Below are 57671 nucleotides of genomic sequence, written 5' to 3'. Positions count from 1 at the left end.
CACGTCCATCAGCACCACGTCGGGCCGCTGCTCGGCGACCAGCTCGATCGCGGCGGCGCCGTCCGACGCCTCGCCGACCGCGGTCAGGCCGGGTTCGGCGTCGATCAGCATCCGGAAGCTGCCGCGCAGCAGCGCCTGGTCGTCCACCACCAGGACACGGACGGGCTCGGTCACACGGTCCTCCACACGATCGTCGTTCCACCCCGGCCGCGGGGCGATGGGCAGGGCGGCCGGCCGGGCTCACCCCGGACCCGGGCGGTTCGTCGCGCCGGTCCTGATCAGGGCTCCTGACCCACCGGCACCAGGGCCCGGTAGGGCAGGTCGGCCCGAACGGCGAAGCCGCCGCCGGTCAGCGGGCCGGCCTCGAAGCGTCCGCCGAACAGCTCCACCCGCTCCCGCATGCCGATCAGACCGTGGCCGTGGCCACCGCGGTGCCCGGCCGCCTCCTCGGTCCCGTACCGGGTCGGGTGCCCGCCGCCGCGGCCGGAGCGCCGGGCACCGCGGACCGCGGCGGCGCCCTCGTCGGTCACCTCGATCCGCAGCTCCCGTCCGTCGGCGACCAGCTCGACCCGGCAGCGGGTCGGGCCGGCGTGCTTGAGCACGTTGGTCAGCGCTTCCTGCACCACCCGGTACGCCGAACTCTGCACACCCTCCGGCAGGTCGGCGGTTCCCTCGGTGCGCAGTTCGGCGGTGAGCCCGGCCGCGGTGGCACCGGCCACCAGCTCGGGAAGCGCGGCGAGCCCGGGCGCCGGCCGCAGTCCGTCCAGGCCGTCGGCCTCCGGTCCGGACTCGCCGGCCCGCAGGACGCTGAGCATCTGCCGCATCTCGCTCAGCGCCGAGCGGCTGGAGGTCTCGATCACCCGCAGCGCGTCGCCGGCCCCCTCCGGGTGGGTGGCCAGGAGGTGATTGGCCACCCCGGCCTTCACCGCGATCACCCCCACGTGGTGCGCCACGATGTCGTGCAGCTCCCGGGCGATCCGCAGCCGTTCCTCCGCCACCGCCTCCGCGGCGACCCGCCGGGCCGACCGGGCGGCGTGCGCGCGCCGTTCGCGGACCGCACGGCCCAGCACCCAGGCCATCCCGGCCACGGCCAGGCCCGCCAGGTGGAGCACGACGTCCTGCCCACCACCGCTCGGGACGCCCGAGACCAGGAGCAGCACCAGCACACCGCCGCTCACCGCGCCGATCGCGGGGGTGGGCACCCGCCGGGCCGGACTGGTGACGGCCACCTGGTAGAGCGCGAAGGCCACCCCGAGGAACGGCTCCCGGACGGTACCGGCCGCCGAGGCCACCACCGAGGCCGCCGTGACCACGGCGCAGACCGCCGCCGGGCGGGCCCGGCGCAGGACCAGCGGCAGTCCCATCGCGGCCGCGAGGGCGAGCCGGACCGACCATCCGCCGTGGGAACTCCACGCCGGACCCGGCAGGGCCAGGAAGAGCGCCGTCAGCGCCACCGCCACCAGGCCGTCGGCGGCCGCCAACTCGCCTCGGCTCAGCGGGCGGACAGCACCGTCGCGGTACGGTGTCCGCCAGGTCGGGGGGAGTCGGGCCATGCGCCCACCGTATCCGCCCGGGCGGGCCTGCGCCTCGGCCCCGGGAATGACCGACCGTGGTAGGAGACGGCACCGGTGGAGCCCGCCGTCTCCGCCTCCGGGTGGAGGCCGCGACTCGGAGCGCCGGCCGATGTGCCGCGGCACCGCCGCACGGCAGCCTGCTGTCGTGATCGAACTACGGCAACTGACCAAGCGCTATCGCGACACCGTCGCGATCGACGGGCTCACCTTCACGGTCCGGCCCGGCCGCGTGACGGGCTTCCTGGGCCCGAACGGGGCCGGCAAGTCCACCACCATGCGGATGATGCTCGGTCTGGAGCGCCCCGACGAGGGCGACGTCCGCTACCACGGGAAGGCCTACCACGAGCTGTACGAGCCGCTGCGGCACATCGGCGCGCTGCTGGAGGCCAAGGCGGTGCAGAGCAGCCGCACCGCGTACCACCACCTGTTGTGGCTCGCCCAGACCAACCGGATCGGCCGCGCCCGGGTCCGCGAGGTGCTCGCCATGGTGGGCCTGGAGTCCGTCTCCTCCCGGCGGACCGGCGGCTTCTCGCTCGGCATGGGCCAGCGGCTGGGCATCGCCGCGGCCCTGCTCGGCGACCCGGAGGTGCTGCTGCTGGACGAACCGGTCAACGGCCTGGACCCGGAGGGCGTGCGCTGGATCCGCACGCTCCTGCGGCGGCTGGCCGCCGAGGGCCGCACGGTCCTGGTGTCCAGCCACCTGATGAGCGAGATGGCGATCACCGCCGAGCACCTGGTGGTGATCGGGCGCGGCAGGCTGCTCGCCGACACCAGCACGGACGACTTCATCGCCGACAACTGCCGGCCGCGGGTCCTGGTCCGCACCTCGGAACCGGAGCGGCTGCTGGGCGTCCTGGACCGTGCCGGGCTGACGTTCCGCCAGGAGGAGCCCGACACCGTGGTCGTCGACGGCGCCGGAACGGAGGAGGTGGGCCGGATCGCGGCCGCGGCCGGGCTGGTCCTGGGGGAGCTGGCCACCCGGACGGCCTCGCTGGAGGAGGCCTTCCTCCGGCTCACCGGCAACGCCGCGGAGTACCGCACCGAGGCCTTCACGGGAGGGAACCGTCATGTCCTCTAACGCGGCGGCGGCCGTGGTCCAGGCCGAACTCACCAAGATCAGGACGGTCCGGTCGACGGTCGTCCCCCTGCTCGTCACCCCGGTCGTCAGCATCGGGATCGGTGTCCTGAACGGCGCCTCGGCCCGCTCGGCGATCGACAGCGGCAGCGACCCGCTCCTCGCCGACTTCGATCCCGTGGAGGCCGGATTCGTCGGTGTCGAGATGGGCCAGCTGGCCATGATCTCCTTCGCGGTCCTGCTGGTCTGCACCGAGTACGGCAGCGGCATGATCCGCACCTCGCTGGCCGCGGTGCCCCGGCGCGGCCTCTTCTACCTCTCCAAGATCGTCGCCGCCGCCGCGGTGGCCCTCCTGGTGGCCGTGCCGACCGCGTTCCTCGCCTTCTTCGCCGCCCAGGCGGCGCTGGGCCCGCACGGCATCGGGCTGAGCCACCCAGGAGCGCTGCGCGCCGTGTTCGGGGCCTGCCTCTACCTGACCCTGATGTGCCTGTTCGCGCTGGGCATCGCGACGATGTTGCGCAGTACGGCGCTGGCGCTCTCGCTGTCGTTCGCGTTCGTCTTCGTGCTCTCCCCGGTGGCCAGTGTCATCCCGGCACTGCGCACGGTGGCCCGCTATCTGCCCGAACACGCCGGCGCCCAGGCCATGAAGGGCGATCCGGCCCTCGCCCCCGCGACGGCTCTGCTGGTCGTCGCCGCCTGGGCGGCGGCGGCCCTGCTGGCCGGCCACCTCACGCTGCGCGGCCGCGACACCTGACCGCCGCCGACGCCGCAGGCCGCTCCCACCCTTCGGTGGAAGCGGCCTGCGGCCGTGTGCGGGCCCGACCGGGCGGAGGTGAACCCGCCCCCGACCGCGGACGGGTCAGCCGCGCTCGACGTCGACCTCGGTGAGGCGGGCGAAGCGTTCGGGGTCGGTGCGGCGGATGCGGCGGGCCACCAGGAAGCCGGCCAGCGCGACGAGCGGCAGCGGGAGCAGCAGGAGCGCGTTCACCAGGCCCGAAGCGCCGGTCAGCAGGCTGAAGTTGAAGACGGCGAGCACCGTCAGCAGGGCCAGTCCGGCGGCGGCCAGCAGGGGCGCCCAGACCACCCGGAAGGCCGACATGCCGCGCCGGTCGCGGCGGAAGAACGCCCAGACCGCCACCGCCGCGAGCGCCTGCATCGCCATGATGCCCAGCACGCCCACGCTGTTGGACCAGAGCAGCACCACCAGGTAGGGGTCGGCGGCGAGCACCGCGCCCAGCAGGATCACCAGCGCGTTGAAGCCGCTCTGCACCAGCACGGCCGGGCCCGGGGAGCCGGAGCGCCGCGAGATCCGGCCGAGCCGGCGGGGCAGCAGGCCCTCGCGGCCGAGGGCGTAGAGGTAGCGGGCGGCCGCGTTGTGGAAGGCCAGGGTCGAGGCGAAGGCGCTGACCACGATCAGGACGTGCATCGAGTCGGACAGCCAGAGGCCGACGAAGCGTTCGGCGGCGGTGAAGGTGAGGTCCGGGCCGTCGGCGGCACGGGCGGCCGCGACGGCGGCGTCGGTGCCGTAGGCGCCCATCACGATCCAGGTGCCGAGGGCGTAGAAGACGGCCAGGAAGCCGATCGCGATGAAGGTGGCCCGGGGCACCGTGCGGCGCGGGTCGCGGGCCTCCTCGGCGTAGATCGCCGTCGCCTCGAAGCCGGTGAAGGCGCCGATGACCAGCACGAACATTCCGGCCACGCCCCCCTGGGTGAGCAGCGAGGGGTCGAAGGAGACCGGGTCCAGGGCGGCCGTGCCGCGCTCGGAGAGCACCCCGCCCTCCATCACCAGCAGGGACAGCACCTCCAGGACCAGCGCCACGCCGAGCACCTTGGCGCTGAGCGTCACCTTCAGCCAGCCCAGGACGCCGACCACCACCACGCAGACGCCCGACAGCAGCCACCACGGCACGTGCGCGCCGGTGCGCTGTTCGATGTGTTCGGCGGCGAAGTAGCCGAAGGCGGCGGCCACGCCGGGGGTGATGAGGTTGTAGCAGACCACCGCGACGTAGGCGGTGATCACGCCCATGGTCCGGCCGAGACCGCGCGCGACGTAGGCGTAGAAGGCGCCCGCGTTGCGCACGTAGAGGCTCATCGCGGTGAAGCCTGCGGCGAACAGGACGAGCAGCGCGCCGGAGATCAGGTACGCGGCGGGGGCGGAGGCGCCGCCGACGCCGATGGCGAACGGCGCGATGCCCGCGAGGACGGTGAGCGGCGCGGCGGCGGCGACCACGAAGAAGACCAGGTCGGTGGTGCCGATCTGGCCGCCCGCGAGGCGGCCCGGCGCGGCCGGCGACGCGGCGGGGGCGGGAGCGGCCGAGGGGGCGGCAGCCGGGGCGGGCCGGGTTCCTTGCGCGGAGGGGTTCACGGTGGGGGGCGTCCTTCCAACAGGGGTGGAGCAGGGGCCGGACGGGCCGAGGGTGGGGCCTCGGCCGGCCGCCGGGGAGGGGGTGTCAGCGGGTGCGGTCGAGGACGACCCGGCCGCCGTGCAGGACGAGCAGCCGCTCGGGGTGGGCGGCGACCGCCTCGGCGACGGAGCCGGCGGCGACCGCCACCAGGTCGGCCGGGGCGCCGGGGGTGGGCCCGTAGTCGGCGAGGCCGAGGGCGGCGGCGGCGTGGGTGGTCACCAGGTCGGCGGCGAGCCGCAGTTCGCCGTCCGTCATCAGCTCGCCCTGGAGGCCGATGATGGTGGCGCGTTCGAGCATGTCGCCGGTGCCGTACGGCCACCAGGCGTCGCGGATGTTGTCGGAGCCGGCGAACACCCGCACGCCGAGCTCGTGCAGCAGCTTGACCGGCGGCATGGAGCGGCTCGGCCCGTTGGTCATGATCGCCACTTCGGCGTCCGCCAGCCTCCGCGCGGTGTCGAGGAGTTCACCGAGTCCGAGCTCCCCCAGCGCGTACGCGTGGCTGACCGCGACGCGGCCGCCGAGGCCGAGGGCCGCCGTGCGGTCGGCGATGTCGCGCAGCTGGGAGGCGCCGACCGGCCCGCCGTCGTGGAGGTGGATGTCCACCCCGGCGCCGTGGCGCTCGGCGAGGCCGAAGACGACGTCGAGCTGACCGTCCACGTCGCCGTCGAAGCCGGCCGGGTCCAGGCCGCCGATCAGCTCGGCGCCCTCGCGCAGGGCCGCGTCCAGCAGGTCCGCGACGCCGGGGGTGGCGACCACGCCGCTCTGCGGGAAGGCGACCAGCTGGACGTCGATGACGTCGCGCACGCGCTCGCGCACCTCCAGCAGGGCGTGCAGGTGGTCCAGGCCGGTGTCCGGGTCGACGTCGACGTGCGAGCGGACGTGGCCCGTCCCGAGGGCCGCCATCCGGCGGGCCAGCGCCTCGGCCCGCTCGGCGACGGGCGTACGCTCGGCGACCTCGCGGCGCTGGGCGCGCTCGGAGGCGATCTGGGCGCGCAGGTCCGCGGTGGGGCGGTGCGGCTGCCAGGGCGCGCCGAGGAAGGTCTTGTCCAGGTGGGCGTGGCCGTCGACCAGGGCGGGCAGCAGCAGTGCGCCCCGCAGGTGGACGGCGCCGGGGCGGACCGTGCCGGGGCGGTCGCCGTCGCCACCGTCGGACGGCCGCGCGTCCACCGGGGTGAGGGCGGCGATCCGGCCGTCGGCGAGGTGGACGTCGACCGTGCTGCCGTCGGGCAGCGTGGCGTCGAGCAGGAGGTCGGGGGTGATCACATGAACGTCCAGGTTTCGGGGGTCGCGAGCCCGCCCGGTCCTGCCGTGGCTATCGGGGGACGGCGGCTCGGCCCGGGCGGGGGCCTCAAGCTATCTGGTATACCGAATACCAGACAAGGGGTATCGGCCACCGATCTGAAATGATCTGTGCGGCCCCGCGACCAGGCGCCGCCCCCACCCGACTGGAGCACCCGATGACCGATACGCCCGGCGACGTCCACCAGTCGCTCCGGGACCTCGTCTACGTCCAGCTGCGCGAGCGGATCATCGAGGGCGAGTACCCCGCCGGCCGCCGCCTGGTCGAACGCGAGCTGGCCGAGACGATGGGTGTCTCCCGCGTCCCCGTGCGCGAGGCCATGCAGCGCCTGGAGGCGGAGGGCTTCCTCACCGTCCAGGCCCGCCGGGGCGCGGTGGTCGCGGAGTTCGGCCCCGCCGACGCCGAGCACTTCTTCGCCGTCCGGGAGTCCCTGGAGGCGCTCGCCGCCAGCCTCGCCGCGGTGCACGCCACCCCCGCCGGGCTGAAGAACCTCGAACGCATCCTCGCCCGCACCCGCCGGGCCGCCGAGAACGGGCGGCTGCGCGAGACCGTCGGCCTCAACGCCGACTTCCACCGGGCGATCGTCGAACTCTCCGGCAACCCGCTGCTCCAGGACATGATGGCCCCGCTCGACGGCCGGCTGCGCCGGCTGTTCCGGCTCACCTCCGGCCCCGAGAGCAGCACCCCGATGTGCACCGAGCACGAGCAGCTGCTCGCCGCCATCCGCGCCCGCGACCCCGAGGCCGCCGCCGACCTCGCCCGCCGCCACGTCGGCGGCACCCGCGCCTTCGCGCTCACCGCCCTGGCGAACGACTGAGGGTGCGGCGCGGGACGCGACCGGAGACGCCGGCCGGGAGCGCGGCCGCCCCCCAGGGTTCTGGGATGGGCAGCGGCACGGCCCGGCGAGCAGAATTGGCGTAGACCACTGGACCCCCCACCGCCGGGCTCCTCCACCGCGTCCGGCCGACCGGAGGCACGCATGCTGCGAAGACTCACCTGGCTCCTCGCCCTGCCGACCCTCGCGCTGGGCCTGCTGGCCGGCCCGGCCGTCGTCCCCGCCAACGCCGTCACCGAGCACGAGTTCATCACCGACTACGGGCAGGTGGGACCGCTGCCCGCACCGGTGACCCCGCCCCAGCAGTGCACCTACCGGCGGCTGCACCTGGACGCCGGAACGTACTCCTGGACCCTCAACAGCCCGGGCGGCAGCGCGCCCGGCGAGGACATCCGGGTGAACGGCGGCGACTACGACTGGTCGCTCTGCGTCTACCCGCTCTCGCTGGTCTACCAGATCGACACCAAGCTCCAGCCCGTCGGGCAGAGCGGCTACTACCTCAAGACGAACACCTTCTCGACGTCGTTCGTGCACACCGCCACCTGGGGCTCCACCCTCTACCGCTGGGGTCCGCTCTGACCCGCCGCGGGGGGGGGGCCCCCCCCCCCCCCGGGGGGGGGGGGGGGCCCCCCCCCCCCCCCCCCCCCCCGGGGGCGGGGGGGGGGGAGGGTCGGGCGCCGGGCCCGGGGTCGCGCCCCCCCCCCCCGCCGGGGGCCGGCCCCCCCCCCCCCGGCCCCCCCCGCCCCCCCCCCCGCGGGGGGGGGGGCGCCCCCCCCCCCGCCGCGGCCGACCGGCCGTCAGTCCTGGTCGGTCGACGGTTCGCCGGCCGGCGCGGTGGACCTGCCGCCCGACGGCGCCTTGGACCTGCCGCCGTTCGGCGTCGCGGCCCGGCCGCCGGACGGGGCGCCGGAGGGCGCACCGGAGGCGGTACCGGACGGCGAGCCCGTGGCACCCGGGGTGGCGCCCGGGTCCGGCCTGGGCGCCGGGTCGGGGATGTCCGCCATCGGCATCGACTGCTTGGGCGCGCCCCGCAGCGCCTGGTTCATGGCGTCCCGCCAGATCGGGCCGGGCCCGTCCGCGCCGAACACCTCGGTGCGGTACTTGCCGTTGATGGTGATGTTGCGCATCTCCACACCCCCGGCGGGGCCGCCGAGCCAGACCGAGGTGGCGAGCTGCGGGGTGTAGCCGCTGAACCAGGCGGCCTTCTTGTGGTCCGAGGTGCCGGTCTTGCCGGCGATCTGCCGGTCGCCCTCCAGGCTGAGCGCCGAGCCGGTGCCGCCGCTCTCGGTCACCCCGTTCAGGATGGTGTTCAGCACCTGGGCGGTGCTCTCCGAGAAGGCCCGGTCGCAGCGCGCGGGCGGGACGTTGACGTCCGTGCCGTCGACGGTGGTGATCTTGTTGATGGCGACCGGGGCGCAGTACTTGCCACCGGCGGCGAAGGTCGCGTAGACGTTCGCCATGGTCAGCGGGCTCACCTCCTCGACGCCCAGGGCCATCGCGGGGACCTCGTCCAGCGCCTTTCCGCTGGCCCGGGAGGTGATGCCGAGCTTGTTGGCCATCTGCTTGACCGCGCAGAGGCCGATCTCCTCCTCCATCTGCACGAAGTAGGTGTTGACCGACAGGGCCATCGCCTGCTTCAGCTGGTACGGCCCCTTCTCGCTCGCGGACTCGTTGGGCACCGTCACCTTGGGCTTGCCGGTGTTCTTCCAGGTGCCGTCACAGGTCTTCATCGTCGGGTAGTCCATCTTGTTCGGCGAGGAGTACTCCTGGGTCGGTGACAGCCCCGCCTCCATGGCCGCGGCCGCGACCACCGGTTTGAAGGTGGAGCCGGGCTGGAATCCGTTGCCACCGCCCATCGCCGCGTCCGCGTTGAGGTTGACGACGGTCTGGTTCTTGGCCGGCTCCAGGCCGTACGGGCGGGTCTGGGCCATCGCCAGGATCTTGCCGGTGCCCGGTTCGACCATGGTGGCGGCGGCCGAGACGCTGTCGGTGACCCGGACGTTGGAGCTCACCGCGTTCTGGGCGGCGGCCTGCTTCTCCGGATCGAGCGTGGTGTGGATGTTCAGACCGCCCTGGTCCCAGAACTTCTTGCGCTCGGCCGCGGTTGCGCCGAACACCGGGTCCTGCTTGACCACGTGCCGGACGTAGTCGCAGAAGAAGCCCATGCCCGCCTGGGCGGTGATGCAGCCCCGCTGCGGATCCCTGTACTTCAGGCCCAGCGGGGCGGCCTTGGCCTCCTTGGCCTGCTCCTCCGTGATGTGCTTGTTCTCCAGCAGCTTGTCGATCACGGTGTTGCGGCGGTTCAGCGCCGCCTGCGGGTGCGCCTTCGGGTCGTACTGCGAGGGGTTCTGCACCAGGCCGGCCAGGGTGGCGGCCTCGGCGACGGTGAGGTCCTTGTTGGACTTGCTGAAGTAGCGCTGGGAGGCGGCCTCCACGCCGTAGGCGCCGTTCCCGTAGTAGGTGATGTTGAGGTAGTTGGTGAGGATCTGCTCCTTGCTCAGGTCCTCCTCCAGCTTGATCGAGACCTTCAGCTCCTGGATCTTGCGGCCCAGGGTCTTGCGCATCGCCTCCCGGACGGCGTCCTGGTCGTCGCCCGCCTTCTCGATGTTGACGTTCTTCACGTACTGCTGGGTCAGCGTCGAGGCGCCCTCGGAGGCGGTGCCGCTCTCCGCGTTCTTGCTGATCGCGCGCAGCACGCCCTTGAGGTCGACGGCGCCGTGCTCGTAGAAGCGGGCGTCCTCGATGTCGACCTGCGCCTGCCGCATGTACGGCGACATCTGCTCGGCGGCGATGACGGTGCGGTCGCGCTCGTAGACCTTGGCGATCAGCCCGCCCTTGGCATCGAAGACCTGGGTCGCCTGGGTGAGCGGCGGGGTCTTGAAGTCGTCCGGAATGTCGTCGAACCCCTCCGCCGTGCTCTTGGCGGTCAGCCCGAGCGCGCCGGCGGCGGGCAGGGCCATGCCCGCGAGCAGCACACCGGACACCACGCTGACGCCCAGGAACGTCGCGCTGTGGCGGACGTACCGGAGCGGCGACTTCCGGGCGGGCCCGGCCGCTTCGCCGTCGGCCCGGTCCTCGGTCGGGAGAAGATTCGATTCCATACTTCCTGGATGTCGTGGAGGCTGCGAATCGTTGCGCGCCTGCGCGAATTTCCGCTCCGGTTCGGGCAGGAACAGCCCAAAAGGGCACATCCGGGCCGCTCCGGCCGCCGCGCTCCCCGGGGCGGGCCGACGGGCCGGCGGACCCCGCGCCGCGCTCCGCCGGTCCGATCCTGTTGGCTGTCCCCGTCCGGCCCGCTCGCCCGCACCTTCACCCTCGCCCGGAGCCACCCGCCATGACCGCACCCTCGCCCACCGCCGCCGGCCCGCTGTTCGCTGCCGTCGACATCGGCGGCACCAAGATCGCCGGGGCGCTCGTCGACTCCGCCGGGACGCTCACCGACCGCGTCCAACTGACCACCCCGGCACAGGAGTCGGGCAGTGCGGTGCTGGCCGTGGTGCACCGGGTGCTGGACCGTCTGGCGGCCGCACCGCGCTGGGCCGAGGTCACCGCCGTCGGCATCGGCAGCGCCGGACCGGTGGACCTCGCCCGCGGCACGGTCAGCCCGGTCAACATCCCCGGCTGGCGGGAGTTCCCGCTCACCGCCGAGATCGCCGGGCATCCCGCCGTCGGCGCCCGCCCGGTGGCACTGGCCGGCGACGGGGTGGCGATGGCACCTGATCCACGTCCGAACTCCCCGCCACTGCCGCCGGGTTCAGCCTCCGACGGCTCCGCCCCCACTGCGCCCCCAGGTCCGCCCCACTTCCGTCCCCGCCCCGCCCCCGCGCTCGCCCCGTTCGCTCCCGTCCGCCGCCCGCACAACCAAGCAGGATCCTGCCCCAGCAGGATCCTGCCGCTCATCGATCGGGGTCGCGGCGGAGGTCAGCGGACGCGACGCCCGTCCGGGATCACCGGAACGCCCCTGGTGAGGGCAGCGGGGTTCGACAGGCGCCGACGGGCCGGGTGGTGCCCGGAGGACGCCGCGGACAACGACCCGCGGGGCGCGGCGAACGTCACCCGCGGCGGTACCACCGGAGCCGCGTCGTCGGCGAGGAACCCGGAGAGGAACCGTCGCTCCGACGGGCTGAGCGCGCGGGAACGGCCGGAGACCGCGTCCCTGGCGACCACGACCGTCCGTGCCCGCATGAACGTGTTCGCGTCACGACACACCTTGACCACCACATGCGCGGAACTGCGCCCCAGCCGGGCCACCGTCAGCCGCACCAGCAACGGTTCCGGCCGGTGGTACAGCTGCTCCAGATAATCGATCTCGTGCCGGGCGATCAGGAATCCGGACGGGAATAGGGATTCCCGGACGGCGACCGGGTGGTGGCAGCACAGGTCGTAAATTCCCTCCTGAACGTAGGAGACCAGCCGGGCGTTGTTGATGTGCCCGTTCTCGTCGACGTCGCTCCACCGGGTGGGACAGACCACCACGTGTGCGTCGACGTCCACCAGGTGTGCGTCGACGTCCACCGCCTGGGTGGCTGCCGCGTTCACCGCTGCTCTGCCGCGGAACCGGTGAGCAGCAGCGCCCGGCGCAACCGCGCGTAGTAGACGGCGTGTTCGGACGCCATCCGGGCCGCGGTCCAGCCTTCCTCGGCCGCCTCGGCGGCGGCTTCGACGACCAGGCTGTCGAGCACGCCGTCGACCGCCCGGCACAGATCGGCCACCGCCGAGAGGCGGTTCGCGACCTCGGCCCCGCCCGCGGCGTGGCGGGCCGGGAAGGCCGCGAGCGATTCCAGTGCGAGCCGCAGCTCGTCCACGGTCTCCGACCGTGATTCCGAAACGAAATTGCGCACAGTTCTCTCCCTGAATGGGTAGGGCATTTCTGGATGGTGCGGACCCGCTGAGCGGGCTCGGTTTCCCCCGGCGCCATGGACGCTATCCCAGCCCGGGGCGCTACCGGGAGGTATACGGAACCAGAGCGGAAACTGACCACTATTGGAGTAGTTTGGCGTTGCATAAAATCAGCCGCATCCTCCGAATGCCAGCCCGGACGGTCCCGTCCCCCGCCCCTCCCGCCACCCCTCCCCGCGGTCCCGCCACCGGCCCACCGGGTCATCGCCCGATCCCCCAACTGGTCCACCAGCGCGCCTTGTAGAGGTGCGTGCCGGGCAGACTGCGGCTGCCGTCGGGGCGATGCAGGGTGAGCACCGAGGTGCACCAGGTGCAGGGGCCGGCGTGGTCCGGGGCGGTGGTGAGCAGCCGCCCGGTGCCGGGTTCGTCGCCCACGCTCTTGATGTCCCGCTCGGCCTCCTCGCCGCCCAGCCGGATCCGGGTGAAGCGGTCCGCCGTCGGGTCGAAGCGCCACAGGTGCTCCCCGGTGCTCACCCAGAGCCGGCCGGGCTCGGCGAGCACCGGCGACAGGTCGTGGCCGCCCGGCTCGGGCAGCGGCACCGCGCGTTCGACGCCGAGCAGCGGGGCGGCCGCGGTGCCGCCCACCCGCAGTGCGGTGAGGGTGTCGTCGCCGAGCGCCCAGAGCAGCCCGGAGCGCCCGTCCCAGTGCACCCCGTGCGCGCCCGGCAGCCGGTACTCGGCGTGCGCGGTGGTGCGCGGGCCGAGGGAGGCGGCGTACAGCCGCACCCAGCCGCCGGTGGAGGCGGCGACGGCGACGTTGCCGTCGGGGAGGAGTTCGGCGCTGTGCGGGTTGGCGTGCTCTCCGGTGTCGGTGGCCCACGCGGTGGCGCCGGTCGCGGTGTCGACGACGGCCGCCAGTCCGCCGGAGGCGGTGACCAGCAGGTACCGGCGGCCGTCCCGCACCCGGCTCTTGGCCTCGTCCGGCGCCCCCCAGCTGCGGTGCGGGTCGAGGTCGTCGAGGTCGCCGGCGGTGTCCGCGGACCACGACCAGACCACCGGCTGCCGGTCCGGGCCGCGGTAGGCCATCAGTTCGTCCGCGCTCTGCACCACCAGCACCCTCCGCGAAGCCTGGTCCACCACGGCCACCGCCCACCCCGGCCGCACCCCGGCGGCCGTCGCCGGCACCGCGCCCGCGCCCACGGCCAGGGCCGCCAGGCCGGCCGTCGTCCGCCACAGCCGTGCCCGCTTCGACACCGCCGGCACCTCCCGTCGTCCGTCCCCCGCAACCACCGTGCGGTGCGGGCCCGCCGGCCGCCAGCGCGCGGCATCCGACCGGCGTAAGCGGGCTCGGGCCCCCCGCTTGTCGTACCCGGCTGGTTAGATCGGAAGCCGCGGGCACGGCGAGAGGAACCGGAGAGACGATGAGCACGGGCACGAGGAACGGCGCACAGGCACCGGAGCCGCACGCGGCGGACACCCACGACCTGATCCGGGTGCACGGCGCGCGCGAGAACAACCTCAGGGACGTCAGCATCGAGATACCCAAGCGCCGGCTGACGGTGTTCACGGGCGTCTCCGGCTCGGGCAAGAGTTCCCTGGTGTTCGACACGGTCGCGGCGGAGTCGCAGCGGCTGATCAACGAGACCTACAGCGCGTTCGTGCAGGGCTTCATGCCGTCGGTGGCCCGGCCGGACGTGGACGTGCTGGACGGCCTGACCACCGCGATCATCGTCGACCAGCGGCGGTTGGGCGCGGATCCGCGCTCCACCGTGGGCACCGCGACCGACGCCAACGCGATGCTGCGGATCCTGTTCAGCCGGCTCGGCCGGCCGCACATCGGCTCGGCCAAGGCGTTCTCCTTCAACGTCGCCTCGATCAGCGGCGCGGGCGCGGTCACCGTGGAGCGCGGCGGCCGGACGGTCAAGGAGCGGCGCAGCTTCAGCGTCACCGGCGGCATGTGCCCGCGCTGCGAGGGCCGGGGTTCGATCTCCGACATCGACCTCACCCAGCTCTACGACGACACCAAGTCGCTGGCCGAGGGCGCGATCACCGTGCCCGGCTACACCGGGGACGGCTGGATGACGCGGGTCTTCAGCGGCTCCGGCTTCCTCGACCCGGACAAGCCGATCCGCGACTACAGCGAGCGGGAGCTGCGGGACTTCCTGCACCACGAGCCGACCAAGGTGAAGATCAGCGGTATCAACGTCAGCTACGAGGGGCTGATCCCGAAGGTCCAGAAGTCCATCCTGTCCAAGGACCGGGAGGCGATGCAGCCGCACATCCGGGCGTTCGTCGACCGCGCGGTGACCTTCGCCGCCTGTCCCGAGTGCGACGGCACCCGGCTGACCGAGGCCGCCCGTTCGTCGAAGATCGACGGGATCAGCATCGCCGACGCCTGCCGGATGCAGATCAGCGACCTCGCCGAGTGGGTGCGCGGCCTCGACGAGCCCTCGGTGGCGCCGCTGCTCGCCGCGCTGCGGCAGACCCTGGACTCCTTCGTCGAGATCGGCCTCGGATACCTCTCGCTGGAGCGGCCGGCCGGCACCCTGTCGGGCGGCGAGGCGCAGCGGGTGAAGATGATCCGCCACCTCGGCTCCTCGCTCACCGACGTCACCTATGTCTTCGACGAGCCCAGCACCGGCCTGCACCCGCACGACATCCAGCGGATGAACGGCCTGCTGCGCCAGCTGCGGGACAAGGGCAACACGGTGCTGGTGGTGGAGCACAAGCCCGAGGTGATCGCGATCGCCGACCACGTGGTGGACCTCGGTCCGGGCGCGGGTTCGGCGGGCGGCACGATCTGTTACGAGGGCTCGCTGGAGGGCCTGCGCTCGGCCGGCACGGTCACCGGCCGGCACCTGGACGACCGGGCCGAGGTGAAGAAGGCGGTGCGCACGCCCACCGGCAAGCTGGCGGTCCGCGGCGCGTCCGCGCACAACCTCCGGGACGTCGACGTAGACATCCCGCTCGGTGTGCTGGTCGCGGTCACCGGTGTGGCCGGCTCCGGCAAGAGCTCGCTGGTGCACGGCTCGATCCCGGCCGGGGAGGGCGTGGTGTCCGTCGACCAGAGCCAGATCCGCGGCTCGCGGCGCAGCAACCCGGCCACCTACACCGGTCTGCTGGAGCCGATCCGCAAGGCGTTCGCCAAGGCGAACGGCGTGAAGCCGGCCCTGTTCAGCGCCAACTCCGAGGGTGCCTGCCCGACCTGCAACGGCGCGGGCGTCGTCTACACGGACCTGGCGATGATGGCCGGGGTGGCCACCACCTGCGAGGACTGCGAGGGCCGGCGCTTCGACGCCTCGGTGCTGGAGTACCGCTTCGGCGGCCGGGACATCAGCGAGGTGCTGGCGATGCCGGTGACCGAGGCGGAGGCCTTCTTCGCCGCCGGCGAGGCCCGCACGCCCGCCGCCCACCGCATCCTGACCCGCCTGGTGGACGTCGGCCTCGGTTACGTCAGCCTCGGTCAGCCGCTGACCACGCTCTCCGGCGGCGAGCGGCAGCGCCTCAAGCTGGCCACCCACATGGGCGACAAGGGCGGGGTCTACGTCCTGGACGAGCCGACCACCGGTCTCCACCTGGCCGATGTCGAGCAACTCCTCGGTCTGCTGGACCGTCTGGTCGACTCGGGCAAGTCCGTCATCGTGGTCGAGCACCACCAGGCCGTCATGGCGCACGCCGACTGGATCATCGACCTCGGCCCCGGCGCCGGCCACGACGGCGGCCGTGTCGTCTTCGAGGGCACCCCGGCCGAGCTGGTCGCCGCCCGCTCGACGCTCACCGGCCGGCACCTGGCGGAGTACGTCGGCGCCTGAGCCCGTGGCACCCCCGGGTCGGCCGGTTCTGCCCGCCGGCCCGGGGGCTTCCGCGTCTACCGCCCGGCGACGGTGTCGGCGAGGCGGGCGAGGGGCGAGGTGGTGGGGCGGCGGCGGGCGGCCTCCTGGCGGTCGGCGGTGTGGTACGCGGCGTAGAGGGCGTGCACGCCGAGCCAGCGCAGGGGTTCGGGCTCCCAGCGGCGCACGGTGTGGCCGACCCAGGGCAGCCGGGTGAGTTCGGTGTCGTGGCCGAGGACGAGGTCGCGCAGGGTGCGGCCGGCGAGGTTGGTGGTGGTCACGCCGCTGCCGACGTAGCCGCCGGCCCAGCCGAGGCCGGTGCGGTGGTCCAGGTCGACGGTGGCACACCAGTCGCGGGGCACGCCGAGCACCCCGGCCCAGGCGTGCTCGATCCGGGCGGTACGGGCAGCCGGGAAGAACGCGTGCAGGATCTCGCGGAGTTGGCGGATGGTGGCGGGCTGGGTGGCGCCGTCGGTGTCGGTCCGGGAGCCGAAGCGGTAGGGGACACCGCGTCCACCGAGGGCGATCCGGTCGTCGGCGGTGCGCTGGGCGTACATGTAGGCGTGGGCGAAGTCGCCGAGCACCTCACGGCCCTCCCAGCCGGCCTCGGCCCAGAAGGACGGCGGCAGCGGCTCGGTGGCGATCATCGCCGAGTTCATCGGCAGCCAGGTGCGGCGCTCCCCCGCCAGACCCGAGGTGAACCCCTCGGTGGCGCGCAGCACGTAGCGGGCGGTGACGGTGCCGTGCGGGGTGACCGCCCGGGGCTTGCGGCCGCCGCGGATGCCGGTCACCGGGGTGCCCTCGTACAGCTCGACGCCCAGCCGCTCGACCGTCGCCGCGAGGCCGGCGGCGAGCTTGGCGGGCTGGACGCGGGCGCCGTAGGGGCTCCAGACCCCGCCGAGGGTGCCGGCGACGCGCAGCCGTTCGGCGGTCTCGCCGACGCTCAACTCCTGGACGCGGTCGGGCCCGTAGCTTCGTTCGGTCTCGGCGAACTCGCGCAGCCGGGCCAGTTGGGCGGGGGTGCGGGCGACCTCCAGGACGCCGCCGCGCACCAGGTCCGCGTCGATGCCCTCGGCGTCCAGGGTGTCGGCGACCTCGCCGACCGCCGCGTCCATCACCCGCTGCATCGCGGCGGCGCCGGCCCGGCCGTGGCGGCGGGCGAAGGCGCCGCGCCCGGCGAAGCCGTTGTAGAGCCAGCCGCCGTTGCGCCCGGAGGCGCCGTAGCCGCAGAAGCGCTGTTCCAGCACGGCGATCCGCAGTCCGGGGTCGGCCTTCTTGAGGTGGTACGCCGTCCAGAGGCCGGTGTAGCCGCCGCCGACCACGCAGACGTCGACCTCACGGTCACCGGGCAGCGCCGGCCTCGGTTCGGGCAGTCCGAGCCGGCCCCACCAGAAGGACACCCCGCCGTTCACGCCCCTGCCACCGGATCCCACGGACCCCGACCTCCACTCGCGTTGATCGTTTCCCGGGACGGTACGCCCGCGTGCCGTTCGGGAACCACCGACAGCCTGGAAGAATCCGCACCCCGGCCCAGGCACCCTGTCAGGCCGACAGCCGTTCGAGGACCTCGCCGGCCGTTTCGTCCCCGTCCGCCTCGCCGGCGGCGGTGCGGGCGTCGAAGGCGGCGTTCCGGGCGCGGGTGAGGGTGCCGGCGTCCCGGGCGGGGTCGAGGAAGGCGGAGCCCCGGGGGGCGAGGTGCAGCAGCACCTTCTCGTCACTCCAGTCGACGGTGAGCTCGACGAGGCCGCTGTCGTCGCCGGCCATCGTGTCGGCGAGGCCGCGCAGGGCGGTGAGCGCCCAGATCATGCTGGGGAGTTCGAAGTCGACGCGGGTGTCGAGGTCGACGGTGAGGGAGCCGGTGGCCTCGTCGTGACGGAGGGTGAGTTCACCGTCCTCGTCCAGGCCGTGGAGGAGGGCGGCGTGGTCGCCGTCGATCCAGCGGTCGCACTCGGCGAGGGCGGCGGGCAGTTCGGCGCGGTAGCGGCGGCGGACGGCCTCCTCGCGCCAGGGGGCGCAGAGGCCGGTCCAGTCGGCCTCGGGCCGGGCGGAGGGCGGGGCGACCGGCGAGCGGAGGAACGCCCGCAGCCGTGCCGGGTCCATGGTGACGGCCGCCGTCACCGTGAGGTACCTCGCCATGCCCACCCCTTCGTCGGTCCGGTCGCGCCGGGTGCGCGGGGGCCGATTCTGCCCGCCCCCGCCGACAGCCGCGGCGTGCGCGGCGTCGGGGCGGGGACGGGCAGGGCGTCACGGGGCGGGCGTCAGCCGAGGGTGGAGGCGGTGACGGGCTCGCCGATCGGGATGGTCTGGCCGGCGAGACCGGTCTTGACGAACTGCCAGGTCAAACCGTTGATCACGCCCTGGCCGAGGGGTGCGAACCTGGCGAAGGCGGGCTGGCTGAGGTCGATGTGGGTGGAGTCGCAGGACGGACACTGGTCCTTGACGGGCACGGTGAGGGTCTTGCCCTGGTAGCTGACCTTGACCGAGATCCCCTTGCAGACCGGGTCGTTGTTGGGGTTGGCGGTGGTCCACCAGGTGTGCGAGACGGCGACGAGCAGCTGGGTGCCGGCATTGATCTGGGTGCCGCAGGCGCCGTAGCCGGCGTCGTTGTAGTAGGTGGCCTTGCCGGTCATGGGCTTGTTGATCGGTATCGCGGCACTCGCGGTTCCGGCGCTCAGGGCGACGATCGCGGCGGCGGCCAGCGGAACGCCGGCCAGGATCCGCAGCTTCGGGGCAACGCGCATGTGGGCCCTCCCAGTTGGGTCGTTGGGAAGGACGGTAGGCGGGATCGGGACGAGTGGTACAGACAGATGACATGTTGTCATGAACACAATCCGGGAATCTTTACCCGCACGACCGAAGGAGGGACGATACGTGACCGCACCACTCCTCCGCGCGTTCAGCAGGGCACCCGTTCCCACGTCCTCGGAGGCACCCGTGCGCACCCTCGCCCTGCTCGCCGTCCTCACCGCCGCGCTCACCGGAGCCCTCGCCGGACCGGCCGCCGCCGCCCCGGAGGTCCGGGAGGTCAACCAGGGCTACAGCATCCCGGTCGGCGCCGTCACCGACCTCGGCGCGCTGCCCGTGCTCGGCGGCCTCGGCCTGGACTTCGCCCGCCTGCTGGGGGCCTGACGAACCCCGCCCCGGACTTCGAACGGCCCGCCCGGACGCGCTCCGGACGGGCCCTTCCGCTGCCGGCGGGGTTTCTTCCGCTGCGAAAGTTAGTAATCCCGACACGCCCCCGACAGGCGGGAACACGCCGCCGCAGCCGTCCCGTCACCGCCCGACCATCGTCCGCAACGCGGCGCCACACGGCCGCAACATGCCTTCTCACCGGGCAGAACGGGTGATTGACAGGGAGGCGGGGGCTTCAGCACGATGAGCGCCGAGCCCACTCGCAGCGCCCCGGACCCGGAAGGAGGGCCGATGAGCACGGTTCACCGCACCGCCCCGGCCCGCCGCGGCTGTCGCTGTTGTCGCGGGGCACTCGCCCGCTGATCCCGGGCCGCCCGGCCCCCGCGTGCCGCTCTTCACCGGCCCGCTCCTCACCGCGTCGCGCCGTGCCGCGTCACACCCTTCACCGCGTCACGTCCTTCACCGCGTCCCGCCCTTCACCGCGACCCGCCCCGCCCGCGTCCGCCGCCGGGGCGTACCCACGCATCCCCATGTCCGCTCCACGAGAGTCGAGGAACCGCCATGTCCACCGCCACCACCACCGAGCTCCGCCTCACCCCCGCCGCCGGCCGGATCGGCGCGATCGTGCACGACGTGCGCCTCGGCGGCGACCTGCCCGCCGAGACCGTCGCCGCCCTCGAAGCCGCGCTGTACGAGCACAAGGTGCTGTTCTTCCGCGGCCAGCAGCACCTCGACGACGCCGAACACGAGGCGTTCGCCCGCCTGTTGGGCCAGCCGGTCGGCCACCCCACCGTCCCGAGCGCCGACGGCCGGTACATCTTCGAGCTGGACGCCACCAAGGGCGTGCGCGCCAACAACTGGCACACCGACGTCACCTTCGTGCCGTCCTACCCCAAAGCCTCGATCCTGCGCGCCCTGGAGCTGCCGCCGGCCGGCGGCTCCACCGTGTGGGCCAACACCGCGGCCGCCTACCAGGACCTGCCGCAGCCGCTGAAGGTCCTCGCCGAGTCGCTGCGCGCCGTGCACACCAACGACTACGACTACGCGGCGAGCCTCGCGCTGCGCCCCGAGCTCGCCGAGAACGCCGAGGTGGCCAACCTGTTCCGCCAGGTTTTCGTCTCCACCGCGTTCAAGACCGAGCACCCGGTGGTCCGCGTCCACCCGGTCACCGGCGAGAAGAGCATCCTGCTCGGCGCGTTCGCCCAGCGGATCCAGGGCGTCTCCGGCGCCGACGGCAAGGCGCTGATCTCGCTGTTCCAGCGCTACGTGGAGCGGCTGGAGAACACCGTGCGCTGGGACTGGCAGGTCGGCGACGTCGCGATCTGGGACAACCGGGCCACCCAGCACTACGCCGTCAACGACTACGGCGACGAGCCGCGCCTGGTCCGCCGGATCACCCTGGACGGCGACCTGCCGGCCGGCGTGGACGGCGCCCCGAGCCGGCTGCTGGAGCCCACCGAGCCGCCGCGGGTGGCCGGGCTGGTGCCGGCCGAGCAGCTGGAGGCCGAGCGGCGGGACGCCCAGCAGTAGGAGACCGGGCCGCAGCCGACCGGGCAGCAGGCCACACCAACCCTCGCGCAGCGCTGAGCGGCGCCGGATCCCCGAAGGACGAAGGATGTTCGCCGAGCTGACGAGCACGGTCGTCACCACCGCCCCGCCGCGCACCGGGGACGCGCGGCGGGACGTCAACGCCGCCGCCGTCCTGCGGGCGGTGCTGGACCACGGTCCGGTGGCCCGCAGCCGGGTGGCCGCGCTGACCGGCCTGAGCCCGGCCGCCGTCTCCCGCCAGGTGGTCGACCTCGTCCGGCTCGGGCTGCTGCGCGAGCGGCCCGAGCTGGCGGCGGCCCCCGGCGGCGGCGCGGTCGGCCGCCCGCAGCTCCCGGTGGACGTGGACACCGAGCGGATCGCGGTGGCCGGCCTCCACATCGGCCTGCCGTCCACCACCTTCGCCTTCCTCGATCCGCGCGGGAACGTGCTGCACCGCAGGGAGTTGAACCACCGGGGACGCACCGGCCCGGCCGTGCTGCGGCCGCTGCTGGAACGGCTGCCCGGGCTGCTCGCCGCCGCCCCGGACGGCCGCACCGTGGTCGGCCTGGGCGCCGTCACCGGCGGCACGGTCGACCGCGATCGCGGACGGATCATCCGTCACGATCCGCTCGGCTGGCAGGACCTGCCGCTCGGCGAGCTGCTGGCGGACGCCTGCGGGCTGCCCGTCCAGGTGGACAACCACGCCCGCGCGCTGACCCAGGCGGAGATCCTGTTCGGCCACCCGGCGGCCCGGCGCTCGATGGTGCACCTGTTCGTCGGCCATGTGGTGGACGCGGCCCTGGCGGTGGCCGGTGCCGTGCACGTCGGCCCGGCCTCGCCGACCGGGGAGATCGCCCACCTGCCGGTGCCGGACAGCGACGTGCCCTGCCACTGCGGCCGGACCGGCTGTCTGGTGGCCGCCGCCTCGGACACCACGCTGTTCGAGGCGGCGGCTGCCGAGGGGATCACCGAACGGCCCGACCGCGCCGCGCTGGTGGCCGCCGTCAAGGCCGGCGACCCGCGGGCCGACCGGCTGGTGCGGCGGCGCGCGGAGGTCGTCGGCCGGGCGCTCGGCCTGCTGGCCGACGTGGTCAACCCCGATCTGCTGGTCCTGACCGAGCACTTCACCTCCCTCGACCCGGCCTATCTGGAGGTGGTGCGCGCCGCGTTCGCGCGCGGCTCGCACCTGCGGCGCGACACCGGCCTGGTGATCGCCCAGCGGCGCGGCGCCGACGTGCTCGCCGTGGCCGCCGGGGCGGCCTCGCTCGGCGCCCTGTACGCCCGCCCGGTGCACGCCCTGACGACCGCCCCGCCCCCTCGCCGACCGACCCCGACAGCTCCTTCCCGCAGAGGATCCCACTCGTGACCAGCTTTCCCACCGCCTCCCCGCTCTCCCGCCGGGCGCTGCTCCGCGGCGGCCTGGCCGGCGCCGGCCTGCTGACCCTGGCCGCCTGCCGCTCGGCCGCCGACACCGCCGCCGGACGGAGCGCCGGCGACGCGGCGGGCCCGCGCCGCGGCGGCGTCCTCACGGTCGGCGCCGGTGTCGACTTCACCCCGGCCCTGCTGTTCGCCCAGAGCGCCAACACCCTCGTCCAGCGGCTGGTCTTCAACACCCTCACCCGCTACGACGACCAGCTGAAGCCGCAGCCCGAGCTCGCCACCTCCTGGGAGGTCGCCCCGGACGGCACGAGCGTCACCCTCAGGCTTCGCGAGGACGTGACCTTCCACAGCGGGCGCCGGTTCACCGCCGACGACGTGGTGTTCGCCGTCAAGAACCTCCAGAACCCGGCCCGCTCCGCCCAGTTGCGCTCCACCGCCGCCGCCGTCACGGACTTCCGCAAGAACGGCGACTTCGAGCTCACGCTCGTCCTCGCCCATCCGGTGAGCAATCTCTTCGACCTCTTCGAGTTCATGATCATCCCGGACTCGGCGACCGTCGAGGAGGCCTTCGCCGGGACGAAGCTGATCGGCACCGGCCCCTACACCTTCACCGAGCGCAAGCCCGGCAGCTCGCTCACCTTCGCCCGCAACGCCGCCTACTGGAACCCGGGCCGCCCCTACCTGGACGGCGTCGAGATCCGCGTCGTCCCGCAGCAGGAGTCGCTGCTCTCCTCCCTGCGGACCGGCCAGACCCACCTGTCCTACAGCGTCCGCGGCAAGGACGTCGCCACCCTCCGGAGCGACCCGCAGTTCCGCGTCACGCCCTACGACACCGGCTCCGGCGCCCACTACATCGGCGTCAACCTGACCGCCGAGCACGTCGGCGACAAGCGGGTGCGGCAGGCCATCGCCTGGGCCGTCGACCGCGAGCGGCTGGTCCAGCAGGCCCTCGGCGGCTACGGCACCGTCTCCTCGACGCCCTGGCCCAAGTCCTCCCCCGCCTACGCCGCGGACGCCTCCGCCCACTACCGCCACGACCCGGAGCGCGCCCGGCAGTTGCTCAAGGACGCCGGACTCGGCGGCATCAGCCTGCCGTTCGCGCACAGCAACGACCCCGGCAGCACCTCCATCGCGCAGATCCTCCAGTACGACCTCCAGCAGGTCGGCATCGAGACCGTGCTGCAGCCCACCGACTCGCCCACCATGCAGAAGCAGCTCATCGCCCAGAGCATGCCCGCGCTGTGGACGCTGAGCCACGGCTTCGCCCAACTCCACCCCGCCACCCTGGCGGTGAGCGCCTACCCGTTCAACGAGGCCAAGAACAGCTCGCACTTCAGCTCGCCCGGCTACACCGACATCGTCCAGCGCGCCTGGAAGCGGCCGGACAGCGACAGTGCCGAGGCCAAGGCGCTCTACGGGCAGATCACCGACGTCCTGCTCGACGAGCAGTTCGTGATCGACCTCGCCATCGCCGGCCTCACCGAGGTCGCCGGCGGCAAGGTCCGCGGCGCCACCCTCAACAAGTTCGGCTACCTCAACCTCGACGACGCCTACCTCACGGCCTGAGCGGACGGCCCGAACCCATGCGAAGCTTCCTCCTCAAGCGGCTGCCCTCCGGGCTGCTCGTCCTCCTCCTCGCCTCCTTCCTGGTCTTCCTCATCCTGCGCCTGATCCCCGGCGACCCCGCCACCACGCTGGCCGGCCCCGACGCCGGACCACCCGCCGTCGCCGCGATCCGCGCCCAACTCGGCCTGGACCGGCCGCTGCTGACCCAGTACCTGCACTGGCTCGGCGATCTGCTCAGCGGCGACCTCGGGCCCAGCTACTCGATCGGCGGCCAGGTCGCCGACCTGATCGGCGACGGGATCGGCGCGACCGTCCAACTCACCGCCGCCGCCCTGCTGCTGGTCGTCCTGCTGGCCCTGCCGCTGGGCGTGCTCGGCGCCACCGCCCGGCGCCGCCCGGTCGCCGCCGCCGTCCGCGCCTTCACCACCGCCGTGCTGGCCGTGCCGCCGTTCGTCACCGGCGTGCTGCTGGTGCTGCTGTTCGCCGTCACCCTCGGACTGCTGCCGGCCGGCGGCCACGAGTCCCTGCTCGACGCCCCCGACCTCGCGCTGCAGTACCTGCTGCTGCCCGCCGTCTGCCTCGCCCTGCCCAGCGCCGCCGTGCTCGCCCGCTACCTCACCGACGGCATCCACCGCGCGCTCGCCGAGGACTACGTGCGCACCGCCACCGCCGTCGGCGTCTCGCGCCGCCGGATCGTCTGGCGGCACGCGCTGCCCAACGCGCTGCCCTCCGCCGTCACCGTGCTCGGCCTTCAGATCGGCCACCTGGTCGCCGGGGCGGTGCTGGTGGAGCGGATCTTCGCCTGGCCCGGACTCGGCCAGCTCGTCGAACAGGGCGTGCTGCGCCGCGACTACCCCGTGGTGCAGGCCCTGCTGCTGCTGATCGTCGCCGGCTACGTCGCCGTCCAGCTGCTCACCGACCTCGTGTACGCCTGGCTCGACCCCCGGATCCGGTGGGAGTAACCGATGACCGCCCTGACCGCCCCCGCCCCGGCGCGCCCCGCGCGCACCTCCGCCCGCAACCGCTACCTCGCCGGGCTGCTCTCCGCCCGCGGGCTGACCGGGCTCGCCCTGGTCGGCACGATCGCGCTGGCCGGGCTGCTCGCCCCGCTGCTCACCGACCACGACCCCGACGCCCAGGGCCCGCTCGCGCTCGCCGGGCCCAGCGCCGGACACCCGCTGGGCACCGACGACCTCGGGCGCGACCTGCTCAGCCGGGTCCTGCACGGCATCACCACCGACCTCGCGCTGACCTTCGGCGCCGTCCCGGTCGGCGCGCTGATCGGCTGCTCGCTCGCCCTGCTCGCGGCCGGCCACCGCTGGGCCGACACCGCCGTCCAGCGGGTCTTCGACCTGGTGCTCGCCTTCCCCGGCATGATCCTGGCGCTGGCCGTCACGGCCGTGCTCGGCCCGGGCCGCTGGCCGGTGTTCATCGTCATCGCGCTCGCCGAAGTCCCACTGTTCGGCCGACAGTTGCGCTCCGGCATCCTGGTCCAGCGGGAGCGCGAGTACGCGCTGGCCGCCCGGGTCGGCGGCGCCTCCCGGGCCCGGGTGCTGCTGCGGCACGTGCTGCCGAACGCCGTCGACCCGCTGATCGTGCAGACCGCGGTGGCGCTGTCGGTCGGTGTGTTCATCGAGGGCGCGATGAGCTTCCTCGGGCTGGGCGTACGCCCGCCGGAGCCGACCCTCGGCTCGATCCTCAGCCAGTCCGTCGGCTACCTCGCCACCCATCCGACCTTCGCGGCCGCCCCGCTGGCCGCCACCACCGCGCTGGTGCTCGGCTTCACGCTGATCGCCGAGGCCCTGAACCGGGGAATCCGCCGATGACCACCAGCACAGCGTCCGACGACACCCCGCCCCGCGCCGACCGCACGGTCCTGCGGGTCACCGACCTCACCGTGGCCTTCGAGGGCACCACCGCCGTGGACGGCGTCGGCTTCGACCTCGCCGCCGGGGACACCCTCGGCCTGGTCGGCGAATCCGGCTCCGGCAAGTCCACCACGGCGCTCGCCCTGCTGCACATGCTCCCCGCCGGGGGCCGGATCACCGGCGGCTCGGTGCAGCTGGCCGGCCAGGACCTCGCCGCCCTGCCGGAGAGCGCCCTGCGCGCCGTCCGCGGACGGCGGATCGCCATGGTCTTCCAGGACCCGATGTCCTCGCTCAACCCGGTGCTCACCGTCGGCAAGCAGCTCGACGAGGCGCTGCGCGCCCACGGCAGGCACCCCGACAGGCGTGAACGGGCCACCCGCGCCGTCGAGCTGCTCGACCTGGTCGGCATCCCCGACGCCGCCGGGCGGCTGCGCGACCATCCGCACCAGTTCTCCGGCGGACAGCGCCAGCGCGTCATGATCGCGCTCGCGCTCGCCAACGACGCCGAGGTGCTCGTCGCCGACGAACCGACCACCGCCCTCGACCCGACCGTCCAGCAGCAGATCCTGCGCCTGCTCACCCGGATCAACCGGGAGACCGGCACCGCGCTGGTGGTGATCAGCCACGACCTCGGGGTGATCGCGCAGACCTGCCGCCGGCTGCTGGTGATGCGGCACGGCCGGGTGGTCGAGTCCGGCGCCACCGCCGAGGTCCTCGGCTCGCCCCGGCACCCGTACACCAAGCAGCTGCTGGCCGCCGTCCCGCGTCTGGAGGCGCCCTCGGCGGCCGCCGCCAACAGCGCGCCCGGCACCGAACCGCTGCTCACCGTGACCGGTCTGCGCAAGACCTACGGCGCGCGGCGGCGCGCCGTCACCGCGCTGGACGGCGTCGACCTGGTGCTGCACCCCGGCGAGACGCTCGGACTGGTCGGCGAATCCGGCTCGGGCAAGTCCACACTGGCCCGCGCGCTGGTCCAGGTGCACGCCCCGACCGGCGGCGAGATCCTCTTCCGGGGGCGGGAGTTCGGGCGTGGCGGCGAACGGGACGCCCGGCGCGAGGTACAGCTGGTCTTCCAGGACCCGTACGCCTCGCTCAACCCCCGGATGACCGCCGGGCAGATCATCGCCGAGCCGCTGATCGCCCACGGCCTCGGCGACCGGGCCGCACGCGCCCGGCGGGTCGCCGAACTCCTGGAGCAGGTCGGCCTCGATCCCGACAGCGCCGAGCGGCATCCGCGCGCCTTCTCCGGCGGCCAGCGCCAACGCATCGGCATCGCCCGGGCGTTGGCTCCCGAACCGAGCGTGCTGATCTGCGACGAGCCGGTCTCCGCGCTCGACGTCTCGGTCCAGGCCCAGGTGCTCGACCTGCTCGCCCGCCTGCAGCGCGAGCTCGGCCTCGCCCTGCTGTTCATCGCCCACGACCTCGCCGTCGTCCGGCAGGTGAGCCACCGGATCGCCGTCATGCACCGCGGCCGGATCGTCGAGACCGGCCCGGCCGACCGGGTCGTCACCGCGCCCGAACACCCCTACACCACCGAACTCCTGGCCGCCGTCCCGCGCCTGGACACCCGGCCCGCCGTCCGCACCGGCCGGCCCACCGCACTCACCACCCGGAGCACCGCATGAGCGCATCCCCCGACGCCCGGCCGTACCGCGATCCGTACGCCGGCTTCCCCGGCACCGTCGGCCGCACCTTCCGGGAGTCCACCCCGGCCTGGCCCGACCGGGTCCGCCCGCGCGAGGGCGCGCCCAACATCGTCGTCGTCCTGGTCGACGACCTCGGCTACAGCGACATCGGCCCGTTCGGCTCCGAGGTCCCCACCCCGGTCCTGGACAGCCTTGCCGAGCGCGGCGTCAAGCTCGCGAACTACCACACCATGCCGCTCTGCTCCCCCGCCCGGGCCGCCCTGCTCACCGGTCTCAACCCGCACCGGGTCGGCTACTCCTTCGTCGCCAACGCCGACCCCGGCTTCCCCGGCTACGGCATGGAGATCGCCGACGACATCCCCACCCTCGCCGAACTGCTGCACGACGCCGGCTACGCCACCTACGCCGTCGGCAAGTGGCACCTGACCCGCGACTCCGCCTCCAACGCCGCCGACCACCGCGCCAACTGGCCGCTGCAGAAGGGCTTCGACCAGTACTACGGCGTCCTGGAGGGCCTCACCAGCCTCTTCCACCCGCACCAACTCGTCCGCGACAACAGCCCGCTGGACATCGACGAACTCCCCGACGGCTACTACTACACCGACGACATCACCGACCGCGCCATCGACATGGTCACCTCGCTGCGCGCCCACGACGCCGACAAGCCGTTCTTCCTCTACCTCGCCCACAACGCCGTGCACGGCCCGCTGCAGGCCAAGCCCGAGGACCTCGCCCGCCACCGGGGCCGCTACGACGACGGCTGGGACGAACTGCGCGCCACCCGGTTCGCCCGCCAGCTCGCCGCCGGCCACTTCCCGCCCGGCACGCGACTGCCCGACCGCAACACCGAATCCGGCTACGAGGTCGGCCCGTGGAGCGAACTCACCCCCGCCCAGCGGCAGCTCTACGCCCGCTACATGGAGGTCTACGCGGCGATGGTCGACAACGTCGACCAGAACCTCGGCCGGCTGCTCGACACCCTCGCCGCGCTGGGTGAACTCGACAACACCATCGTGGTGTTCACCTCCGACAACGGCGGCACCGGCGAGGGCGGCGCCGAGGGCACCCGCAGCTACTTCAGCCGCTTCGTCCACCACCCCGGCCTTCCCGAGGACTGGAACCCCGACGTCGAACGGGAGGTCGAGCTGATCGGCGGCCCGCGCTCGCTGGTCCACTACCCGCGCGGCTGGGGCATGGCCTCCAACACCCCGTTCCGCCTCTACAAGGGCCAGACCCACGCGGGCGGCGTGCGCGTCCCGTTTGTGCTCTCCTGGCCCGCCGGCCTCCCGCGCGCCGAGGGCGACCCCGGCGTGCGCACCCAGTACCAGTACGTCACCGACCTGCTGCCCACCCTGCTCGACCTCGCCGGCCTGGAGCGGCCCGCGCGGCGCGGCGGCCAGGACGCGCAGTCCCTGGACGGCTTCACCTTCACCTCCGTCCTGCGCGACCCGGCCGCCGCCTCCACCCACCCCGAGCAGTACTGCGAGATGACCGGCAACCGCAGCTACTACCGCGACGGCTGGAAGCTGGTCACCCTGCACCGCCCCGGCGCCCCGTACGACGACGGCGAGTGGGCGCTGTACGACCTGCGCACCGACCCCACCGAGATCCACGACCTCGCCGCCGAACACCCGGACGTCGTCAAGGAGTTGTCTGCCGCCTGGGAGCAAGCGGCCTGGCGCAACGGCGTCTTCCCGCTCGCCGACGGCAGCGGTGCGCTCGCCCGCCGCCACCCCGACGACGCCCGGCTGCGCCGCCCGCTGCGCCTGCTCGCCGGCACACCCGAACTGGAGCGCTACCGCTCGTCGCGGCTGATCTCCTTCCGGTCCTTCGCCGTCGAGGTCGAACTCGCCCACCACGGCGCCGAGGACGCCGGCGTCCTGGTCTCGCACGGCGACCAGGGCGGCGGCTACAGCCTCTACGTCGAGGACGGCCGGCTGCACCTCGCCTACAACCAGTACGGCGAACTCTTCGAGGCCGACGCCGGCCCGCTGGCCCCCGGCGCCCGCCTGGTCACCGTCGAGGCGACCGCGGTGGCCGGCCTGCGCTGGGAGTTCCGCGTCCTGGTCGACGGCACCGAGACCGGCCGGCTCGGCCCCGTCCACCAGCTCATCGGCATGGCCCCGTTCCAGGGCATCAGCGTCGGCGTCGACCGCAGGTCCCCGGTCTCCTGGCCGCTGTACGAGCGCCACCGCTCCTTCCGCTACAGCGGCGCCCTGCGGGCCGTCATCTACCTGCCCGGCGAGCCCGCCCCCGACGACCCGGAGACCGTCGCCCGTGCGCTGCGGGAGGCCGCCGCCGCCTTCGAATAACCGATCAGTCAGCCGATCATCGCGCTATCCTCCGGAAGGCTCTTGTCGTCCGTCCTGTCCGGGGGAACAGTGATCAGCGAACTCCTTCCCGAAGCCGTCGTCGTCGAGACCGCCTACTCCGACCCGCCCGAGGCCCGCCTCGAACCCGAGGAGCAGGCGGTCATCGCGCGCGCCGTCGAGTCCCGCCGCCGTGAGTTCACCACCGTGCGCCACTGCGCCCGGCTCGCCCTCACCCGCCTCGGCGTCCCCTACCGCCCCCTGCTCCCCGGCCTGCGCGGCGCCCCCGGCTGGCCCGACGGCGTCGTCGGCTCCCTCACGCACTGCGCCGGCTTCCGCGCCGCCGCCGTGGCCGGCGCCGAGCACGTGCTCTCCCTCGGCATCGATGCCGAACCCGCCCTCCCCCTGCCCGAGGGCGTGCTCGACGCCATCGCCCTCCCCGCCGAACAGCAGCGCAACACCGCCCTCAGCACCGCCCACCCCGACACCCCCTGGGACCGCATCCTCTTCAGCGCCAAGGAATCCGTCTACAAGACCTGGTTCCCCCTCACCCAACGCTTCCTCGACTTCTCCGAGGCCGACCTCACCCTCCACCCCGACGGCACCTTCACCGCCACCCTCCTCGTCCCCTCCCCGCTCCCCACCCTCGCCGGCCGCTGGCGCGTCCACAACGGCCACCTCGCCACCGCCATCACCGTCCTGCGGTAGCGGGCCGCGTTCAGCCCGCGGCCGGTCCGCCACGCCGGCCGTGGGCGACGTGCGACTCCTTCACCTGCTTCGCCCAAGCCGGTCCCGAGCGGTCCGGAGGCCTCGGCCGATGACCTCCGCCACCGCGGCGGTCAGATCCAGCCGTGGCGGCGGGCGTGGTGGAGGGTGGCGGCGGGGTGGGGGGTGCCGAGTTTGGTGGCGGCGGTGGCGAGGTGGTGGTGGGCGGTTCGTGGAGGGACGGGAGTGCCGGTGGCGGTGAGGTCGAGGATGTCGATCTCGTCGGCGGTCAGGACGGTGGTGTCCGGGGCCAGGAAGTCCGGGTGGATGTAACGGGCGCCGGTGTGGACGGTGCGGGCGACGTGGGCGAGGTGGGCCGCCGAGACGCCGCGGGGCAGGAAGGCCCGGGCGCCGGCGCGCAGGGCGCGGCGCAGGTCTCCCGGGCGGTCGTGGGTCGTGATGATCACGGTCGGGCAGGGCGGCAGCGGCGCCCCGTCGAGGGCCGGGGAGCGCAGGGCCAGGAGGGCGACGTCGGCCCGCCGGCGGGCGGCCAGGGCCCTCGCGGCCGGGGCGGAGTCGGCCTCGGCGACGACGGTGAGCCCCTCCTCGAGCGCCAGGAGGGCCGCCAGGGCCTCCCGGCGGACGGGCTCGTCGTCGGCCAGCAGGAGGCGGAGGGCGGGGAGGCGCGCGGTCATGCCGTTCAGCCTTCCAGCCGCCCCGGGGTGGCGGAAGTGCGTGCACTCACCGAGGGTGCTGGAACTTCTCAGTGGCGGCCCGTGACAAATGTCATGACGGAACGTCACCCGAGCCGGGCGGGGCGGAGGAATCCGCAGGTCGGGGCAGAAGTGGGGCCGTGGGCTCATGCTCCTGGGACAAGGGTGGAGGGAGGGTGGTGGTACGTCGCCCGTCGGACTGGAGCACGGGCCGAGATGATCACGAGGTGTCACCATGAGTAGCAATTCTGTGAGCGAGGTTCCCGCGCTGGCGGTGACCGTGCACACGCAGGAGGAGGGCGGGGTGGCCGGCGAGCGGGTGGGGTACGGCTTGCTGACCAGTACGGAGACGGTGCTGGTGCCGGATCCGGTCGAGGCGCTGGCCAATCCGTGGCGGAGGTTCGTGGCCCGGATCTCGCGGTCACCGGGGGGCGGCGACGACGGGGTGGTGGTTCCGGTCGGCGGCGTCAGTGTGGCCGCGCTCGACGGCGACGGGATCACGGCCGCGGCGGCGGTGCTGACGCTCGTCTGGGCCGAGCCGTTCGGTGTGGCGGCCGTGAAGGCCACCCGGGCGCAGTTGGCGGAAGCCCTGCTGCGCAACCACGGTGACCAGTGGGCGACGTACGCCGAGCTGGGGTTCCGGGTGGTGCCGCCGGAGAAGGACGGGCCTCCGGACACCTGGTGGCTCGGGGCTCCCGACACCACCGTCGGGGTCGCGGGGAGCGCCGGCGTCTACGCGGGAGGCACCTGCTGCAGCAGCCGGATCTGCTGCAGGGCGCCGCAGACGGCAGCGGAGTGATGGTGGCGGTGGCGTGATGGTGGCGGCGGTGGCGCAGGGGCAGGCGCAGGCACAGGGCCGGGCGCGGCGGCGGGGGGCGGCGCGGTGGCTGCGGTCGGTGTGGCTGCAGGACACCGCGCTGGCCGTGGCGGCGGTCATTCCGGAGCTGTTCTACTTCGGCACCTTGATCGCCCCGTGGGCGGACTGGCAGCAGCGGATGTGGATGCTGCTGCTCGCCCTGGCCGAGGTGCTGGCACTGGTGCTGCGGCGCCGCCGGCCGCTGGCGGTGTTCGCCGCCGTGTGGGTCATCGCGATCACCTCCGACCTGCTGTCGTGGGCGAACACCGTCGACTACACGCCGTGCTTCGGCCTGCTGATCGCCCTCTACACGGTGGCCGCACAGTACCGGCGGCCGGTGGCGCTGGGCGTCCTGGTGGCGAGCCTGATCCCGATGGGGATGGCGATCGCCGAGACGATCGGCGACTACGAGGGCCCGCTGACCACCCCCGTCCTGGTCGCGAACATCGCGTTCTACGCCCCGGTGACGCTGGTGGTGTGGGGGTTCGCCCGGTGGAGCCTGGCGACCAGGACGGAGGCGGAGCGGCACCGGCAGGAGGTCGCCGAGGCGCGGTTGCGGGTGACCCAGGAGCGGGTGCGGATCGCGCGGGAGCTGCACGACATCGTCGCGAACGCCGTCGCGGTGATCGTCATGCGGGCGGAGACGGCGCGGGCCACGGCGCTGGAGGATCCGGCGTGCTCGGAGGCGTTCGCGCACATCGAGGACCTCGGGCGCTCGACGATGGCCGAGCTGCGGCACATGCTGCGGCTGCTGCGCGGCTCGGAGGCGGCCACCGAGGACGGCTACAGTCACGGGCTGGGCGATCTGGATCAGCTGCTGGCGGACGTCCGCAAGGCCGGCGTCCGGATCGCGCTGGAGGTCCGGGGAACGCCGCTGCGGGTCGACGACAGCGTCGGTCAGACGGCCTACCGCCTGGTCCAGGAGGCCGCCACCAACATCACCAAGCACGCCGGCCCGGGGACCCGCGCGGTCGTGCGGATCACCTGGGACCGGGCGCTGCTCATCGAGGTGGTGGACGACGGTGCGGGGCGCCCGCCGGACGGGGAGCGCGAGGAGGGCCAGGAGCTGTCGACCGGGCACGGGCTGCTGGGGCTGCGCGAGCGGGTGGCGCTGTACGGCGGGCTGCTGAGCGCGGCCCCGTACGGGCCCGGGTTCCGGGTGGCGGCGGCGCTGCCGGTGTCCACGGCGGCCGGCCCGGCAACGGTGCCGCGGTGACGCGGTGAGGCGGCGGCCGGCTCCGGGACCGGCGGGTCAGCAGCCGAGCCGGACCTGGGCGGCGCGGCGCAGCGTTCCGGCGGCTTCGGTCCGGGCGCAGCGGACGATGCCGTTCTCCACCGACCCGTACGTGATGAACGTCCCCGTGGTGCCGCTGCCCGGGACGGCGCTGACCCACTCGCCGGTGTCGGGGCCCGTCCGGACGCAGACGTACTTGACGTACTCGCCCAGGACCCTGCGGGTCCCCCGGTAGAGGCCGTAGCGGTCCGGCTGGTTGTAGCTCCATGTGGTGGTGAGGGGGAGGCTGCTGGTGGACGAGGTGGTCTTCTGGACCGGGAAGCCGACCCAGGCCTCGGCCTTGAGGAGGATCTCGCTCTCCGCGGCGGTGATGTTCGCGTTGCCGTCGACGGAGGTGGTCACCGGGGCCACCCGGGGCAGGACGTCGGTGCGCGTCCCGGATCCCTCGCCGACGACGACCATCGTGAGGTAGTCGGTGACGATCGGGTCGACCTGGGTGTGGATCACATCCACCCAGGGGGCGTCCACGGCGGGGTTGCAGCTCGACCGCAGCGAGCGGGTGTCGGCGTGGGCGGTGGCGGCCCCGACACCTCCGAGTTCCAGCAGGGCCAGGGCCGTCACGGCGGCGGCCGCGGTCGCGGCGGTGCGGCGGTGGCGCGGGCGGTGGGCGGGGGTCATCCGTACTCCTCCGTCGGTCGTGAACCGGCCGGGCGCGGGCGCGCCCGGGCGGACGTGCGCGGGGGGTGCGTCACGCATCCTCACCGGGACGACGGGGGCGCCGGTATCCCAGATTTGTTGGGTGGTTCGTTCCTTCCGGCGGAACGTCCGCCTACCGGAAGGCGTCGGAGAGGCGGGTGAAGGTGCGACCGGCGGCCAGCAGGGCGGGGAGGGCGGCGGCGACGCCGCGGGCGGTGCCGGAGGCGGGCCGGTTCATGTGGGCGATGACGATGCCGCCCGGCTCGGCGTCGGCCAGCTCCCGCTGGACCTGGGCGGCGGGGAGGGTGGCGCCGCCGTCGGCGTTGGTGCTGAATCCGGCGATCCGCTGGCCGAGGTCGGCGGCGATGCGGGTGGCGACATCGTCGTAGTGGGCGGTGCCCGAGCGGAAGAAGCGGGGCGGGCGGCCGAGGAGGGCGGTGAGCTTGGCGAGGTTGCCGGCGACCTCGTCGTAGACCTCGCCGGGGTCGCGGGTACCGGCGATGCCGTAGGCGGAACGGCCGGTGACGGAGAGCGGGCGGTGGGCGGTGCCGTGGTTGGCGATCTCGAAGAGCGGGTCGGCGGCGAGGTTCGCGAAGACCTCGGGGTTGGCGTCGATCCAGCGGGCGTTGAGGAAGAGGGTGGCGGGGACGGCGTGGGCGCGGAGGGTGTCGATCAGCGCGGCGTCGTAGCCCGAGCCGCCGGAGCCGCCGCAGGCGTCGAAGGTGAGGGCGATGGCGCGGGCGGCGCCGGGGAGGGCGGTGAGCACGCCGGGGACGTCCAGGCCCCAGCTGGTGGGCGCGGCGGCGGCGTAGCGGGTGGTGACGGCCGCCCGGGTGGGGAGGGTGGTGGCGGGCGCGGAGGCCGGCGGGGAGGCGGGTGCGGAGGCCGGTGCGGAGGACGCCTCGGCGGAGGGGGAAGGGGTCGCGGAAGGAAGCGGGGAAGGGGCCCCGGACGGCGACTCCGACGGGGACGGGGTGATCGGCGGTGGGGTGGTCGGCGGTGGGGTCGGCGGCGCGCCCGGAGTGGGCGCGCAACCGGCCAGCGCGGTGCCGGCCGCGGCCGCCAGGAGGGTCCGCCGACTGAGTGCCATGAGAGCTCCGCACCTGTCCGTCCGTCAGAGATCACCGATCCACGCCCCTCCATTCAGGGCCTCCGCGCCCGTCCGTGCAAGCCGACGCGGCCTTCACGGGGCTGCCGCACGGCCGTGGGGCCCGGCTCACCGGGGGTTCACCGGGGCGGGTACGAGACTTCGCTGACATCCCGGCGAGAGCGGAGGCTTCCGATGGCTGAGGACATGCACGAGGACGGCACGGCGCGGCCGGCCCGACGCGGATTACTGGCGGCGGGGGCGCTCGGGGCGGTGGCGGCGGCCACCGCGACCGCGGGCGTCGCCCGGGCCGCCGACGGCGGGACGGCCGACGGCGCGGCGGCCGACACCACGGCGGCCGGCGGCGCGGCGGGCACCGAGCGGACGATCACCCTGACCGGCAAGCTGCCGACCGGCGCGCCCGACTTCGTCCACCTCCCCTTCGACGTCCCCGGCGGCGTCCGCGAGATCGCCGTCTCCTACCGGTACGACAAGCCGACCGTCCCGCCCGGCACCCCGGGCAACTCCTGCGACATCGGCCTCTTCGACGAGCGCGGCACCGAGCTCGGCGGGCGCGGCTTCCGCGGCTGGTCGGGCGGCTCCCGCACCGAGTTCACGGTCAGCCGGGAGCAGGCCACGCCCGGCTACCTGCCCGGCCCGGTCCGCCCGGGCCGCTGGCACGTGGTGCTGGGGCCGTACCAGGTGGCGCCGCAGGGCCTGGAGTACCGGGTGGACGTGACGCTGCGGTTCGGCGCGCCCGGGGGCGAGTTCACCCCCGCCTACCCGCCGGAGCGCGCCCGGGGGCGCGGGCGGGCCTGGTACCGGGGCGACTGCCACCTTCACACGGTGCACTCCGACGGGCGCCGCCGGCCCGCCGAGGTGGCCGCCGGCGCGCGCGAGGCGAAGCTGGACTTCATCGTGTCGACCGACCACAACACCACCTCCTCGCACGGCGTGTGGGGCCCGCTGGCCGGCCCGGACCTGCTGATCGTGCTCGGCGAGGAGGTGACCACCCGCAACGGCCACTGGCTGGCGCTGGGCCTGCAGCCGGGCCAGTTCGTCGACTGGCGCTACCGCTCGCGCGACGAGGCCTTCCCCCGGTTCGCCCGCCAGGTGCGGCGGCAGGGCGGCCTGGTGGTGCCGGCCCACCCGTACTGCCCGTACGTCGCCTGCCAGTGGAAGTTCGGGTACGAGGACGCGGACGCCGTCGAGGTGTGGAACGGCCCGTGGACGTACGACGACGAGTCGGCCGTGGACACCTGGGACGCCCAGCTCGCGGTGGCGCTGCGCGACGGGCGGTCCTGGCTGCCGGCGATCGGCAACAGCGACGCGCACAGCGTCCCGCAGGTGATCGGCTCGCCGCACACCGTGGTCCTCGCGGAGGACCTGAACCGGGACGCCGTGCTGGCGGGCCTGCGCGCCGGCCGCAGCTGGCTCGCCGAATCGGCGGCGGTCCAGCTGGACTTCACCGCGACCGGCAACGGCCGGCAGGCCGGGATCGGCGAGGAACTGGCCGTCCCGGCGGACGCGCCGGTGGATGTGCGGCTCGCCGTCTCCGGGGTGCCGAACGGAACGGTGCGGTTCCTGACCGACGAGGGCCAGCTGCACCAGGAGTCGCTGCCGGCCGACGGCGCGGGCACGGTGGTGTGGCGCACCACGGCCTCGCTCGCCGCGTTCGTCCGGGCCGAGGTACGGCACCCGAAGGCGGACGGGACCCCGGGCCGGGGCAACTCCATGGGCCCGGACCTGCCGTGGGGGCCGATGGCGGCGCTGACCAATCCGATCGTGCTGCGGGCCCGGAGGTAGCGGGGAGGCGGCCGGGAAGCGGGGGGACGGCGAGGGGACGGCGGGAGGTCCGGGGAGGGGAGGACTCCGGGGTGTGCGGTGGACTAGGTTGATCTCCGACAGCAGTCAGTCGATATGACGAGACGGTCGGCTGTCCGTCGTATGGCCGGATTTGCCCGCGCGCTCCGGCCGTCCCGCCCCGGCCCCCCGTCCGTCCCCGGCCCGTGAAGGGATCAGCAGCTGTGAACCGTACGACCGTAGGTGGGCCGGAGCTCGGGGGCGGACGGGGGGCGGGCAGTGTGGTCCTCCTCTCCGACCCGGCCGCCGGTGCCGGGAGCGGCGCGGTCGCCCCGCTGGTCGCGGACGCGCTCTTCCCGAGCGTCCACCTGCGCGCGGAGGACTTCCGGCGGGCGGTCCGGCAGGGCTACGTGGAGGCGGACCGCCCGGAGGCGCGGCGGCAGAACGTGACCGCGCTGGCGGCCACCGCGCAGGCCGCGTTCGCGTTCGCCTCGGGCGGCTACCAGGTGGTGGTGGAGGGCTCGGTCGCGCCGACGGCGCTGGACGCCTTCCGCCGGGAGAGCCGGGCCACGGGGGCTGCGCTGCACTACGTGGTGCTCAACGCGGGCGCGGTCGCCGGGAGCGCGGTCGCGGAGGCGGACGGCGCTGCCGGCGACGACCCCGAGGCCACGGCCGACACGGTGCTGGCCGGGCTGCGGCGGGGGGCCTACCTGCTGGGGTGGTGACCCGGCGTGGAACGCGGAAGGCGGCCCGCCGGTCCGGGGGTGACCGGCGGGCCGCCGCTGCGGCCGGTCGCCCCGGTGTCCGCCGCTCCCACAAGGGCGGAGGCCCGGGCGACCGTTGGCCCGGCGCTCGCACGGGGGACGAGCGCCGGTGGCGGTGCCGCCACCCTGGACTACGGGCGGCGGGGCGGGAACGGTTCACTCCGTTCCGCTTCCGCGCTCTCGCGGACGCCCTCACGGACGCATTCGCGGACGCATTCCCGGGCGCCTTCGCGGGCGGGCCGTCAGCTCGCGCCCGCCATGCCGTGGGCCTCCAGGATCGGCCGCAGGGCGCGGACGGCGTAGAAGTTGCGGGACTTGACCGTGCCGACCGGCACCCTCAGCACCTGGGCCGCCTCCGCCATCGACCGGCCGTTCATGTGCAACTCGACCAGGACGTCCCGGTGGTGGGGCTGGAGCTCGGCCATCGCCGCCGCCACGTCCTGGGCGACCAGCACCTCGTCGTACGGGTCGTGGGTACCGGCGTGGTCCTCCGGGGCCTCGTCGGCGACCTCCTGGGCGCGGGCGGTCTGCATCCGGTAGTGGTCGATGGCGATCCGGCGCGCCACCGTGAACAGCCACGGGCGGCTGTGCTCGGGGCCCCGGTGCATGGCCGCCGGGTTCTGCCAGGCGCGCAGCAGGGTCTCCTGGACGATGTCCTCGGCCTTGCCGCGGTCGCCGCTGGTCACCCGGAGCATCGCGCGCAGCAGGTAGCCGCCGTGCAGCCGGTACAGCTCGGCGAGGGTGTCCTGGTCCAGGGTGGGCCGGGCGGAGCGGTCGGGCCGGGTGGCCGCCGGGGCGACGGGCCCCCGGGCGTCCTCGGTGGTCGTCCCGGCGTGGGCGGTAGCGTCGATGGCCACGGCTGTTGAGCCCCTTACGACATTCGTCATTCGTCGGCGCCCCGGTCGTGGTTCGGGACCTGGGGCGATCGCTGTCTCGGCGCGCGGGGGCGGGCCACGGCGGGCGGGCCGCTCTCCCGGGCGCTGCCACGCTCGCAGCCGCCGCCAACGGCGGGCCAACGCGAGGGCGCCGACGACGTTGGTGCGACGTTGGGGGCGCGTTCGAGGGCGCGCGTGGGCGCTCGGGCGCGCGGGCGGGCGCCGGCGAGCCGCCGCGGGCGCCGTCACTCCGGGCGGTGGCCGTCCCGGTTCCGGCCGGCGCGGTTCCGCCCGACGCGCACCGCGGCCGCGGCCAGGCCCACCAGCGCCGCACCGCCCAGGCTCACCCCGGCCAGCGCCGACGCCAGCCGCCGGGCCGAGGGGTCCGCCGGCGGCGGGACGACGACCGGCTCGGGGGGCGACGGCGTGCCGGCACCGGCCGACCCGGCCCCGGACGGACCTCCGGCGGCCACCGCCGTCACCGGGTCCACCGTGCCCCAACCGACAGTCTGATCGGGCAACTCCGTACCGGGCCGGTAGGCGGTGGTCCGCAGCCGCTCGGCCAGCTGGTCCACGGTCAGCGACGGCGACCGGCCGAGCACCAGTGCCGCCGACCCGGCCACCAGCGCGGCGGCGTAGCTCGGTCCCGAGGCGATGAACGAGCCGCCGCCCGGTCCGGCGGCCACCAGCCCCTCGCCGGGGGCCACCAGGTCCACCCGCGAGGCCCGCCCGCCGGTGCCGCCGGTACCACCACCGGCGCCGGACGACGGGGCCTCCGGGGCGGCGGACGCCGAGCGGTCCGCCGGGGCGCCGTCGGCCCCCAGCGCGGCCACCGCGAGCACGCCCGGATACCCGGCCGGGTACACCGGGGCCGCCACCGACTGGCCGTCCGGGCCCGCCGGCGCGACCAGCAGCACGCCCTTGGCGGTGGCGTAGCCGACCGCCTCGGCCAGCGCCGGCGCCGCCTCCGCGATGGGCGCCGCGACCACCGCGATCCGCGCACCGCCGTCCGCCGCCGCGCGGATGCCGCGGGCGAGCAGGTCGGCGTTGGTACTGCCGGCGTCGTCGGTGACGGCCACGGACAGCACCTTCGCCCCGGGCGCGATGCCGGACGGACCGCCGTCGGCCGTCCGGCGGCCGGCGATCAGACTCGCCAGGAAAGTGCCGTGGCCGACGCAGTCCCGGCCCGCGTCGCCCTCGCCGTGCAGGCGCGGCCCGAGCGTCAGCCGCCCGGCCAGCGCCCCGGTCCCGGCCGAGGCCTCCACCCCGGACCCGATCACCGCCACCGTCACCCCCTCCCCCCGGCTCAACGGCCACACCGCCTCCGGCCGCAGATACGCCTGCGCCCACCCGGCCCGCTCCGCCACCCGCCCCGACGGCTTCCGGCACCCGCTCTGCCGCACATCGGACAGGGTCTGCCCCATCACGGGAATCTCCGCGGCCCCGCCGGCCGGCGCCGGCGACCCCGCCGCCCGCACCGGCCCCGAGGCCGCCGAGGGACCCGACGCGGCGGAACCGACCGGCCCGTCGGCGACCGGCGCACCCACCCCACCAGCGGCCGACCCGGCCGCCACCGGCCGAACCCGTCCCGCCACCGCAGAAGCAGCCGGCCCGGCGGACGCCGGGGACACGGGCGCACCACCGGCGACCCGCACGGCCGTCGCCGGAGGCGCGGGCGCAGTCACCCCACCGGCTACCGACCAAGTCACCGCCGAGGGCGCGGGCACGGCCGCACGCCCGACGGCCGGGGCAAGGGCGGTCAGGGCCGCGAGGCAAGCTGCCGCCGCGGCGGCGCCGGGGCGCGTGCGGGTGGTGGTCGCCTGGGGCTGCCGGAGCGGCGCAACCGCCACCGAGGCCGCCACCGGCGCAGGCACCCGCCCAGCGGCCGGGGCCGGAGCGGCTGCGGCGGCGGCAGCGACAGCAGCGCCGAGGAGCTTCACGTGGGGCTGCCGGGGCGGTCCAGGGCGATGTCCTCGGGCAGCAGGAGGCTCAGCTCCGACAGGTCCGCGACGTCCAGGCGGCTGAGGCGGCCGGCCTGGCGGGTGATCATGCCTTCCAGGGTCTGCCGGGCGAAGCGGCCGTTGCCGAAGGTGCGGTCGCGCGGGACGGCGGCGAACAGGTGCTCCAGGGTGGCCAGGGTCTCCGGGGCGCACGTGTACCCGGCGGACTCGGCGTGGTTGCGGACGATGGTGACCAGTTCGGCGTCCGCGTAGTGGCCGAAGTCGATCTGGCGGGAGAACCGGGAGGCCAGGCCGGGGTTGGACGACAGGAAGTGCCGCATCTCGTCGTCGTAGCCGGCGACGATCACCACCACCTCGTCGCGGTGGTCCTCCATCAGCTTCATCAGGGTGTCCACGGCCTCCTGGCCGAAGTCGCCGCCGCCCCCGTGTCGGGGCGTCAGGGTGTACGCCTCGTCGATGAACAGCACGCCGCCGCGGGCCCGGTCGAACGCCTCCTTGGTGAGCTGGGCGGTGTGGCCGACGTAGCGGCCGACCAGGTCGGCGCGGGCGGTCTCGACGAGCTGGCCGCCGGGCAGCACGCCCAGTTCGGCGAGCAGCCGACCGTAGAGCCGGGCGACCGTCGTCTTGCCGGTGCCGGGCGGGCCGGCGAAGACCAGGTGGTGGCTGATGGTGGCGGTCGGCAGCCCGGCCTCCTCGCGGCGGCGGACCTGGCGGATCAGGTTGACCAGGTCCTCGACCTGGGCCTTGGCGGCGGGCAGGCCGACCAGTGCCCGCAGCTCGGCGAGCGGTTCGGTGCCGTCGGCCTCCTTGACGGGCGGTTCCAGCTCGACGCCGACGTCCTCGGGGACGAGCAGTGCGAGGTCCTCGTCGCTGATCTCGCCCTGCTCGGCGAGCCGGGTGGCCTGCCGGTCGACCATCTCCTCGAAGACCTTGCGGGCCGACCGGCCGTTGCCGAAGTCCTCGCCGCGCGGCATCCGTTCGAAGAGCACGGTGAGCGCCTTCCCGGTGCCCTCGGCCAGTTCGTAGCCGTGGCCGCCGGCGGCGCGTTCGACGATGGTGACCAGCTCGTCGACCTCGTAGTTGGCGAACTCGACGGTCCGGCTGAACCGGGAGGCGAGGCCGGGGTTGGAGGCCAGGAAGTCGCCGATCTCGGCGGAGTAGCCGGCCACGATCACCACGATGTCGTCGCGGTGGTCCTCCATCAGCTTGACCAGGGTGTCGATCGCCTCGCGGCCGAAGTCCGGGCCGGAGCCGGATCCGGACCCGGCCGAGAGGGTGTACGCCTCGTCGATGAACAGCACGCCGCCGAGCGCCTGCTGGAACACCTCGGTGGTCTTGATGGCCGTGCCGCCGATGATCGAGGCGACCAGGTCGGCCCGGGCCACCTCGGTCAGGTGCCCGCTGCGCAGCACGCCCAGCTCGGCGAGGATGGCGCCGTAGAGCCGGGCGACGGTGGTCTTGCCGGTGCCGGGCGGGCCGGCGAAGACCAGGTGGCGGCTCATCGGGAGGGCCGGCATGCCGGCCAGTTCGCGGCGGCGGGCCAGCTTGTTGAGGTTGACCAGGGTGGCCACCTGCTCCTTGACGCCGGCCAGGCCGACCAGCGACTCCAGCACCTCCAGCGGGCCGGGCGGAGCCACCGGAACGGACGGACGGGCGGCTTCCGCGCCGGCTTCGGCGCCGGGCCCGGCCTCCCCGGTGGGGGCGGGCGGGCCGTCGGTGCGCGCGGTGCCGTTGCCGGTGGCTGCGGTGGCGGTGCCGTGCGCGTCGGGCAGGCCGTTCTCCTCACTGGTCAGCTGCTCGACGGCGAGCCGTTCGTTGGGCGCGGTCTGCCGCAGGCCGGAGCCGCGGTTGCGGGCCAGGGTGCAGCCGGTGAGCCGGACCGCGTCGGTGGAGTCGAGGCGCACGCCGTCACCGATGTTCTCGACCGCGTCGACCTGGGCCAGGACGGCCCGGCCGCCGGCGCCGATCCGCACGCCGTGCCGGCGGTTGCCGTGGGTCCGGACGCGGGTGCAGGTCAGCTCGCCGCCGTCGTCGACCGCGAGGCCGTCCTCCCCCGAGCCGACGACCTCGCAGTCGCGCAGCGCGGCCCGCCCCACCTTGCCGACCAGCACCCCGGTGCCCTTGGCGCCGCGCACCACGGCCGCGCCGAGGAAGGTGTCCGCGCCGTCGGCGATCCGCACCCCGGCGCGGGCGGCGTCCACCACCTCGACGCCCTCCAGCCGGCCCCGGCCGTCGCGCAGCGCCTCGACGCCGTCGGCGCCCGCGCCGGTGACGGTCAGGTGCCGCACCCTCGGGTTGGCGCCGCCGCCGATCGACAGGCCGGGGCCGGTGACGTCCCGGACCTCCAGCCGGTCGATGTCGGCGGCGCTCTCCTCGGCGAGTTCGACGCCGGCCCCGCCGCAGTCCCGGACGACGGTGCGGGTGAGCACCGGTCCGGCGGCCTCGCCGACCCAGATGCCGGTGCCCTCCGCGCCGGACACCTCGCACTGCTCGAACTTCCCGCGCGAGCGGCCGGTGATGTGGATGCCGTGGCCGGCGGTGCGGGCGGTGGTGCAGCGCAGCAGCTCGGGGTCGGTGCCGCCGGCCAGCGCGATGCCGTGGCCGGTGGTGGCGCTGACCGTGCAGTCCTCCAGCACCACCCGCGCGGCGGAGCTGATGTAGACGCCGATGGTGGTGTCGCGGACGGCGGTGCGCAGCAGCCGGGTGGTGGAGCGCTCCTCCAGGGCGACGGCGGGCTTGTCGGTGACCGAGATCTCGCAGTCCTCGAAGGTGCCGCGGGCCTCGCCGTTGGCGCACACGCCGTTGCCCCGGGCGTCGCGCAGCACGCAGTTGCGCAGCAGCGGGTTGGCCCGCTCGCCGACCACCACGGCCGAGCTGCCGAGGTGCTCGATCACGCAGTCCTCGATCACGCTGGTACCGGTGGAGGTCTCGACGATGCCGGCGCCGGCCGGGTTGGTGACCCGGCAGTCGCGCATGGCGAGCGAGCCCTGCTGGCGGGTGAGGACGGCCGTCCAGGAGCTGCCGACCACCTCGCAGTCGGAGAGCGCGGCCTGCCCGCGCGGCACGTCGACGGCGGGCAGTTCCTCGTCCTGGCCCTGGACGACCAGGCCGGTGAGCTGGACGGCCTCGGCCACCACCTGGACGACGCAGCCGCGCCGGGCGGTGATCCGGACGCTGCCGCGCGGCTCCTCGGCGGTGATGGTGACCATCTTGGTGATGACCAGGTTCTCCTCGTAGCGGCCGGGGCGGACGGAGATCACCGCCCCGCTGCGGGCCGCCGCGAGTGCGTCGCCGATCGTGCGGTACGGGCCGCCCCGCTGCTCCGGGCACACCGTCAGCACATGGCGCGACATGGCCTTCCTCTCCTGGGGGTCTTCGTCGTTCTTCGGGGGTGGAGGTGGAGCGGGTGGGGCCGGGGCCTCAGGAGGCGGTGCAGTCGGCGCGGACGGCGGAGGCCGCGAGGTGCGCCTTGTCCGTGGCGCTGTTCCCCCAGTCGAGGCCGCGCGAGTGCAGCATCACCGCTATCTTGCCGCCGCCGACCGCGAAGGTCTTCTCGGCGGTCACCCAACTCCCCCGGCTGGTGGTCTGGTTGACCGAGAAGTCGCCGATGGTGCCGCTGTTCGGCGTGGAGCTGTTCTGGACGGTGTAGTAGGCGGGTGAGCCGCCGACCGCCTTGGGGTCGGTGTTGTTCGGGACGTAGACGGAGATCTTGCAGGTACCCGTCGTGACCGGGGCGGTGGAGAACGTCCAGACCACCGAGTTGGTGTTGTCGTCCTTGGTCGCCGAGCCGGACATCGGCATCGACACGTACTTGCCGTTGCAGCCCGAACCGCTGTACCCGCCCGCGGAGTTGGTGGTCCAGCCGGCGCTGCCCTGCTCCCACCAGCCGTTCTGGGCGTAGGCCACGGAGGAGGTGCCGCAGTTGGAGCCGCCGACGGCGCTGTAGGTCGCCTTCGCGGCGGCGGGCGGCGGGGCCGGCTGCTGCGGCGCCGAGGGCTGGGGGGCGGGCTGCTGGGGCGCCGGCTGCTGGGGGGCGGGCTGTTGCGGCGCCGGCTGCTGAGGGGCGGGTTGCTGCGGCGCCGGCTGCTGGGGCGCGGGCTGCTGCGGCTGTTGGGGCGCCGGCTGCTGCGGCGCGGGCTGCTGACCGGCGGCGGGCTGCTGCACCGTCTTGCCGCCACTGTTCGGCTGCTGCGGCGTCCCGTTCACGGGTGCCTTGGCCGCCGGCCCGGTCCCGCCGCCCGACTGGGTGCCCGGCTGGGTGCCCGGGTTCACCGGGACTCCGGCCGTGCCGCCGCCCAGGGCGAGGCCGGGGACGGTGCCCGTCCCATCGGCCGGCGCCGTGGCGGCGGTGCCCGGGGTCTCCCCCGTCACGGCCGGGTCGGTGGGCGCCGCGGTCGGGGCGCCGGTCACCGGCGGGTCGACGGGCGCGGGCGGCACCGGGAGCTCTCCGATCTCCGGGCCGTCGACGAGCTGGTGGTCCGCCTGGTTCACCCCGCGCCCGTCGCCCTTCTTCTCCTTGGCACCGTCGGGGCCGTCGGTGATCAGGAACGGCAGGCCCATCAACACCACACCGGCGGTGGCGGCGGCGACCAGCGCGGGCCGCTTGAACCGTCGACGGGCGGGCGGCTCGCCGGGGTCGCCCCCGTCCGGGTGCCCGGCCTCGACGGAGACGGGCTCAAGCGCCCCGGGCTCCTCGCCCGGCCCGTACCCGGGGTCGGGCACCGGCACGGGACCGGGCAGCACGGCGCCCGTGCCCGGTCCCGGCTCCGCCGGGGTCACCGGCCCGTACTCCGGCACCGCGACCTGCTCGGTCGGTGCCTCCGCCGTCACGGGGTCGGTGCCGGAGGGCGCGGAGGCCGGCGGCGCACCGGCCGGCGCCCCCTCCTCCTCCATCTCCCAGTCCATCGACGGCAGCTGAATGCCCGCCGCCCCACCCCGAGCCCCGTTCCCGCCCGTACTCGTGCTCACCGCAGCTCCTCGGCCTCGCATGCCGTCCCCTGTCGACGGGACCACCCGGCCGACAGGACCTCGGGTGCTCCCAATCCGTAGCTACGGCCGGACCCGGCCGGACGGTTCACCCGTCCTGCCCGGGGACGCGGCGGGTCGGCGTGAGGGCGGCGAAGATGCCGTCCTCCAGGTTCTCCGGGTTCTCCGGGTTCTCCGGGTTTTCCGTACTCTCCGGGTTTTCCGTGAGGTCCGGGGTCTCCGTGAGGTCCGGGGTCTCCGGGACGTCCGGCAGCGGCTTCCGGTTCAGCTCGGGGTCCGACGGGCCCGGCAGGTCCGAGTCGACCGAATCGGTGTCCGAGTCGTCCCCCGGCCGTGAGCCCGGGAAGCGGTGGAACTCCTCCTCCTCGCCGTCGTAGGGCCGCGCCGTCCACCAGGAGACGCCCGACGCATCGTGCGGGTGCAGGACCTCCGGCAGTTCCAGCGGCTCCGAGTCGTACCCGCCCCGGTACGACGGGGCCGTCACCCACGACTCGTACGACACCTCCTGCCGGTGCTCGCCCGACAGGTCCTCCGCCACGGTGACGGACGACTCCTCGACCGGCAGGACCGGCCGTCGACGCGGGGCGCGCAGCGACGGCCCGATGCCCGGCAGCCAGCCGTCGGTCTCCTGGAGCAGGTCCGGCGTGTCGTCGGACAATCCGTTCCGCGACGACAACGACTCCGACGTCGTGGTCTCGTCCTCCGAGATCTGCCACCGCTCCGACGTCGGCACGTCCTCCACCGTCCGCACCTGCGGCGGGACCTGCTTCGGCGGACCGGCCTGCTCCGTGGTCGTGTGCTGTTCTTCCGGCTCGTTCTTCACCGGCGCCCGCCGCACGGGCGGGGTCTGCACCGGCGGGATCTCCACCGGCGCCCGCCGCACCGGCGGGGTCTGCACCGGCCGGGTCCGCACCGACAGGTCCTCCCCCGCGTCGCGCGGGGGCGGTCCGACCCGGAACCTGCGGATGCCGCCCGAGGAGTGGACCGGCTCGGACCCCTCCGCCCGCGCCACCGGGGCCGCGGTGGCCTGGATGACCACCTCCACCTCGTGCGGCGACGTGCGGAGCACCTCGCGCAGCCTCCGCTCCAGCCGGTCGGTCTCCCGGCCGGCCCGCTCCGCCGACACCTCCAGGACGATCTCGACCCTCCGCGGCCCGTCGCCCTCGGCCTGGAGGACCTGCCGCCGGACGTCGGCGAGCAGCCGGTTCATGTCGCCGGCACTGCGGGCGTCGGCCGCCAGACGGATCGTCGGGTCCTCCCCGGCGGCCGGCTCGCGCAGGCTCAGGTCCACGGGCTGGTGGGGGCCCGGGGCGTCCCACCGCGCGTTCACGTCGGCCGCCGACAGGTCGAGGTCCTCACCGACGTGCGCGGCCAGCTCCTGGAGGCGGCGCCGGTCCTCCGCCGCCACCGGCCGGCCGTCGAGCACCCTGCGGAGGTGGTCGAACGCGCCGCCGGAGGACTCGTCCTCGGCGAGGTGGAGAAGCCGGTCGAGGCCCCGCAGCCACCGCGCGGCCCGGTCCCCCTCGGTGGTGAGCGACCCGGCGAGCAGTTCCCGGGCGATGTGGCCGACACCCAGGATCCGGGCGCGGTCGGCCGGGACGTCCGGGTGCAGTCCCAGCGCGGCCGCCACCGTCACCACCGCCGTCTCCGGCGCGCCGTGCAGGCGGAGTTCACCGTCACGGGCATCCTCGTGGAACCGCAGATAGCCGCCGGACGGCACGTCCGTGTCGCCCTTGACGTGCTCGACGGGGATGTCGATCTCGATCGCCATGAGCTCCTTGCGGGCCAGCCTCTGCTCGCCCCTGTGGTAGGTCACCTCCACCTCGGCGAAGCCCTGGTAGCGCGCCGTGTCGGTCTTGATCTTGGCGTTGTTCACCAGCTGGCCGCCCTCACCGGTCGCGAGGTCGGTCCGGTGCTGGTAGGCGCCGTCGAGGTAGCCGCCGCCGCGGCCGCCGACGAACTCGTGGAGGTCGCCCTTGGCCCCACCGGTGACCCGGCCCGCCAGTTGGACCGTGCGCTGGGCGTTGACGCCGTCGGTGACCGCGGTCGTATTGGTCGGGTTGGACTCCGACTCGGCGTCGGTCCTCAGGAAGTCCAGCTGCTTGATCTTCACCCTGACCTCCACCCTGACGTCGCCGGCCAGGTCGGTCGGCCCGATCAGGAGCGTGGAGTTCCCCGGGCCGTTCAGGAGCGTCGGCTCCCCGGCCTTCGGGGCCTGACCGGCGCCCTCGGGCCGAGTGGCCGAAGTCGCCGGGGTGACCGGGGTGAGCGGAGCCAGCGGGGTGAGCGGGGTGCTGAGGCGGCTCGCCAGCGCCACCGGGTCGATCATCCGGTTCACCATGCCCCGGACCCGGTCCCAGGTGCCCGGCCCCAGGAACTCCTCCGCGCCCTCCGTCAGTTGCCGCCGCGCGTCCGGCCCCATGCCGACCGCGCGCACCACGTCGGTGTCGACCAGCCCGTGCGTCCACACCCGGTCCGGCGGGATCCGCACGACGCCGCTCCCCGGCCCGTGATCGGCCAGCGCGCGCAGGGCGGCCCCGCGCGGCGCGGTCGCGGAGTCGAAGACGTTGCCCGGGCTGGGTGTGTTCCCGGCCGGCGCCTGCGCCCGGGTCTCGGCGATGTCGATGACCGTCTCCATGCCGACCGGGCGCCGGAAGTAGGCGTGCTTGGTGGCCATCACGAAGGGGGGCTCGGTGCCGACCGGCTCCTTCCACTCGACCCGGAAGTGCAGGTCCGCCAGTCCGGTGAAGATGCTCGCGTTCTTCGGCTTCACCTTGGTGGTGTTGCCGGAGCCCGCGCGGTTGGACCAGGTCTCCTGGGTGTCGTGGCCGGTCGACCCGGTCAGCGACCCGCCCGCGTACCAGGGGCCGCCGGAGACCCCGACCGTGGCGCGCAGCTGGTGGCCGGAGCCCGTGCCGCCGCCCGTCGCGCCGTCGGCCGCCGAGTGGGTGTGCTCGGTCTGCGTGCCGGTGTTGAACTCGGTGGTCGTGGTGCTGCCGGTGTGGGCGAGCCTCCTGACGGACGCGCCGATCCGGATGGTCACGCCGCCGTCGGAGACCACCAGTTCGCGGCCCGACATCATGGCCTTGAGCTGGTCGTGCAGGGTGTTCGGGGTGAGCACGTCGTAGAGCTTGTGCCGCAGGTCCGACCGGCCCAGTCCGTCCAGCCACTTGACGAGGTTGCGCCCGCCGAACTCCCCCGGGTCGCCGGCCCCGCGCAGGACGGCCTTGCCGAAGTCGAGCGGCTTCGTACCGGTCCGCGCGCCGTCCGGCACGAAGACGTCGGTGATGACGTCGGAGGAGCCGAGCAGGTGCGTCTGCCAGATGCGGTCCGGGACGGCGCGGGGTGCCTCGACGGTGCCGTACTGCGGGGTGACGACCTCCGTCTTCATCGTGATCGGTCCGAGTTTCGTCGTGCTGGGGATCAGGCCGCCCGTCCAGCCGCGGATCTCCACCTCGAACACGGCGTCGGCGTCGGACACGGCGGCCCGCGAGACGTTCTTCGCCCGGTTGACGACGCTGCCGGCGGTCTCCAGGGCGATCCCCGTCGCGGAGTCCCGGCGGTAGGAGTAGTCGACGGTCAGCGCGGTCTTGCCGTCCGTGCCCGGCTTGCCGGTCAGCCCGACCGTGCCGGTGGTGCGTTCCCGCTCGTCGTACGACACGCCGTGGCCGGTCCGGTTCTGCGTACCGACCTCGATCTCGGCGTCGTTCACCTCGCGGCGCAGCAGGGGGGCGTCGTTCAGCCTGGCCCGGACGAGGACCTCGGCCGACCAGCCCGGCCCCCCGACCGGCACCTTGAGCACCCCGCCCCGGGTGAGCTGGGAGAGGTTGGCCTGGAGCGTCTTCGGCCCGAGCTCCTCGGCGAGGGTGCGCTCCAGTTCCCGGGTCACACCGCCGCGCACGACGAAGCGCTTCTGCAACGCGTCGCGGACCTCGCTGAGCAGCTGTCCACCGCCGCTGCGCCCGTCCTCCAGTTCCTTGAACGAGACCACGCTGGAGGCGCCGAGCTCGTTGCGCGGCAGGACGGTCCGCGTCTCCGTCTCCGCGGCGGCCTTCGGGGACCGCACGCTGAACTCGGTGCTGACGTCCCCGGTGACCTCGTGCGACGCGCCGCGGCCCTCCAGGGTCACCGTGAACCTCACCGTCCCACGGTGGATGTTCTGCGCGTCACGGATCTTGCTGTTCCCGTAGAGCTTGTCCGCGGCGGAGTCGCGGGAGCCGACGCGGGCCCGCTCCTGGAGGCCGAGGTCGGTGTTGCCGTAGGGCGGGTTGTCGGCCACCGGGAAGGTGACGCCGCCCTGCTTGACCTTGTGCTTCCCGCTCTGCCGGCGCTCGGAGCCGAACGTGCTGGTCTCGTTCTGCCGGCTGAGGTCGGCGTTGTTGCTCTGCCGCAGGAACTCCGAGTCCGTGAGGGTGGCCCGGATGGTCACCTTGAGGTCGCGTCCCAGCGCCGCGTCCTTGAGCACGCCCGGCTTGCCCTGGTCGAAGGAGTTCAGCTCGAACTCCTCCCCGCGGGTCATCGCGCTGAGCCGGGACGCCAGCGCGGGCTGGGTGACGAGCTGCATCACCTCGTCCCGGACGTCCGGCCACAGGCGCCCGTAGTAGTTCTTTCCGGCCCGCTCCAGGTCGGCCCGCAGCTCCCCGACGGAGCCGAGGTCACGGACGACGGTGGACTCCGGCAGGAGGCTGCCCGTGAGCTCGTGCTCCGACGCCGGCCGCGCCTGCGCGTCGGTCCGCGGTGTCGTTCCCGGTGGTGCCGCCGGCGGCACCGCCAGGTCCGACTGGGGCATCAGCGTGCGGAACCCGACCGGTACCTCGACGACGTCGCCCAGCTGCCGGTCCCCGTCGTGGACCACCACTTCCAGGTAGCCGTCGCCGTCGAGCATCGCCCCCGGCTCCTTGGTCTTGGTGGTGACCGCGGTCTCCAGCGTCCGGCCCGAGATGTGGATCGAGTCCGAGCCCTTCCGGATTCCGTAGGCACCGCCGACGTTGCGGTCGTCGGCGCCGAGCCGGCCGCCGCCCTGGAGCTGCCAGAGCCCGCTCAGGACCTTCCGCTTGAGCCTGGTCGTCACGGAGCCCGCGCCGGTGTTGAACTCGGTCTCCTTGGTGAGGGCCAGCAGGTTCAGCTCGCGGCTGGCGGCCTTCACCTCGATCCGCACGTCGCTCCCGGGGATCCGCAGGACGACGGACTCGCCGTTGGTCATGCCCTTGAAGTCCTGCTGGAGGCGCTGGTAGCCGAACTCGGCCACCAGCCGGTCGGACAGCGTCGCGGTGTCGCCCTTGAACGCCGCCCGGACGTCGGCGTGCCGGGCGAGCAGGTCGACGACGCCCGCCATGACCTGCCGCTGGACGGGCCGGCCGGGCGGGGTGTTCAGTTCCTGCAGCTCCACGCTCCCGCCCGCGTCCTCCCCCGGCGCCGGGCGCAGCCGCGGCAGGCCCTTGGCGTGCACGTCCAGCATGACGTGGGACAGGTGCAGCCTGGCCTGGGTCCGGTGGCCCTCGGCGAAGTTCTCCGGCCAGGCCTGGTGGCCGGGATCGGCGTCCCCGGCGGAGGCCCGGGTCTCGCGCTGCGGGATGCCCACCTGGACCGGCGTCGCCAGGACGTTCCCGGCCGTCGGGTCCAGCCGGCGGGAGAGGTCCTCGGTTCCGCGCCGGCCGGTCGGCTGGTACCCCACCTCCAGGAGCAGCCTCCCGTCGAACATCTCGGTGACCTCGGTGGTCTTGGAGCGGGAGAAGAACCGCGCCCGGGTCGTCAGCCCCTCCCAGGACGTCAGGTCGCCCTGGACCCCGCCGGAGCCCTGGATCCGGAAGAGCTTGAAGAAGTCGAACCGCCCCTGGAGGCCGAGGCCGAGCCGCTTGCGCCCGCCGCGGGTCGTGCCGAGCGTCACGATGCGGTCGCTGCCGCCCTCGTACTCGAACTTCGCCTTCGCCTTCTCCTTCGCCCGGTGCACCAGGTCCGCCACCTCGCCGCGGACGGTGACGGTGCCGTGCCGGGCGTCGGTGCCGACCGGGATGTGCAGGACTTCCCCGCGGGAGAGGGCCGACACCTGGGCCCGCAGGCCGGAGTCGCTGAACAGGCTCTCGGCGAGCGTGCGGGCGAGCGCCTGCCGGTTGACGGTCTCCGGCGGGAGGACCTCGGCGATCCGGGCGGCGAGGTTGCCGACCAGCACGGAGTTCGGCTCACCGAGGCTGGTCACCATGTGCGAGCCGGAGAGCATGCCGGACTCGGTGACGGCGCGCGGGGGCAGCAGTGGCGCCCGCTCCTCGGCCTTGGGCAGGACCGGCAGCACGACGTCCTCGCCCTTGGGCGGGGCCGGGATCTCCTGGATCTCCGACTCCTCCTTGGGCTTGACCACGAGCTCCGTGGCGTCGCCGCCCTTGGTCACCGGCCCGGTGTTCTCCTCCTCGGAGCGGACCAGCGGCGCCCGGGTGCCGGAGCCCTGCCCCTGCTTGCCGGACTCGGCGTTCTCCATCTCCTTGATCTGCCGCAGGATCTCCGGCATGTCCTCGTCGGACACCCGCGTCGTGGGCTCGCGCTTGTCGCGCACCGGGTGCTCGCGCACGTCCTCGCCGTCGCCGGCCGGCCGCGGGGCCTTGCGCTTGCCCGCCGTCTTCTCCTGGAGTCGCTGCCGCTCCTCCTCGGTCGGCTCCTCCTCCGACGAGTCCTCCTCGTCCCGCCGGCGGAGCCGCTCCCGCTCCTCGGCCTCCCGCCGCTCGGCCTCTCGTCGTTCCGCCTCCCGCCGCTCGGCCTCTCGTCGTTCCGCCTCCAGCCGCTCGGCCTCTCGTCGTTCCGCCTCCCGCCGCTCGGTCTCCCGCCGCTCGGCCTCCCGCTCGGCCTGCTCCCTGCGGAGCCGGTCGAGCCGGTCCCGCTCCTGCCGCTGCTCGGCGGCGGCGACGGTCGAGTAACCCTCCTGCTCGCTGTGGTCGAGCGTGACCCGGCGGCCGTTCGCCGGACCGAACTCGGCGACCGTCGAACGGTCGCTGCGGACCTCCACGAGGGTGACCCGCAGGTCCAGCGCGGCGGCCGTCAGCACGGCGAACGCGTCGCGCACGGCGCGCGGGTCGCGCACGGCGTCCCAGCCCTGCTCCCGCCAGGCGGCGATCTCCCGGTGGAGGTCCGCCACGAAGGCCGGCCAGTCCGCCACCTCCTCACCCAGCCGGCGGGCCCACGCCGCGTACAGCTCGTAGGCCTCCCTGCCCAGTTCGGGGTCCTGCCGGAACCGCTGCTCGACCAGCTCGCGCAGGGCCCGCTCCGCGCCTGCCGGGTCGCCGGCCAGCCGCGCGGCCTCGTCCGCGCCGAGCAGCCCGGTCAGCACCCGCGGATCGTCCTCGACGAGGGCGCGCAGCATCGGCGCGCCGCCCGCTTCCTCCTCCGGCCGCACCGCGTCCCGTGCGCGGGGAGCGCCGTTCTCGGCCGGGGTGGAGTGCTGCCGGGAGCCCTCCTGGCCCGGCTCGCCCCAGACCTCGGAGATCCGGCCGCCCTCGCGCCGGACGTGCACGGTGACGCCGCCGGCGGTGCCGTGCAGCACACCGTCGGCCGGCAGCTGCTGCCCGGTCCGTCCGGCGCGGTCGAGCACGACGCCCGCCGCGTAGCGGACGTCGTCGGCCGACCACTCGCGCGGCAGGCCGGGCCCGCGCGGGTCGTTCCAGGCACTCTCGGTGAAGTGCGGCCGGAGCGTTCTGACATCGAACTGCGGTACCACGGGTGGAAGTTGCTCCCCGGGCCGGCGCGGACCGGGCTCGCGCAGCGCCGCGGGGCCGGTGGTCGGCAGCACCCGGTCGGAGTAGGTGGTCACCGGTCCCGCCAGGTCGAACAGCTGCCGCAGCGCGCCGCCGGGCCGGTTCCAGCCGAACCCGGGCAGCAACTGGCCCACCAGCGTCGAGACGGTGGACCCGGCGGCCTCCTGCACGGTGAGGCTCCGGAAGGCGCCCGCGGGCTCGGCGACCGGGACGACGCTGACGTTGACCAGCAGCGGCTGCCGGCCGCGGTTGCCCTGGGCCCAGGCCTGCTGGACGTCCTGGTTCACCCGGTCGGTGAAGGCGCGGACCTGCTGCTCCGTCACCCCCTCCTGCGGGCGCACGTGCAGCGGGACGGCGATGTCGATGCCGTGCTGTCCGGAGTTGAAGAGCACCCGCCGGACGAGCAACCGGCCCGTACCGGCGGCGATCTGCCGGGTGGTGCCGGTGGCGATCACCTGCTGCTGGTCCCACGTCTCCGTGTGGGCGCCGGGCTGGAGGTCGGTGGGCCGGTAGGCGAGGTGCCGGCCGTCGCGGCTGACGCCCTCGATGCGGACGCCGTCCGCCTCGCCGATCCAGCGGTAGGTCCGCTCGTCGATCCGGACCCGGTGGAAGGCCGCCGCGTGCGCGGACTCGACGGCGCGCAGCACGCCCGTGCGGGCCCACGCGCGCGGGAACATCGTGCGCACCGAGCTGCCCTGGGGCTCGAACCAGTGGTTGCGGAACTCCGAGAGCGGCGCGTCGGGGGCGACGGTCGCGTCGAGGAAGCGCACCCGGGCCCGGTAGGTGCCGTTGGCGTGCGGGGCGCCGCGCTCGATCACCTCGACGCCGCGCAGCCGGTGCCAGGTGGCGAGGTCGATGTTCGAGCGCGGGGCGAACTCCTGGTGCAGGCCGGTGAGGGACTGCCGGTCGCCGTAGTGGGAGACGTCCTGCGCCCGCTGCCCGTAGCGCAGCAGGCTGTCGGGCCGCGAGGGCGCGTAGTCGAGGTCCGGGTCGCGCGGCGGCAGCGGGTCCAGGTCGGACAGGCCGTCCCAGGGCGTGGCCGTCCGGCGGGGGCGGGTCGGCGCGGCGGGCGGGGCCGGTGTCCCGGCCGGCTCCGGCTGGGTGTCGGAGGGCCGGAAGGACAGGAAGCGGTCGCCGTGCAGCTCGCCCTCGATGCGCACGCCGGCGTACTCGCCGGTCCAGCGGTGGCGTCCGCCGCCGGCCGGGACCACCGTGTTGTGGCGCAGCGCGTCGAGGTAGGCCTGTTCGGCCGCGTAGACCGCGTCGTCCTCGGTCCAGTTGCGCGGGAACAGCCGTCGCCGCCGGGCGGTGTCGGTGGTGAGCAGGTCGCCGGCGGCGCTGCTGGTGCGGACGTCGGCCGAGCGGCGCGGGCCCGGCGGGGCGGCCTCGTACTCCACGTGCAGCACGCCGTTCGGGTGCTGCTCGACGAGCCCGGAGGGCCGGCGGCGGTCGGAGCCGGCCGGCGGCAGCAGGTGGCCGCCCTCGGTGCGGCGGTCGCCGTACAGCGAGGACTGCCGGGCGTCCAGGTCGAAGGAGGCCCGGGGCGGCAGCGGCCGGCCGTCGGGGGCGAGGTGGGTGGAGGGGAGCCGGGACGGCTGGGTGCCGAAGACCTCGTCGATGGCGGCGCCCAGCTCGCGCAGGTTGCGCGGGGCCAGGGTCGGGACGGTGTCGACCCGCTGGGAGCCGATGCCGGCGAGCTGGTCGGCGGAGATCCGGCCGTGCTCGACCCGGTCGGAGCCCATCATCCCGGCGTCGGTGTAGATGGTGTGCCGGTTCTGGTAGCGGCGGTACTCGTCGTCGAGCCCGAGCAGGTGGCCGAGTTCGTGGGCCAGGGTGTCCGGGGTCGATTCGAGGGACCAGGTCTCGTTGTCCTCGTGGAGCCTGCGGCTGAACAGGTCGACGATGTGGATGTGGTGGTTCACGTCGGCCGAGTGGTCAACGAACTCGGGCCGCACCCGCAGCACATCGCCGTTGGGCAGCCGGTGGCCGGTGTTGTAGGCCTGGTTGACGCCCTCCCAGACCCGGTCGATCACCTGGCCGATCTGCTCGTCGGTGAACTGCTCGACGGGGGCGTCGTAGCCGTAGCCCTCCTCGATGCCCGCCTCGGCCGGCTCCCGGCGGATGTGGATCCGCACCACGATCTCGGTGGCGGGGTCGCCGTTCTCCAGGAAGCCGCGGCGCACCTCGTAGCCGCGCAGGTAGGAGGCCGAGACGGAGCGCCGGAAGGCGTCCAGGGGTTCGCGGACCTCGCGCGCCGCGGTGATCTGGGCCAGCTCGGTCTCGGCGGGGTCCACCAGCATGGTGAGGTCCTCGCCGTGGTCGGTCTGCGCCGGGGAGGACTCCCGCTCGGAGAGCATGTCGGTGTCGTGGCCCGCGGTGTCGTCCCGGTGCGGGCCGTCGTCGGTGATCCGCACCACCGCCTCGCTGTCCGGGCCGTGGTGCGTGGTGTTCCCCTGCTGGTCGGTCACCTCCAGCCGGACGTGCAGGGCGTGCGCCAGCACCGGGGCGAGCGCGTCGCCGAGCCCGGCGTCGTGGGTGCCGTCCGAGGCCGCCAGGGCGTGCCGCAGGCCGCGCAGCTCCCGGGCGGTCGCCAGGTCGGGCGGCAGCCCGGGGCGGAAGGCGGTCAGCACCTCGGCGGGCAGGTCCTCGGGCCGGGTCCGCTGGAGGTACTCGGCCACCTCGGCGGTCAGCAGCCGCAGGACCTCGGGCCGCCCGGTGCCCGGCGGGAGGCCGTGGTGCGCGAGCAGGGCCCCGACCAGTTCGGGCGAGGCGTCCGCGACGGCGTCCAGCAGCGGGTGGCCGTCCGGCGGCGTGAGGTGCGGCGCGGCGGCGGGGGTGATGGCGGGAGACGGGGCGGTGTCCACCGCGATCGGCGGGACGTGCAGCTGCGGCAGGTCCCGCTGGTCGCCGACGCCGCTGACCAGGACGATCCTCCCGTCCACCACGTGGACGGCGAGCTCGACGCCGCCGAAGGAGCCCCGGACGACGTCGGTCACGGTGGTGCCGTGGCGGGCGTCGTGCGCGTCGAGGAGCTGGACCGCGGCCCATCGGGCGTCGCGGGCCGTCCACTCCCGGGGCAGGCTGTGCTCGACGGGCAGGTGACGCGGATCGACGGCGAGGGCCTCGGGGGTGAACCGCTCGTCCAGACGGCGCAGTTGCAGCGCGGTCTGCTGGTCCCAGCCGGGCAGCACGGCGGGCGGGTCCTCGCCCGGCCGGTGCGGTCCGGGTTCGCGCAGGTCGGCGGGGACGCGGGGGGCGCCCTGCTGGGCGACCAGGTCCGCGAGCGGGGTGGTGAAGTCGTTCAGGGCGTCGGTGATCCCGTGGAACACGTGCTCACCGGCCTGGACGGCCAGCGGGCCGAGGACGTCCGTGGCACCCGACACCGCGTCGGGGCGGACGAACGCCTCGGAGAAGACGTCCGGACGGCCGGGGGCGAAGTCCAGGACGACGGCGATCAGCCTCGGCGGCAGCCCGTTCGCGTCCGCGGTCTCCAGCACCCGCTGCTGGACGTAGGCGTTCACCCGGCTCTGGATCTCGTTCTCGGCGAAAGCCAGCTGACGGGACGTCAGCCGGCCCTCGGCGACCGTGCGCACGGGGACGGTGATCCGCAGGCCCTCCTGCCCGGAGTCGAACAGGACCCGGGAGACGGCGAGCGGGCGGTCGCCCATCCAGGTCACGGTGTCCGGGGAGGTGCGAAGCACCCGCCGCTGGTCCCACTCCGTCATGGGCTGGGTGTCGGTCGGGCGGTGGGCCAGGTGGGCGCCGTCGCGCGAGAGGCCCTCGATGCGGACCCCGTCGGCCTCGCCCACCCAGTAGTACGTCCGGCCGTCCGCCAGGTACACCCGCTGCGCGGCCGGGACGCCGTCGTGCGCCTCGTCGACCCGGGTCAGCAGTTCCTCGGCCCGCCAGTTCCGCGGGTACATGGTGCGCCCGCTGCCGCCGTCGGCGTTGCCGCGGAAGCGCCAGCGGGTCGGGAACTCGGCGAGCGGGGAGTTCGGCGCGACGGTCGGGTCCAGGAAGGCCACCCGGGCGCGGTAGGTGCCGTTGTGGATCGGCGGGGTGGTCTCGACGACCCGCACGCCGTGCGCCCGGAGGGTGTTCGCCGGGTCCGCGACGTGGTCCGGGTCCAGTTCGTGGTGCAGGCCGGTGAGGTTCTGCCGGTCGCCGTAGCGGACGATGTCCTCGGCGCGCTGGCCGAACGTCCCGAAGCCCTGTCCCGGGTCGTCGGGGGCGGGCCGGTGCGGGGCGTTCAGCGGGGGGTCGACGTCCGGTTGCCGGTCCGCCGGACGGAACGACAGGAACCGGTCGCCGTGGACCTCGCCCTCGATCCGCACCCCGGCGTACTCGCCGGTCCAGCGGTGGCGGCCGCCGTCGAGCGGCACCACGGTGTCGTGGGCCAGCGCGTTCAGGTAGGCCTGCTCGGCCGCGTACACCGCGTCGTCGCCGGTCCAGTTGCGCGGGAACATCCGGCGGTGGACCGGCGCGGTGGTCAGCAGGTCGCCGGCGGCGGAAAGCGTGTCCACCTGCCGGGCCCGGGGGACGGCGGGGGACGCGGAGAAGTCGGCGACCACGACGCCGTTGCGCTCCACCCGGACCACCCGCTCGGGCGCCGTCCGGTCGGAACCGGCGGGGGGCAGCAGGTGGCCGCCCGGGTTGCGGGTGTCGCCGAACAGCGCGGACTGCCGGGCGTCCAGGTCGAAGGCGGCCCGGCGCGGCAGCTCGTGGGTGTTCGGCGGCGTCTGCACGGGGCCGAGCGCCTGCTCGATGACCGCACCCAGTTCGCGCAGGTTCCGGGGCGTGAGCGCGAACCGCATCGGGGTGCCGTCCGGGGTGACGCCGGCGTCCATGTCGACGCGGGCCCGGTCCTGGGCGGCCAGGGTGCCGGCCATCAGTCCGGCGTCGGTGTGGACCGGCCGGGGGCGGACCTCGTAGGAGACGGGCACGGGGTTGCCGGTCCGGTCGGGCA

General features: G+C 74.6%; 37 protein-coding genes and 1 pseudogene (2 of these 38 running past the window's edge). 19 read left to right on the top strand and 19 right to left on the bottom strand.

Features of this window, described 5'->3' with window-relative positions; genetic code table 11:
- Together ACFU9E_RS18805 and ACFU9E_RS18800 are read right to left on the bottom strand one after the other, a co-directional pair.
- A protein-coding gene (locus tag ACFU9E_RS18805; RefSeq protein ID WP_380682389.1) for a response regulator crosses the window boundary here: on the bottom strand, positions 1–174 show its 5' end (the start). Its footprint begins 501 nt before the window's first position; only the first 174 of its 675 coding nucleotides appear in the window; the start codon lies at positions 172–174; the stop codon falls past the left edge of the window.
- A gap of 104 nt (positions 175–278) precedes the next feature.
- Entirely contained in the window at positions 279–1553 is a 1275-nt protein-coding gene (locus ACFU9E_RS18800) for a sensor histidine kinase (protein WP_380682388.1), read from the bottom strand.
- Between the two features lie 166 nt (positions 1554–1719).
- On the opposite strand from ACFU9E_RS18800, the gene ACFU9E_RS18795 reads away from it, so the two are divergent.
- Together ACFU9E_RS18795 and ACFU9E_RS18790 are read left to right on the top strand one after the other, a co-directional pair.
- Positions 1720–2652, top strand: coding sequence for an ATP-binding cassette domain-containing protein (locus ACFU9E_RS18795; protein ID WP_380682387.1), 933 nt, complete (start codon positions 1720–1722; stop codon positions 2650–2652).
- Positions 2642–3403: an ABC transporter permease gene (locus ACFU9E_RS18790; protein WP_380715163.1), complete on the top strand. Its 762-nt coding sequence runs from the start codon at positions 2642–2644 to the stop codon at positions 3401–3403. Before ACFU9E_RS18795 ends, ACFU9E_RS18790 begins: the two co-directional genes overlap by 11 nt.
- Before the next feature lie 105 nt (positions 3404–3508).
- On the opposite strand, the gene ACFU9E_RS18785 is transcribed toward ACFU9E_RS18790, so the two are convergent.
- Positions 3509–5014, bottom strand: coding sequence for an APC family permease (locus ACFU9E_RS18785; protein ID WP_380715160.1), 1506 nt, complete (start codon positions 5012–5014; stop codon positions 3509–3511).
- An 85-nt stretch (positions 5015–5099) separates the two neighbouring features.
- Complete coding sequence (locus ACFU9E_RS18780) at positions 5100–6317, bottom strand: amidohydrolase family protein (protein ID WP_380682386.1); 1218 nt, start codon at positions 6315–6317, stop codon at positions 5100–5102.
- 194 nt (positions 6318–6511) lie between these two features.
- Between ACFU9E_RS18780 and ACFU9E_RS18775 the strand changes: the two genes are divergently transcribed.
- Together ACFU9E_RS18775 and ACFU9E_RS18770 are read left to right on the top strand one after the other, a co-directional pair.
- The gene (locus tag ACFU9E_RS18775) at positions 6512–7171 is read left to right on the top strand and encodes a GntR family transcriptional regulator (protein ID WP_380682385.1); all 660 of its coding nucleotides are present in this window, start codon (positions 6512–6514) and stop codon (positions 7169–7171) included.
- 162 nt (positions 7172–7333) lie between these two features.
- Complete coding sequence (locus ACFU9E_RS18770) at positions 7334–7768, top strand: hypothetical protein (protein WP_380682384.1); 435 nt, start codon at positions 7334–7336, stop codon at positions 7766–7768.
- A gap of 218 nt (positions 7769–7986) precedes the next feature.
- On the opposite strand, the gene ACFU9E_RS18765 is transcribed toward ACFU9E_RS18770, so the two are convergent.
- Entirely contained in the window at positions 7987–10290 is a 2304-nt protein-coding gene (locus ACFU9E_RS18765; protein WP_380681886.1) for a transglycosylase domain-containing protein, read from the bottom strand.
- A gap of 233 nt (positions 10291–10523) precedes the next feature.
- Here ACFU9E_RS18765 and ACFU9E_RS18760 point away from each other — a divergent pair.
- Positions 10524–10901: pseudogene (locus ACFU9E_RS18760) on the top strand (ROK family protein); the annotation flags it as partial.
- A 209-nt stretch (positions 10902–11110) separates the two neighbouring features.
- Here ACFU9E_RS18760 and ACFU9E_RS18755 read toward each other — a convergent pair.
- The 3 genes from ACFU9E_RS18755 to ACFU9E_RS18745 all read right to left on the bottom strand — a co-directional run bounded on the left by ACFU9E_RS18755 (position 11111) and on the right by ACFU9E_RS18745 (position 13282).
- Complete coding sequence (locus ACFU9E_RS18755; protein WP_380681885.1) at positions 11111–11728, bottom strand: acyl-CoA thioesterase; 618 nt, start codon at positions 11726–11728, stop codon at positions 11111–11113.
- Entirely contained in the window at positions 11725–12030 is a 306-nt protein-coding gene (locus ACFU9E_RS18750) for a hypothetical protein (protein ID WP_380715158.1), read from the bottom strand. Before ACFU9E_RS18750 ends, ACFU9E_RS18755 begins: the two co-directional genes overlap by 4 nt.
- 259 nt (positions 12031–12289) lie before the next feature.
- Positions 12290–13282: a DUF6528 family protein gene (locus tag ACFU9E_RS18745; RefSeq protein WP_380681883.1), complete on the bottom strand. Its 993-nt coding sequence runs from the start codon at positions 13280–13282 to the stop codon at positions 12290–12292.
- 167 nt (positions 13283–13449) lie between these two features.
- Between ACFU9E_RS18745 and ACFU9E_RS18740 the strand changes: the two genes are divergently transcribed.
- Positions 13450–15840, top strand: coding sequence for an ATP-binding cassette domain-containing protein (locus ACFU9E_RS18740; protein WP_380681882.1), 2391 nt, complete (start codon positions 13450–13452; stop codon positions 15838–15840).
- Between the two features lie 56 nt (positions 15841–15896).
- Here ACFU9E_RS18740 and ACFU9E_RS18735 read toward each other — a convergent pair whose 3' ends face one another.
- From ACFU9E_RS18735 to ACFU9E_RS18725, 3 genes are all read right to left on the bottom strand, one after another.
- Complete coding sequence (locus ACFU9E_RS18735) at positions 15897–17270, bottom strand: NAD(P)/FAD-dependent oxidoreductase (RefSeq protein WP_380681881.1); 1374 nt, start codon at positions 17268–17270, stop codon at positions 15897–15899.
- 130 nt (positions 17271–17400) lie between these two features.
- Positions 17401–17994, bottom strand: a complete 594-nt coding sequence (locus tag ACFU9E_RS18730; protein WP_380681880.1) for a hypothetical protein — start codon at positions 17992–17994, stop codon at positions 17401–17403.
- A 122-nt stretch (positions 17995–18116) separates the two neighbouring features.
- Positions 18117–18599, bottom strand: a complete 483-nt coding sequence (locus ACFU9E_RS18725) for a cysteine/serine endopeptidase inhibitor (RefSeq protein WP_380681879.1) — start codon at positions 18597–18599, stop codon at positions 18117–18119.
- A 130-nt stretch (positions 18600–18729) separates the two neighbouring features.
- Between ACFU9E_RS18725 and ACFU9E_RS18720 the strand changes: the two genes are divergently transcribed.
- From ACFU9E_RS18720 to ACFU9E_RS18680, 9 genes are all read left to right on the top strand, one after another.
- Positions 18730–18987 (top strand): hypothetical protein, encoded by a 258-nt coding sequence (locus tag ACFU9E_RS18720; protein WP_380681878.1) that lies wholly within the window; start codon positions 18730–18732, stop codon positions 18985–18987.
- 564 nt (positions 18988–19551) lie between these two features.
- Positions 19552–20520, top strand: a complete 969-nt coding sequence (locus tag ACFU9E_RS18715; RefSeq protein WP_380681877.1) for a TauD/TfdA dioxygenase family protein — start codon at positions 19552–19554, stop codon at positions 20518–20520.
- An 85-nt stretch (positions 20521–20605) separates the two neighbouring features.
- Positions 20606–21883, top strand: a complete 1278-nt coding sequence (locus tag ACFU9E_RS18710) for an ROK family transcriptional regulator (RefSeq protein WP_380681876.1) — start codon at positions 20606–20608, stop codon at positions 21881–21883.
- Positions 21880–23463, top strand: a complete 1584-nt coding sequence (locus ACFU9E_RS18705) for an ABC transporter substrate-binding protein (protein ID WP_380681875.1) — start codon at positions 21880–21882, stop codon at positions 23461–23463. The genes ACFU9E_RS18710 and ACFU9E_RS18705 overlap by 4 nt, the downstream gene beginning before the upstream one ends.
- A gap of 17 nt (positions 23464–23480) precedes the next feature.
- Positions 23481–24425: an ABC transporter permease gene (locus tag ACFU9E_RS18700; RefSeq protein WP_380681874.1), complete on the top strand. Its 945-nt coding sequence runs from the start codon at positions 23481–23483 to the stop codon at positions 24423–24425.
- Positions 24426–24428: 3 nt separating this feature from the next.
- Positions 24429–25289: an ABC transporter permease gene (locus tag ACFU9E_RS18695; protein ID WP_380681873.1), complete on the top strand. Its 861-nt coding sequence runs from the start codon at positions 24429–24431 to the stop codon at positions 25287–25289.
- Positions 25286–26956, top strand: a complete 1671-nt coding sequence (locus tag ACFU9E_RS18690) for a dipeptide ABC transporter ATP-binding protein (RefSeq protein WP_380681872.1) — start codon at positions 25286–25288, stop codon at positions 26954–26956. The genes ACFU9E_RS18695 and ACFU9E_RS18690 overlap by 4 nt, the downstream gene beginning before the upstream one ends.
- Positions 26953–29289, top strand: a complete 2337-nt coding sequence (locus tag ACFU9E_RS18685; RefSeq protein WP_380681871.1) for an arylsulfatase — start codon at positions 26953–26955, stop codon at positions 29287–29289. Before ACFU9E_RS18690 ends, ACFU9E_RS18685 begins: the two co-directional genes overlap by 4 nt.
- A gap of 69 nt (positions 29290–29358) precedes the next feature.
- Positions 29359–29994, top strand: coding sequence for a 4'-phosphopantetheinyl transferase (locus tag ACFU9E_RS18680; RefSeq protein WP_380681870.1), 636 nt, complete (start codon positions 29359–29361; stop codon positions 29992–29994).
- A 131-nt stretch (positions 29995–30125) separates the two neighbouring features.
- On the opposite strand, the gene ACFU9E_RS18675 is transcribed toward ACFU9E_RS18680, so the two are convergent.
- Positions 30126–30686, bottom strand: a complete 561-nt coding sequence (locus tag ACFU9E_RS18675) for a response regulator (RefSeq protein WP_380681869.1) — start codon at positions 30684–30686, stop codon at positions 30126–30128.
- A 253-nt stretch (positions 30687–30939) separates the two neighbouring features.
- Here ACFU9E_RS18675 and ACFU9E_RS18670 point away from each other — a divergent pair, with 253 nt between their 5' ends.
- The gene (locus ACFU9E_RS18670) at positions 30940–31503 is read left to right on the top strand and encodes a hypothetical protein (RefSeq protein WP_380681868.1); all 564 of its coding nucleotides are present in this window, start codon (positions 30940–30942) and stop codon (positions 31501–31503) included.
- Between the two features lie 28 nt (positions 31504–31531).
- Positions 31532–32776, top strand: coding sequence for a sensor histidine kinase (locus tag ACFU9E_RS18665; protein ID WP_380681867.1), 1245 nt, complete (start codon positions 31532–31534; stop codon positions 32774–32776).
- 36 nt (positions 32777–32812) lie between these two features.
- Here ACFU9E_RS18665 and ACFU9E_RS18660 read toward each other — a convergent pair whose 3' ends face one another.
- Positions 32813–33472 (bottom strand): hypothetical protein, encoded by a 660-nt coding sequence (locus tag ACFU9E_RS18660; protein ID WP_380681866.1) that lies wholly within the window; start codon positions 33470–33472, stop codon positions 32813–32815.
- A 151-nt stretch (positions 33473–33623) separates the two neighbouring features.
- Positions 33624–34580, bottom strand: a complete 957-nt coding sequence (locus tag ACFU9E_RS18655; RefSeq protein ID WP_380681865.1) for a polysaccharide deacetylase family protein — start codon at positions 34578–34580, stop codon at positions 33624–33626.
- A 192-nt stretch (positions 34581–34772) separates the two neighbouring features.
- Here ACFU9E_RS18655 and ACFU9E_RS18650 point away from each other — a divergent pair, with 192 nt between their 5' ends.
- Together ACFU9E_RS18650 and ACFU9E_RS18645 are read left to right on the top strand one after the other, a co-directional pair.
- Positions 34773–36383, top strand: a complete 1611-nt coding sequence (locus ACFU9E_RS18650; RefSeq protein ID WP_380681864.1) for a CehA/McbA family metallohydrolase — start codon at positions 34773–34775, stop codon at positions 36381–36383.
- Positions 36384–36661: 278 nt separating this feature from the next.
- A complete protein-coding gene (locus tag ACFU9E_RS18645) occupies positions 36662–37105 on the top strand; it encodes a hypothetical protein (RefSeq protein WP_380681863.1) in 444 nt (147 codons plus the stop codon).
- 281 nt (positions 37106–37386) lie between these two features.
- Here ACFU9E_RS18645 and ACFU9E_RS18640 read toward each other — a convergent pair whose 3' ends face one another.
- The 5 genes from ACFU9E_RS18640 to ACFU9E_RS18620 form a co-directional block, all read right to left on the bottom strand.
- Positions 37387–38001, bottom strand: a complete 615-nt coding sequence (locus ACFU9E_RS18640) for a sigma-70 family RNA polymerase sigma factor (RefSeq protein ID WP_380681953.1) — start codon at positions 37999–38001, stop codon at positions 37387–37389.
- A 263-nt stretch (positions 38002–38264) separates the two neighbouring features.
- Entirely contained in the window at positions 38265–39443 is a 1179-nt protein-coding gene (locus ACFU9E_RS18635) for a S8 family serine peptidase (protein WP_380681952.1), read from the bottom strand.
- 512 nt (positions 39444–39955) lie between these two features.
- Positions 39956–43333, bottom strand: a complete 3378-nt coding sequence (locus ACFU9E_RS18630) for a right-handed parallel beta-helix repeat-containing protein (protein ID WP_380681951.1) — start codon at positions 43331–43333, stop codon at positions 39956–39958.
- Positions 43334–43400: 67 nt separating this feature from the next.
- Complete coding sequence (locus tag ACFU9E_RS18625; RefSeq protein WP_380681950.1) at positions 43401–44948, bottom strand: hypothetical protein; 1548 nt, start codon at positions 44946–44948, stop codon at positions 43401–43403.
- A gap of 106 nt (positions 44949–45054) precedes the next feature.
- Positions 45055–57671, bottom strand: partial view of an EndoU domain-containing protein gene (locus tag ACFU9E_RS18620; RefSeq protein WP_380681949.1) — the 3' portion only. The gene runs 6649 nt beyond the window's last position; the window shows 12617 of its 19266 coding nt (coding positions 6650–19266); its start codon lies beyond the right edge, outside the window; it ends in the stop codon at positions 45055–45057.

The sequence above is a fragment of the Kitasatospora sp. NPDC057595 genome, from assembly GCF_042800875.1.
Lineage (GTDB): Bacteria > Actinomycetota > Actinomycetes > Streptomycetales > Streptomycetaceae > Kitasatospora.
This window is presented reverse-complemented; position numbering and strand designations above follow the sequence as displayed.

Bases quoted from the DNA above. Each gene is read 5' to 3' on its own strand.
- ACFU9E_RS18800 (WP_380682388.1), bottom strand. From the start codon at position 1,553: ATGGCCCGACTCCCCCCGACCTGGCGGACACCGTACCGCGACGGTGCT.
- ACFU9E_RS18790 (WP_380715163.1), top strand. From the start codon at position 2,642: ATGTCCTCTAACGCGGCGGCGGCCGTGGTCCAGGCCGAACTCACCAAG.
- ACFU9E_RS18775 (WP_380682385.1), top strand. From the start codon at position 6,512: ATGACCGATACGCCCGGCGACGTCCACCAGTCGCTCCGGGACCTCGTC.
- ACFU9E_RS18770 (WP_380682384.1), top strand. From the start codon at position 7,334: ATGCTGCGAAGACTCACCTGGCTCCTCGCCCTGCCGACCCTCGCGCTG.
- ACFU9E_RS18765 (WP_380681886.1), bottom strand. From the start codon at position 10,290: ATGGAATCGAATCTTCTCCCGACCGAGGACCGGGCCGACGGCGAAGCG.
- ACFU9E_RS18740 (WP_380681882.1), top strand. From the start codon at position 13,450: ATGAGCACGGGCACGAGGAACGGCGCACAGGCACCGGAGCCGCACGCG.
- ACFU9E_RS18730 (WP_380681880.1), bottom strand. From the start codon at position 17,994: ATGGCGAGGTACCTCACGGTGACGGCGGCCGTCACCATGGACCCGGCA.
- ACFU9E_RS18725 (WP_380681879.1), bottom strand. From the start codon at position 18,599: ATGCGCGTTGCCCCGAAGCTGCGGATCCTGGCCGGCGTTCCGCTGGCC.
- ACFU9E_RS18715 (WP_380681877.1), top strand. From the start codon at position 19,552: ATGTCCACCGCCACCACCACCGAGCTCCGCCTCACCCCCGCCGCCGGC.
- ACFU9E_RS18710 (WP_380681876.1), top strand. From the start codon at position 20,606: ATGTTCGCCGAGCTGACGAGCACGGTCGTCACCACCGCCCCGCCGCGC.
- ACFU9E_RS18700 (WP_380681874.1), top strand. From the start codon at position 23,481: ATGCGAAGCTTCCTCCTCAAGCGGCTGCCCTCCGGGCTGCTCGTCCTC.
- ACFU9E_RS18695 (WP_380681873.1), top strand. From the start codon at position 24,429: ATGACCGCCCTGACCGCCCCCGCCCCGGCGCGCCCCGCGCGCACCTCC.
- ACFU9E_RS18690 (WP_380681872.1), top strand. From the start codon at position 25,286: ATGACCACCAGCACAGCGTCCGACGACACCCCGCCCCGCGCCGACCGC.
- ACFU9E_RS18685 (WP_380681871.1), top strand. From the start codon at position 26,953: ATGAGCGCATCCCCCGACGCCCGGCCGTACCGCGATCCGTACGCCGGC.
- ACFU9E_RS18675 (WP_380681869.1), bottom strand. From the start codon at position 30,686: ATGACCGCGCGCCTCCCCGCCCTCCGCCTCCTGCTGGCCGACGACGAG.
- ACFU9E_RS18670 (WP_380681868.1), top strand. From the start codon at position 30,940: ATGAGTAGCAATTCTGTGAGCGAGGTTCCCGCGCTGGCGGTGACCGTG.
- ACFU9E_RS18660 (WP_380681866.1), bottom strand. From the start codon at position 33,472: ATGACCCCCGCCCACCGCCCGCGCCACCGCCGCACCGCCGCGACCGCG.
- ACFU9E_RS18655 (WP_380681865.1), bottom strand. From the start codon at position 34,580: ATGGCACTCAGTCGGCGGACCCTCCTGGCGGCCGCGGCCGGCACCGCG.
- ACFU9E_RS18650 (WP_380681864.1), top strand. From the start codon at position 34,773: ATGGCTGAGGACATGCACGAGGACGGCACGGCGCGGCCGGCCCGACGC.
- ACFU9E_RS18635 (WP_380681952.1), bottom strand. From the start codon at position 39,443: ATGGGGCAGACCCTGTCCGATGTGCGGCAGAGCGGGTGCCGGAAGCCG.
- ACFU9E_RS18630 (WP_380681951.1), bottom strand. From the start codon at position 43,333: ATGTCGCGCCATGTGCTGACGGTGTGCCCGGAGCAGCGGGGCGGCCCG.